The following is a 56,908-nucleotide window of genomic DNA, read 5'->3' as shown; positions in this document are numbered from 1 at the left end:
GACAGCCGTGCCGTCGCTGCGGGGCCATCATGCGCCGGGAATCGTTCATGAACCGCAGTTCGTATTTCTGCCCGAAGTGTCAGAGGCCGCCGAGGCGGGGGATTGGCAAGGGTCGCTGAGGAACGAGTTCGGTGACTGCCTGAAGTGTCCCGCGGAACGCTTGAAGCGACTTGGCCAGCTGTTTTGTCGGTAGGCGACGCTAGGTTGTTCGTATATCCGTTCGAACAGCTGGGGGGCTTGGGGTGTCTGTTTCGGTGCTGCACGGTGAGAATGTGTCGTCGATGTTCGATGGCGCGGACCCGGCGTCTCTGTCAGATTCGGCATTGGAATGCAGAGTGCTGGGTCATGCCGCGCAGATCACCGCGCTCACGGCCGAGTTCTTGTCTCTGGTAGCGGAATTGGATGAGCGGGAGTCGTGGAAGGGGCCGGGTGTTCATTCGCTCGCACACTGGTTGTCGTGGAAGGCGGGCATTGCGCAGCGGACGGCTCATGAGCAGGTGCGGGTGGCCAAGGCGCTACGCGAGTTGCCGGTGATCCGGCAGGCGTTCGGTGAGGGCCGGTTGACGTATTCGAAGGTGCGGGCTCTAACTCGGGTGGCGACTCCGTTGCGGGACCAGGAGTTGGTGAATCTGGCGTTGTCGTGCACGGCGTCGCAGGTGGAGAGGGCGGTGCGGGCGATGCGTCAGATCGGCCGCGGACACAGTGACGACGGCGAACCGGTGCCGCCGGCGGAGTCGTGGGGTCGGTGGAAGTGGAATCTGGACGGTTCGTTGTCGGTGTCATTGACGCTGGCGCCCTTGGACGGTGCGCGTTTCCTCGCCGGGGCGGTGCGTGCGGAGTATGAACGCACGCGCACGGCTGCGGATGCGGACTTGCCAAGTGTTCCGCGGAACACTCCGAGTGAGTTGGAGACCGAGTCCGGCGAGCAGGATTCGGAGGTGAAGCCGGCGAATCGTCGGGATCTGTGGCGGAACGTGCCGTCGAATCTGGCGCCGGCGATGGTGGCCATGGCGGACATGGTGCACGAGGGGATCCCGATGCCCGATCTTGCGCCGGGTGCGGAGATCTTGATCCATGCCGGTGATGGGGTGGAGCACTCACATCTCGATGACGGACCGGCCCTCTCGGATGCCGAGTTGGAGGAGGCCCATTGTGGCGCTGCGGTCCGAGAGGTGTTGTCCACCAGAGTTCCTGGGAAGCCGGGGAAGTTGGCGTTGCTGGGATTGGGGCGTAAGAACCGAACCCCGAACAAGGCGCTGGTCAGGGCGTTGTTCCTGAGAGACCGGTGCTGTCAGATGCCCGGATGTGAACGCACACGACATCTGCACGCCCATCACGTGGTGTTCTGGTCGGCTGGCGGGGAGACCGAGTTGGACAATCTGATTTTGTTGTGCGGAAGCTGTCACCGTGCGTTGCATCGGGGTGAGTTCAGTATCACCGGTCATGACTCGCAACGGTTTTCGTTCTACATGCCAGGTGGTTCAGTGATCGAGGTGAGCCCATCGACACGCGCTCCAGGCCTGTGGCAGCCGGACGGGCGGATCGCGGCGGATGCGACGGTGCCCGTGGGTGGCGGCAAGCTCGACCTCGCGTATGCGACCGAGGTGATCTACGCGGTGTGGGAATGGAAGGAACGCAACGCAAGGAGGGAGTCGGCAGCGGCCTGACGACCCGTGGCGACCGGCTCGGGAATTCATTCCGATCCACGGCTCTTACTATGGTCTGCGGTGTCAGCGCCGCCCCGCAGCCTGAGAGGACTCATCCCAGCATGACGATCGAACAGAACACCGCCGCCCCGGCCGCGACCGGCGAGCCGGCGCACACCGACCTCTGGGTTGAGCGGACCGGCACCCGTCTGTACACCGGGCGCAGCTCGCGCGGTGCCGAGGTGCTGATCGGCTCCCAGGACGTCGACGGGGTCTTCACGCCGGGCGAACTGCTGAAGATCGCACTCGCGGCGTGCACCGGCATGTCTTCGGACCGTCCGCTGTCGCGTCGCCTCGGCGACGACTACGACGCGACCATCCTCGTCAGCGGAGATGCCGACCGCGAGAACGAGGTGTACCCGCGGATCGAAGAGATCCTCGAGGTCGACCTCTCCGAACTCGACCCCGAGGCCGCGCAGCGACTGCTCGTCGTTGTCGAGCGGGCCATCGACGCTGTGTGCACCGTCGGCCGCACCATCAAGGCGGGCGCCGAGGTCGACCTGAAGATCGTGACGGACTGACACCATGACCACCGACACGGTCCGGCTGTCGGCTTTCGTGCACGGTCACGTCCAGGGCGTGGGGTTCCGGTGGTGGACGCGGTCGCGGGCGCTGGAGCTCGGGCTGGTCGGTTACGCGTCCAATCAGGCCGGCGGACGGGTGCACGTCGTGGCCGAGGGGCCCCGCGACAAGGTGCTGGCACTGCTCGACGCGCTGCGGTCGGGGGAGACCCCCGGCCGGGTGGATCTGGTCGTCGACAGCCTCGACCCGGCGCGCGGAGACCTGACCGGCTTCCTCGAACGGTGAGCGCTACCCGAAACACGTCGCGATGGTGAGTAGTCTGTACCGTCGTGCACCTCAAAAGCCTGACCCTGAAGGGCTTCAAGTCGTTCGCCTCGGCGACGACCCTGCGCTTCGAGCCGGGTATCACGTGCGTCGTCGGTCCCAACGGCTCGGGTAAGTCCAACGTCGTCGACGCCCTGACCTGGGTCATGGGCGAACAGGGCGCCAAGGCGCTGCGCGGCGGGAAGATGCAGGACGTGATCTTCGCCGGCACCTCCGGACGTCCGCCGCTGGGACGTGCGGAGGTCACGCTCACCATCGACAACGCCGACGGTGCGCTGCCCATCGAATACTCCGAGGTCTCGATCACCCGCCGCATGTTCCGCGACGGCGCCGGCGAGTACGAGATCAACGGCAGCACCTGCCGTCTCATGGACGTGCAGGAACTGCTCTCCGACTCCGGTATCGGCCGCGAGATGCACGTCATCGTCGGCCAGGGCCGCCTGTCGGCGATCCTGGAGTCGCGTCCCGAGGACCGTCGCGCGTTCATCGAGGAGGCCGCAGGCGTCCTCAAGCACCGCAAGCGCAAGGAAAAAGCGGTCCGCAAGCTCGACGCCATGCAGGCCAACCTGGCGCGTCTCACCGACCTCACCGCCGAACTGCGACGTCAGCTCAAGCCGCTCGGCCGGCAGGCCGAGGTCGCCCGCCGGGCACAGACGGTGCAGGCCGACCTCCGCGACGCCCGGTTGCGCCTCGCCGCCGACGACCTGGTGATCCGCCGAGCCGAGATGGCCGAACACGCCGCCGTCGAGGACGAGGTGCGGCGCCGCCAGGACGAGGTGGCCGAGCAACTCGACGAGGCCAACGCTCAGGTCACCGAACACGAACAGCATCTGGCCGAGGTCACCCCGGCGGCCGCGGCGGCCAGCCGCGCCTGGTTCCGGCTGTCGGCACTGGCCGAACGCGTCGACGCGACCCGCCGGGTCGCCGCCGAGCGCAGCCGCTACCTGAGCGAGGCCGCCGCCGAGGCCACCGGCCCCGATCCCGAGGAACTCGAGGAACAGGCCCTCGAAGCCGCCGAACTCGAGGCCGAGCTCACCGAGGGCGTCGAGATCGCCGCCGAGCAACTCGAGACGGCCCGCGAGGTGCTCCGTGAACGCGAGTCGATCGCGGAAGCCGCGGAGGCGGCACATCTGGCCGCCGTCCAGGCCATCGCCGACCGACGAGAGGGTCTGGCCCGTCTCGAGGGCCAGGTCGACAACCTGCGGACGCGGTCGGAGTCGACCGACGCCGAGGCCGACCGCCTGACCGCCGCCATCGCACACGCCACCGAACGTGCGGAAAACGCTGCCTCGCAACAGGATTCGGCTGCGAGCGAACTCGCGCAGCTGGAATCCTCCGAGCAGGCGCTCGACGAACACCACGAACGGTGCGTCGCCGCACTGAACCTGTCCAACGAACGTGTCGCGACCCTGCAGGCCGAGCACCGCGAGGCCGAGCAGTCCATCGCCTCGCTGTCGGCACGCGTCGAGGCTCTCGCGATGGGTCTGGAACGCAACGACGGCGGCGCCTGGCTCCTCGACAACGCACCCGACGGGCTACTCGGGCCGATGTCGGAACTGCTCACCGTCGAGTCCGGTTTCGAGACCGCCATCGCCGGTGCGCTCGGCCCCGCGGTCGACGGCATCGTGACCGTCGACGGCATGGCAGCGGTCCGCGCCCTCGAAGCCCTCAAGTCCGGCGACGGGGGACGGGCCGCGCTGATCTGCGGCGGACTCACCGAAGCCGTCCGGCCGCGAGACGTCGCCCTTCCCGACGGCGCTCGGTGGGCCGCCTCCGCGGTGACCTGCGGGCCGGAGATCCGCAACGCGATCGACACCGTCCTCGCCGACACCGTCATTGTGGACGACGCCGCCCAAGGACTCGACATCGCCCGTCGACTCGGCGTGCGGGTGGTCACCCACGCCGGCGACCGCATCGGCCCGGCGTCCATCGAGGGTGGGTCGTCGCGTCGCCCGTCGACGCTCGAGGTGCAGTCGGCCATCGACGCCGCCACCGAGGAACTCGCCGCCACTCGCCGCCGCGTCGAAGAGCTGGAAGCGGCTCTCGACGGTGCGCTCACAGAGCAGCGCGAGCGACGGGAAGCGGCGGAGGAGGCGCTCGCCGCACTGCACGAGTCGGATTCGAGTGTCGGCGCCGCCTATGAGCAGATGGCCCGGCTCGGCCACGAGATCCGTACCGCCCGTGCGGAGGCGGATCGCTTCACGCGTCAGCGCAATCTGCTGGAGAAAGGTCGCGCGGAGACCCTGGAATCGCTCCACGAACTCGAGGAGCGGTTACGACTCGCCCGCGACGAATCGGACACGGGACCTGAGATGGCGGCCGACGACTCCGAGCGTTCGACGGCCGCAGCGGCCGTCGGGATCGCCCGCGGCACCGAGATGGAGGCGCGCCTGGCCCTGCGTACCGCCGAGGAACGCCTCGCGTCGGTGCGCGGCAAGGCCGACTCCCTGCGTCGTGCGGCCCAGCGCGAGCGGGAGGCCCGCGAACGGGCGCGTCGTCAGGACGAGATCCGCCGGCAGGCCGCGGGTGTCGCGGTGGCGGTCGAACGGGCCGGTGCCCAGGTCGCCGAACGACTCGCGTCCGCGGTCGCCTCGGCGCAGGCGGGCCGCGACGAACTCGAGGAGATCCGGATCGCGCGGTCGGCGACGCTCGACGAGCTACGCGTGCGGGCCGGTGAACTGACCACCACGCTGAACTCGTTGCGCGACACCGTCCATCGCGACGAGGTGGCCCGTGCCCAGGTGGCCCTGCGCATCGAGCAGCTCGAGGAGCAGATCCTCGACACGTTCGCGATGTCACCCGACGACCTGATCTCCGAATACGGCCCCGACGTCCCGATGCCGCCCTCGGCTCTCGAGATGCAGGAGTACGAGGAGGCCAAGGCGCGCGGCGACCAGGTGGTGGCCCCGGCGCCCATGCCGTACGACCGCGCCACCCAGGAGGCGCGCCTGAAGAAGGCGCAGAAGGACCTCAACACCCTCGGCAAGGTCAACCCGCTCGCGCTCGAGGAGTTCGCGGCCCTGGAAGAGCGCTACAACTTCCTGTCCTCACAGCTCGAGGACGTGAAAGCGGCTCGCAAGGACCTGCTCGACGTGGTCGAGGAGGTGGACGCCCGCATCCTGCAGGTGTTCACCGAGGCCTACGCCGATGTCGAGCGAGAGTTCGGCCAGGTCTTCGAGACGCTGTTCCCCGGCGGCGAGGGAAGGCTCGTGCTGACCGAGCCCAACGACATGCTGACCACCGGCATCGAGGTGGAGGCCCGGCCGCCGGGTAAGAAGGTGAAGAGGCTGTCGCTGCTGTCGGGCGGGGAGAAGTCCCTGACCGCGGTCGCGATGCTCGTGGCGATCTTCCGCGCCCGCCCGTCGCCGTTCTACGTCATGGACGAGGTCGAGGCGGCGCTCGACGACACCAACCTGCGCCGGCTCATCAAGCTCTTCGAGCAGCTGCGGGAGAAGTCGCAGCTGATCGTCATCACACATCAGAAGCCCACGATGCAGATCGCCGACGCCCTCTACGGCGTCAGCATGCGCGGGGACGGCATCACGACCGTCATCTCGCAACGCATGCGCGGCGTCAACATGCCCGTGGCTCAACAGGAGGACACCAGCCAGTGAACACCGGAATCATCATCGGGATCGTCATCGCGGTGGTCGTCATCGCCGCGCTGATCGTGCTCGGACTGGTGCTGGCGCGTCGTCGTCGCATCTCGCTGTCCGACACCACGACGCAGCCGGAGATCGTCGACGGCACCACGCGTCAGGTCGACCGGTCCGGGGGCTACCAGGCGGGGTCGGGCTTCAGTTTCAGTCGCGGCGACACAGCCCTGGCCGAACCGCCGGCGCGCAAGCCGGAACCGCAACCCAAGCCGGAGCCCCAGCCCAAGCCGGAACCGCAGCCCAAGCCCGAGCCGCCCGTCCAACCGGCCGGCGAACGCACCGACGTCGACGGCCAGCCCACGGTCGGGGACGACGCCGCGGTGCCGCGCGACTCCCACCGCCGCGGGATCACCGAGGTGTCCCTCCCGGACGTGATCGAACCGGCCGGGGCAAAGCCGGAGCCTGTCGAGCCGGAGACGACCGAGCCGGCGGCGAAGGTCGCAGAACCGGAAACCACCGAGCCGGAGGCGCCGGAGGCAGCCCAGGCCCCGGCGGTCGAGACCCCGGTGGTCGAGGAGCCGGCGGTCGAACCTCCGGTGACCACAGCCCCCGACGATGCGTCGGGTGCGGTGGCGGCACCGCCGCGCGAGGAGATCGCGCCGACCGCCGGTCGGCTGGGCAAGCTGCGCGGACGGCTGTCGCGGTCGCAGGGTGCGATCGGCAAGAGCGTGCTCGGACTGCTCGGTGCCGGCGACCTCGACGAGGACAGCTGGGAGGAGATCGAGGACACCCTGCTGATGGCCGACCTCGGGACGGCCACCACCATGACCGTCGTCGAGAACCTGCGGACCGAGCTGGCCGCCAACCCGGTGAAGTCCGCCGCCGAGGCACGGGCCCTGCTGAAGCGCGTGCTCATCGAACAGCTCGACCCGACCCTGGACCGGTCGATCCGTGCTCTGCCGCATGCGGGCCGTCCCGCCGTCGTGCTCGTCGTCGGCGTCAACGGCACCGGCAAGACCACGACAACGGGCAAGCTGGCCCGTGTTCTGGTGGCCGACGGCCGTCGCGTGTTGCTGGGCGCGGCCGACACCTTCCGTGCGGCCGCCGCCGATCAGCTGCAGACCTGGGGTGAGCGGGTCGGTGCGGAGATCGTGCGCGGCAAGGAGCAGGCCGATCCGGCCGCGGTCGCGTTCGACGCGGTCGACCGCGGGATCGCCACGGGTGTCGACGTCGTCATGATCGACACCGCGGGCCGCCTGCACACCAAGACCGGCCTGATGGACGAGTTGGGCAAGGTCAAGCGCGTGGTGGAGAAGAAGGCGCCCGTCGACGAGGTGCTGCTCGTGCTCGACGCGACCGTCGGCCAGAACGGTCTGATGCAGGCTCGGGTGTTCGCCGAGGTCGTCGACATCACCGGTGTGGTGCTGACCAAGCTCGACGGGACGGCGAAGGGCGGCATCGTCTTCCACGTCCAGAAGGAGCTCGGCGTGCCGGTCAAACTGGTCGGTCTGGGCGAGGGTGCGGATGATCTGGCGCCGTTCGAACCCGAGGCTTTCGTCGACGCGCTGCTGTGAAGTCGATCCACGATCGGCAATATGGGGCGTAGTACTGCCGGGACAAAACTGAGACGGCCCTCAGAAGCGTCCTCGCGATTTACCTGAGCGAAATATGAATCGCTCATCGGGTTACGTGCCCGAAACGTCAAGGCACCACTGCGGAAACCGAGTGCCGCCAAAGTCTTGGGAGGCGCCGAGCCGTCGGCGCATCCTGAGGAGGTTTTCACAGTGGTTTTGGCTCAGTTGCCAAACGAATCGTTTGGCCCTATCGACACGGGCAACACGGCATTCATGCTCGTGTCGGCCGCCCTCGTGTTGCTGATGACCCCAGGCCTGGCCTTCTTCTACGGGGGGTTGGCGCGTGGCAAGGCCGTCCTGAACATGATGATGATGTCGTTCGGTGCGTTGGCGTCGATCAGTGTCGTCTACGTCCTGTGGGGCTTCTCGATGTCGTTCAGTGACGGCATCACCGGTGAGAGCGACATTCTCGGTGTCTTCGCCAACCCGTTCGCGCTGTTCGGGTCCGACCAGCTCATGAGCACGATCGGCGAGGGCGACAGCGAGCAGTTCGTCACCGGTGGGTTGTCGATCCCGGCGATCGTCTTCATGGGCTTCCAGCTGACCTTCGCGGTCATCACCGTTGCCCTCATCAGTGGTGCGCTGGCCGAGCGGGTGAAGTTCTCGACCTGGATGGTCTTCACCGTCCTGTGGTCGACGATCGTGTACTTCCCTCTGTCCCACATGGTCTGGGGAGGCCTGGTCGGCGGCGGCGGTCTCCTTGGTGCCGGTGAGGACGGTCTCGCGGCCAAGATGTTCGGAACCGACAGCGAGGGCGCAGCCAATGTCGCACCGATCGACTTCGCGGGTGGCACCGTCGTGCACATCAACGCCGGTATCGCAGCGCTGGTGCTGGTCCTCATCATCGGCAAGCGCGTCGGGTTCGGGCGCACCGCTTACCGTCCCCACAACATCCCCTTCGTGATGCTCGGCGCGGCACTCCTGTGGTTCGGCTGGTTCGGTTTCAACGTCGGGTCCGAGCTGGGCGCCGACCTTCTCGCCGGCCAGGTGTGGGTCAACACGACCGCCGCGACCGCCGCCGCGATCATCGGCTGGCTCGCAGTCGAACTCATTCGCGACAAGCACGCCACCAGCGTCGGTGCCGCATCGGGCATCGTGGCCGGTCTGGTCGCGATCACCCCGGCCTGTGGTGCGCTGACCCCGGTCGGCTCGCTGATCCTGGGTGTCATCGCAGGTGCGCTGGCCGCGCTCGCCATCGGTCTCAAGAACAAGTTCGGCTACGACGATTCGCTCGACGTCGTCGGTGTCCACCTCGTCGCCGGCCTGTGGGGCACCCTCGCCATCGGTCTGCTAGGCAAGGACGTCGGCCTCTTCTGGGGTGGCGATTACAAGCAACTCGTTGTTCAGGCGGTCATCGCCTTCTTCGCGCTGGCCTTCACCGCTGTGCTGACCGCGATCATCGCCTTCGCACTCAAGCCGCTCGGCTGGCGTGTCAGCGATGAGGACGAGAAGAGCGGCGTCGACGAGGCAGAACACGCTGAGACTGCCTACGAGCTGGCATGACGCTCGAGCCAAATCGCTACTACGCTGACACCCGTGGAGAGGGATAACAAATGAAGCTGATCACTGCAATCGTCAAGCCGTTCACGCTCGAGGATGTCAAGGCCGGCCTGGAGCAGGCGGGAATCCTGGGCATGACCGTCAGTGAGGTCCAGGGTTACGGACGCCAGAAGGGCCACACCGAGGTCTACCGCGGCGCCGAGTACTCGGTCGACTTCGTGCCGAAGGTCCGTGTCGAGGTGGTCGTGGACGACTCGGCCGTGGACAAGGTCGTCGACGTGATCGTCGAGGCCGCCCGTACCGGCAAGATCGGTGACGGCAAGGTGTGGGTCTCGCCGGTCGAGTCCGTGGTGCGCGTCCGCACCGGCGAGCGCGGCGGCGACGCTCTGTAAGTGAGCTCGTGCCCTTTCTGAACCCCAGCGCGGCCCCGCGTCCGATGATGAGTCGGGCGCGGGGCCGCACCGTTCAAACCCCGAGACCGAGGAGCCTCCCGTAACCGCCACCGATCTGGCCAAGACCCGCCGGCAGCTCACCGAGTCGAGCCGGAACGGCAAACTCGACGCACCGGCTCTCCGCCAGGTGCTCGTCGACCTGCACGAGTTCTGGCTGACCAGCAAGGGCGCCGAACTCGGCATCAAGTCCCACAGCGGCTTCGCGATCGTCGCGGTCGGCGGTCTGGGACGCGGTGAACTGCTGCCGTATTCCGACCTCGATCTGATCCTGCTGCACGACGACATGCCCGTCGAGCGGGTGTCCGAGGTCGCCGACGGACTCTGGTATCCGTTGTGGGACGCCAACATTCCCCTCGATCACAGCGTTCGTACCGTGCCGCAGGCGTTGCAGGTCGCCGGCGAGGATGTGACCGCCGCGCTCGGCCTGCTGGAGGCCCGCCACATCGCCGGCGACGAGGACCTGTCGAGTCTGCTGATCGGTGGCGTACGCCAGCAGTGGCGCAACGACATCCGTAATCGTTTCCCCGACGTGGTTGCCCACGCACAGGATCGTTGGCGTCGCGCCGGCGACATCGCGCACCGCGCCGAACCCGATCTGAAGAACGGCCGGGGCGGCCTCCGCGATGTGCAACTCCTCGGCGCCCTGGCGATCGCCCAGCTCACCGACGGGATGGCCAGCCTTCGTCCGGATTCGCCCGGTGCCGGACCACAGGTCGCCTACCAGCGTCTGCTGGACATCCGGACCGAGTTGCACCGCACCGCGGGCCGTCCGCGTGAGCAGGTGCGCGCGCAGGACGCCGACGAGATCGGCGCCGCACTGCGCATCGGGGACCGGTTCGACCTGGCGCGCGTCATCAGCGACTCCGCCCGAACCATCAGCTATTCCATCGACGTCGGTCTGCGGACCGCGGGCAACGCCCTCCCGCGACGCGGGCTGGCCAAGCTGCGCCGTTCCCCGCTGCGCCGTCCGCTCGACGAGGGCGTGGTCGAGCACAGCGGCGAGATCGTGTTGGCGCGCAACGCGATTCCGAGCAAGGACCCCGGACTCATCCTCCGCGTGGCCGCCGCGTCGGCGCGGACGGGTCTGCCGATCAGCGCATCGACCCTGAGCCGGCTGGCCGACTATGCACCCGAACTTCGGGAGCCGTGGCCCGCCGAGGCGTTGAGCGACCTGCTGGTCCTGCTCAGCTCCGGTCACCACATGGTCGACCCGATCGAGGCGCTCGACCGCACCGGACTCTGGGGCCGGTTGCTCCCGGAATGGGGTGCGGTGCGCGATCTTCCGCCCCGCGACGCGATCCACACCTGGACCGTCGACCGTCACCTCGTGGAGGCCGCGGCCTACGCGAGTTCGATGACGACGCGGGTCTCGCGGCCCGACCTCCTCGTACTCGGAGCGCTCATCCACGACCTCGGCAAGGGGCGCGGCGCAGACCACAGCATCGTCGGCGCCGAACTCGCCGTCCAGATCGGCAACCGGTTCGGCCTGTGGCCGCAGGACGTGACGATCCTGTCCGACATGGTGCGGCATCATCTCCTGCTGCCGCAGGTCGCGACGCGCCGCGACCTCGACGACCCGGCCACCGCCGCATTCGTCGCCACCACACTGGGTCACAACCGGGTGCTGCTGGAACTCCTTGCGGCGCTGGCCGAAGCGGATTCGCTGGCGACCGGTCCCGGCGTGTGGGGGGAGTGGAAGGCCTCGCTCATCGGCGAACTCGTCCGACGGTCCATGCGCCACATCGACGGCGTCCCGCCGGCGGTGCCCGAGCCGCTGACCCCCGAGCAGCTGGCGATCGCCGCCGAAGGGGACTACGCGGTCCGGCTCGTCCGCGCCGACGGTCAGCACACCTACGACGTCACGATGGTGGCGCCGGATCAGCCCGGACTGCTGTCGAAGATGGCCGGGGTGCTCGCGCTCGGCGGTCTGCGCTCGCACAAGGCCTGCGCCCAGAGCCACGACGGCAAGGCGATCAACTCCTTCATCGTCGTGCCGATGTTCGGCAGTCCGCCCGACGCGGGTCTGCTCCGCCAGCAGCTCATCGCCTCGGTGAACGGCAAGATCGATGTCCTCGCACGCCTCGATGCGCGGGAGCGGGATTCGCCGATACCCACGATCGCCTCGGTCAGCACCCTCCCCGGGACGATGGTGAGCCTCGGGGCGAGTGCCGGAAGCACCGACCCCGATGTCGACGGCGCGGGTCACCCGAAGAACGCCGTGCCCGCGCTGTTCGCGGTCGCACCGCCGCGGGTGACCTGGCTCGATGCCCCGGAGCCCGATGCCGCCGAGGGTACGGTGCTGCTCGAGGTACGGTCCGACGACCGGATCGGTCTGCTGAGTCGGGTGACCTCCGTCCTGGAGAAGAACGGTGCCGACATCCGGTGGGCGAAGGTCTCGACCCTGGGTGCGACCGTCGTCGACATCTTCAGCCTGCGACTGGCCGAGGACACCGAGCAGATGCGCGCGACGCTCACCGACGCGATCATCGCGGTGTGCCCGCCGCCGCAGCCGAAGCGTGACGAGGAGGACGGGCCGCAGACACCCGGCGGGACGGGACGGTCCGGAGTGCCGATCTCCTAGATGGAATGACCGGGGAACCGCATGGAAGGATGGGACCCATGTTCGATTCCCTCTCCGACCGGTTGACCGGTGCCCTGAAGGACCTCCGCGGCAAGGGGCGGCTCTCCGACGCCGACATCGACCGCACCTGCCGCGAGATCCGGCTCGCCCTGCTCGAGGCCGACGTCTCGCTGCCGGTGGTGCGCGCCTTCATCGCGCGGATCAAGGAACGGGCGAAGGGCGCGGAGGTCTCCGCGGCGCTGAACCCGGCCCAGACGGTCGTCAAGATCGTCAACGAGGAACTCATCGGAATCCTCGGCGGCGAGACCCGCCGGGTGCGGTTCGCCAAGAACCCGCCCACGGTCATCATGCTGGCCGGTCTCCAGGGCGCCGGTAAGACGACTCTCGCCGGCAAGCTCGGCAACTGGCTCAAGCAGCAGGGACACACGCCGCTGCTCGTGGCCTGTGACCTCCAGCGTCCGGGCGCGGTCTCCCAGCTGCAGATCGTCGGCGAGCGGGCCGGCGTGCCGGTCTTCGCGCCGCACCCGGGCACCAGCGTCGGCGGCGAAGGAACACTCGGTGTCACCTCCGGCGACCCGGTCTCGGTCGCCCGCGCCGGTGTCGAGGAGGCGAAGGCCAAGCACTACGACGTCGTCGTCATCGACACCGCCGGCCGCCTGGGTATCGACTCCGAGCTGATGAAGCAGGCCTCCGACATCCGCGACGCGACCACGCCCGACGAGGTGCTGTTCGTCGTCGACGCGATGATCGGTCAGGACGCGGTCTCGACCGCCGAGGCCTTCGCCGACGGTGTGGGCTTCACCGGCGTCGTACTGACCAAGCTCGACGGTGACGCCCGCGGCGGTGCCGCTCTGTCGGTGCGCGAGGTCACCGGTCAGCCGATCATGTTCGCGTCCTCCGGTGAGAAGCTCGAGGACTTCGACGTCTTCCACCCCGACCGCATGGCCAGCCGCATCCTCGGTATGGGCGACGTGCTCAGCCTCATCGAGCAGGCCGAGCAGCACTGGGATGCCGAGCAGGCCGAGGCCGCCGCGGCCAAGATCACGCAGGGCGAGCTGACGCTCGAGGATTTCCTCGAGCAGATGCTGATGATCCGCAAGATGGGTCCCATCGGCAACATCCTGGGCATGCTCCCCGGCGCCGGCCAGATGAAGGACGCGCTGTCGCAGGTCGACGACAAGCAGCTCGACCGGGTCCAGGCGATCATCCGCGGTATGACGCCCGCCGAGCGGGACAATCCGAAGATCATCAACGCCTCACGCCGCCTGCGTATCGCCAACGGGTCCGGCGTGACCGTCAGCGAGGTCAACCAGCTCGTCGACCGCTTCTTCGAGGCCCGCAAGATGATGGCCCAGATGTCGGGTCGCATGGGCATGGGCGGGATGAACCGGAAGTCCAACCGCAAGGGCAAGAAGGGGAAGAAGGGGAAGGGACGCGGTCCCACGCCGCCGAAGGTGCGCGGCGGCTTCCCGGGGATGCCGGGAGGCATGCCCGCCGGCTTCCCGGATCTGTCCAACATGCCCGCCGGACTCGACCAGCTGCCGCCGGGTCTCGAGGGCATCGACGTCTCCCAGTTCCAGCCCAAGAAGAAGAAGTAGCGATGGGTCGTGCGGCAACGGACGGCACGGCCCGCCACTACCGGGGCACCGATCCGCTCACCGGCGAACCGATCGAGTTCTGGGGTGTCCGGTGAGACCATCAGCCACACACCCATCGCAGACGCGGAGACCGCCGTCGACGCCGGCTGGATCCTGCCGGGGCTCGTCGACGCCCACAACCACGTGGGCATCGCACCCGGCCTCGGCGTCGACATCGAGCAGGCCCGCGGTTACGCCTACGCCGACGCTCGCGCGGGGACGCTCCTGATCCGCGAGGTCGGGTCGCCGCTCGACACCCACCCGCTCGATGACGACCCGGCGTGTCCGCGGTTCATCCGCTCGGGCAAACACATCGCCCGGCCCAAGCGCTATCTGCGCGACTACGGCGTCGACCTCGACGATCCCGACGAGCTGGCCGCCGAGGTGGCGCGCCAGGCGCAGGCCGGCGACGGCTGGGTGAAGATCGTGGGGGACTGGATCGATCGAGAGGTCGGCGACCTCGCGCCGCTGTGGACGCGAGATCAGATCGAGGCCGCGGTCGCCACCGCGCACGAACACGGCGCCCGGATCACCGCCCACGTCTTCGGCACCGACGCCCTCGTCGACCTCATCGGGGCCGGAGTGGACTGCATCGAGCACGGCACCGGGCTCACCGCCGATCTCATCGATCAGCTCGTCGAACGCTCGATCGCGTTGGTGCCCACCATGATCCAGGTGGAGAACTTCCCGGGTATCGCCGATGGTGCCGAGCGGTTCCCGACCTATGCCTCCCACATGCGCCAGTTGCACGCCGACGCGCCGAAGGTGTTCGAGTCCGCCCGCGAGGCCGGCGTGGCGATCTTTGCCGGGACCGATGCCGGTGGATTCGTCGGGCACGGGCGCATCGTGGACGAGATCGAGGCGCTCTCGCGGGTCGGGCTGGGCAATGCCGGAGCGATCGCGGCAGCGTCCGTGCAACCTCGGCAGTGGCTCGGCGCCGAGCTCCTCGCCGACGGTGACCGGGCCGACTTCGTGGTCTACGGCGAGAACCCCTGCGATGACCTGGGAGTCCTGCGTCATCCGGTGGCCGTGGTGTCGTCGGGACAAAACATTCTGTGATCAACGCCACAACCTGGCTGCTGGTTGCAATTACCTACTGCCGCGTAAGGTAGCAACCGCGTTGCACGGGTTCGCCAGGGGACGAACCGAACAGCACAGTGCAGACCCCGCCGAAACCGGGGGTGAAGACGGGGTTTCGGTGTGGGTCGCGCAAGCCTGGGGGCCGATTTCATCGGTGGGCAAGTGGCGTTGGCGACGTACGGCATGTGGTTGTTCTCGCGGGGTGGACAACCACATGCCGGATTCTCATCCGGGGCTTCATGCCGGATTTCTTCACGGAGCCTCCGGTCTGGCAGAATGGCTCGACGGTTCGTCGGATACGGTCACGGCCGCCCGACGGTCACACCGAAACAGACGCAAAACCGGGTCCACCATTCCGGGTGGGTCGCAGAATTGCGCAGTGACCACACGAAAGTAGAAGAAGACATGGCTGTCAAGATCAAGCTCACGCGGCTCGGCAAGATCCGCAACCCGCAGTACCGCATCGTCGTCGCCGACGCTCGGACCCGCCGCAACGGCCGGGTGATCGAGACCATCGGCAAGTACCACCCGAAGGAGGAGCCCTCGCTGATCGAGGTCGACTCCGAGCGCGCCCAGTACTGGCTGGGTGTCGGCGCACAGCCGACCGAGCCCGTGGCCGCGATCCTCAAGGTCACCGGTGACTGGCAGAAGTTCAAGGGCCTGCCGGGCGCCGAGGGCACCCTGAAGACCGCCGAGGTCAAGCCGTCCAAGCTCGACCTGTTCAACGCCGCGCTCGCCGCGGCCGACAACGAGCCGGTCGCCGCGGCCACCACTCCGAAGAAGAAGGCCGCCAAGAAGGACGAGGCCCCGGCAGAAGAAGCTGCCGCGGAGGCTCCCGCCGCCGAGGGTGACGCGTGAGCGCTGTCGTCGCCGACGCGGTCGAGCATCTCGTCCGCGGAATCGTCTCCAACCCGGACGACGTCCGGGTGGACCTCGTCACCGGTCGTCGCGGACGACTCGTCGAGGTCCACGTGAACCCCGACGATCTGGGTAAGGTCATCGGCCGCAACGGTCGTACGGCCACCGCCCTGCGCACCCTCGTCTCCGGTATCGGCGGACGCGGCATGCGCGTCGACATCGTCGACACCGACCGCTGACGGCCGGCTCGCAGGACGAACGCATCGTGGATCTCGTCGTCGGACGCGTCGTGAAGTCGCACGGCATTCGGGGCGAACTCGTCGTCGACGTCCGTACCGATGAGCCCGAGCTGCGTTTTGCTCGCGGCTCGGTCCTGCGCGGCCGACTGCCGCGCGGTGGCGGAGAACGTGGATTCACCGTGACAGCCGCCCGGGAACATTCCGGGCGGCTGTTGGTGTCTCTCGACGGCATCGCCGGTCGCGATGCGGCCGACGCCCTGCGCGGCACCTTGTTCCTCATCGACTCCTCGGAGGTCGAGCCGTCCGACGACCCGGACGAGTTCTACGACCACGAACTCGAAGGCGTCCCGGTCCAGCTCGCCGACGGCGCCGAGGTCGGCGTCGTCGAATCGGTCCTGCACATGCCCGGTGGCGAGCTGCTGTCGGTGCGCACCCCCGACAAGCGTGAGGTCCTCATCCCGTTCGTGCGGGAGATCGTGCCGACGGTGACCCGCGAACTGATCGTCATCGACCCGCCCGAGGGTCTCCTCGATCCGGACTCGGCCGACGGCGCGAAGTGATGCGCCTCGACATCGTCTCGATCTTCCCCGAATACCTCGACCCGCTCCGGGTTGCGTTGCTGGGCAAGGCGATCGACGCCGGCCGCATCAGCGTCGACGTCCACGACCTGCGGAACTGGACGCACGATGTGCACCGCAGCGTCGACGACTCGCCGTACGGCGGCGGACCCGGCATGGTCATGAAGCCCGAGGTGTGGGGGCCGTGTCTCGACGACGTGTGTCCCGACGACGCGCTTCTCGTCGTGCCGACCCCGGCCGGGGTGCCGTTCACGCAGGCGACCGCCCAGCGGTGGAGCACCGAGAATCACCTCGTCTTCGCCTGCGGCCGCTACGAGGGCATCGACCAGCGTGTCTTCGCCGACGCGGCCCGCCGGGTGCGCGTCGAAGAGGTCTCCCTCGGCGACTTCGTCCTCATCGGCGGCGAGGTCGCGGTGATGGCGATGATCGAGGCGACCGTCCGGCTCATCGACGGTGTCCTCGGGAATCCTCGTTCGCATCAAGAGGATTCGTTCTCCGACGGACTCCTCGAAGGGCCGAGTTACACGCGTCCGGTGAGCTGGCGCGGGCTCGATGTCCCGCCGGTACTCCTCAGCGGCGATCATGCGAAGGTCGCGCAGTGGCGGCACGAGCAGGCTCTCGAGCGGACTCGCGTTCGCCGCCCGGATCTCCTCACCGAGCCTGTGAATCCCCACGATGACCCGGAGTCGGATCCCCGCTAGGATTCGGCACAACTCGAACGCACGGGGGAGGGCAAGTGCAGGGCTATGAGGCCATGGTCGAGGATCTCGACCGGCAGCGTGCCGAACTCGCGCAGACCCGTGCCGCGTTGTCGGAGCTGACCTCCCGGGCGATCAGCCGCGACCGGCTCGTCGCCGTCACCGTCAACGCCCGCGGTCTCGCCGTCGACATCTCGATCGATCCCACCGCCCTGCGTCGCTACCGTGCCGACCAGCTCTCCGAACTGCTCACCACGCTGATCGCCGAAGCGGACCATGCGCTGAGTTCGCGGCGCGGCGAACTTCTCGCTGCCGCAACGGGTCCCGGGGTGGACTACGCCGACGCCCGTCTCGGCCCTGCCCGTTTCGACACCGCTCGGGACCCCGGATGACGGCTGGAGGGCGCCGGAACCGGATCGCCGCGGACGTGGGGACCGCGGCCGATCTGTCCGCCCGGCTGGCCAGTGCCGAGTCACGGCTTGGCACAGTGCACGCCGAGCTCGTCGAACTGCTCGCCGACATCAACACCGCGGTCGGGGTCGGGGAGGGCGCGACGGCCTTCCGGCGGGGTTTCGGTCCCGCGAGCGCCGAATCGAGTGAATTGCTGCGCACCGCGGTCGCCCGCCTCGCCGAGCACCGGCGGGCGCTCACCTGCGGCGTCGAGTCCCTCGCCTCCGCCGATGCCGACGCCGCAACCGCCTTCGAATCCGGTGAGCCCCGGTGAGCTCCGCGCCCCGACAGATCGCGGACGACCTCGCACCGGGCGTGTGGCCGGGTGCGGACCCGACGTCGCTCCGTGAGGCCGCACGACGCGCGCGAGCCCTCGCCGAATCCGTGGAGCGGGTCACCGACGTGGTCGTCTCGGCGACCGCCGCGTACTCCTCACCGGCGATCGGTGGCGGGACCGCCGAGGGAGAGTTCGGCGACGCGCTCGTCGACGGGCTCGGTCGCGTCACCGGCACCGGGCCGGAGTCGCTGCCGCACGTGGCCGCACGGCTTCGCGCCATGGCGGCGTCCTTGGACACCTACGCCGACGTGGTCGTGGAGACCGAACAGCAGATGACGACGATCGCCCTCGTCGCGGACCGTGACCGGCAGCGTGCCGAGGTCTTCGCCGAGGTCGGCGACGACTCGTGGCGGGTGAGTGCGGCGAGCGCCGGTCGTCTGGCCCTGACGGCAGCCGGCGACGACCACACCCAACGGTCGGAGGAGGCCGGGCAATCCGCCGGCGGGACCCCGCCCGCGGCGACCAGCGGGATGATGCCCTTCGCACCGATGGGTGCGATGGGCGCTGCCGGCGTGGCCGCCGCCGGACTGGGTACCACCATCGGCATCGCCGCCTCACCCACCGACCGACACACCGCCGGGGGAGACCTGACCTGGCTGCAACGCCGCGCCGACACCCTGCAGTCGACGGTGCCGCCGGCCATCGCGGGCTGGTTCCGCACCGCCGTCGGCGTCGGCGTCGGAGCCCGCGGGCGTCGCGTGGTCGTCGTCGGTACCAACGATCCGCAGCCGTACCAGCGCGTGGGGCTCGAACTCGCCGACGACGAGGCGCTGACCGCGAACGGGCGGGCACCCGAACTCGCGATCGTCGAACACATGGCGAGTTCGGGGGTCACCCCCACGGCGATCGCCGCCGCCACTCCGATGGATTCGGCCACTGTGGCGGCGCTGCGGTCCGCCGAGGTGGTCGCGATGGCGCCCGGTTCGTAGGGCTGACCGGGGATTTCGTCGGACCGGGGTGTCTCTGGCACAATAGTCGGGTTGCCTGTCCCGTGTGACGGGCACCGACGACTCGGAGTATGAACCGGTTCGAAGCCACATGGCCCGCCAGGTTCCTCTGCTCAACGTTCACGCCAGAATAGGACCCAATCAATGAACACGCTCGACTTCCTCGACAAGCAGTCCCTCCGCGACGATGTCCCGGAGTTCGGCCCCGGCGACACCCTCGACGTCCACGTCAAGGTCATCGAGGGCAGCAAGGAACGCGTCCAGGTGTTCAAGGGTGTCGTGATCCGTCGCCAGGGAGGCGGCGTCCGCGAGACCTTCACCGTCCGCAAGGTGTCCTTCGGCGTCGGCGTTGAGCGCACCTTCCCGGTGCACAGCCCGAACATCGCCAAGATCGACGTCCTCACCCGCGGTGACGTCCGTCGCGCCAAGCTCTACTACCTGCGCGATCTGCGTGGCAAGGCCGCAAAGATCAAGGAAAAGCGCTGACGCGTCTACCCTGACTAGGTGGCCGACACACAGCGACCCAGCGACGATCGCGACCTTGACACCGACGGCAACGACGGCGAGAAGCGTCCCTGGCGGTTGAAGTCCGATCCGGACGAGACCGAGGACGCCACGAGCAAGTCGGGTTCCGGCTCGCTCTTGCGCGAGGTCGCGATCATCGTGGGGTGCGTCCTGCTCCTCACCTGGCTGCTGCAGACCTTCATCGGCCGGCAGTACGTCATCCCGTCGGAGTCGATGGAGTCGACTCTCATCGGTTGCGACGGGTGCACCAACGATCGCATCGTCATCGACAAGATGGTCTACCGCTTCGGCGACCCCGAGCCCGGTGACGTCGTCGTCTTCAAGGGACCGTCGGAGTCGTGGAACGGCGCCTGGGTGTCGCCGCGCTCGACCAACCCGGTCATGCACAAGGCGCAGGATGCGCTGTCGTGGTTCGGTTTTGCCCCGCCCGACGAGAACAACCTCGTCAAGCGCGTGATCGCGACCGGCGGGCAGACCATCGAATGCCGCAACGACGAGGGCGTCGGCGTGAAGGTCGACGGCAAGCCGCTGCGCGAGCCGTACATCAACATGGAGTTGCAGCGCGAGACCCTCGCGGCCTACGGGCCCGATTCCGGTGTCAGCGACAAGCTGCCTCCGTGCCTCGGCCCGGACTTCGGTCCGATAAAGGTACCGGAGGGCAATGTGTGGGTGATGGGTGACAACCGCCTGAACTCACAGGATTCGCGCTATCACGTCGATGACCAGTACCAGGGCACCGTCCCGGCCAGCGACATCCGCGGCAAGGTCCGGACCATCATCTATCCTTTCTCGCGGATCGGTGGTGTCGGTTCGATCAATCCCCAGCAATGACCATGTGGGGATTGCTCAAACCATGAGTCGCTGGCCACCGCGTTCGCCTGTTCGTCGTGCAGCCGGACTGCGGACCTTCGAATTCGCGCTCCACCGTCAGGGCCTCGGCCCGGTCGCCGGGGTCGACGAGGCCGGGCGCGGCGCGTGTGCCGGGCCGCTGGTGGTCGCGGCGTGCGTGCTGAAACCGACGCAGCTGGCCTCGCTTGCCGACCTCGACGACTCCAAGCGGCTCACCGAGAAGACCCGGGAGACGCTCTACCGATCGGTGACCCGGTACGCACATGCGTGGAGCGCGGTGATCATCGACGCCGCGGAGATCGACCGGATCGGCATCCATGTCGCGAACATCGAGGGCATGCGTCGAGCGGTCGCGGCACTCGACGTGACTCCCGGATATGTGCTGTCCGACGGTTTCGCCGTCCCGGGGCTCACCGCGCCGTCGCTGCCGGTGATCGGGGGAGACGGGGCCGCTGCCTGCATCGCCGCCGCGAGCATCATCGCGAAGGTGACGCGGGATCGGATCATGGTCGCGATGGACGCCGACCTGCCCGGATACGATTTCGCGATCCACAAGGGATACAGCACAGCTCTTCACATGTCCCGCATCGATGCGGCGGGACCGTCACCACAACACCGCATGTCGTACCGTAACGTCGCGGCACGAGTGGTCTCCAGCGCAAACGACAACAGGGATAGGCTTACAGGATGAGTGCTGAGGATCTCGAGAAGTACGAAACCGAGATGGAACTCTCTCTGTATCGCGAGTACAAGGACATTGTCGGCCAGTTCACCTACGTGGTGGAGACCGAGCGGCGCTTCTACCTTGCCAACGCGGTCGAGATGATTCCCCGCAACACCGACGGCGAGGTGTACTTCGAACTCCGGATGAGCGACGCCTGGGTCTGGGACATGTACCGGCCGGCGCGCTTCGTCAAGCAGGTTCGCGTGATCACCTTCAAGGACGTCAACATCGAGGAGCTCGAGAAGCCGGAACTGCGGCTTCCCGACGAGCCCTGAACTCTCATGGGGTGAACGTGCCCCGAGGCGTCGACGACGCGATGTTGGTGAGTCGATCGTTCTCCACAGATTCGGCCGCGGCGGGTGTTCTCCCGCCGCGGCCGAATCGTGTTCGGGGACCCTTCAGAGTATGAGCAACCGCCGTGCGCACGTGGGCAAGCTGGGGGAGGACCTCGCCGCCGAGTTCGTCGGTTCACTGGGGTGGGCCGTGCTGGAACGCAACTGGCGCAACCGATATGGCGAGCTCGACCTGATCGCCGTCGACCCTTGTGGCCCGGCTGGTCCGACGCTGGTGGTCGTCGAGGTGAAGACGCGTGCCAGTCGCACCTTCGACGATGCCGTGATGGCCGTGACCCCGGACAAGCTCGCCCGGATACGGCGGCTGACCCGTGCCTGGCTCGCGGGGCAGGAACGACGCTGGGGACAGATTCGGTTCGACGTCATCAGCGTGCAGTTGGACGGCTTCACCCCAGATGACCCCGCGGCGGCGCGTGTGAGGCACCACCGCGGGGTCCACGAGTGAGTTCTCGACGTGGTTCCCGAGGGCGGCTACAGCTTGCCGAGGTCGGAGCGGATGAGCATCACGTTGTAGTCGCTCCAGCGTGAGGCGTTGAAGTACAGCTCTTTTCCGGTGCCCGTCAGTGCCGGCGAGGTCGGCAGCATCATCGGTCCGTAGACCACCGGGTTGCCGGGGGCCACGATGTTGCGCGGCGAGCTCCACGGACCCTCAGGATGATCTGCGGTGCGGAGCCGGATGCCGTTGTCGCCGTCGAGCATGATGTATTTGTTCAGGTACGGGCTCCAGGCGACGGACAGTTCGCTGACCGGTTGGCGGGCGACGACGCCTTCGGTGTCGTGGATGTCGCTGATGCTGTCGACCCATCCGATGCGCTCGCCGGACCAGTACTCGTACCTGCCGAGGTCGAGGATGTCCTCCGGCTTGAACCGCGCCAGGAACGCGGCGCCGAAACGGCCGTTGGGCGTACCGAACTGGTAGATGTAGTCCTCTTCGTCGGTGCCGGGCCGTCCGCGCATGTAGGCGTTCTGCTGGAACTTTCCGTTGTTGACGTCGATTGCGCGGAGGTTGCCGGGGAGTTCGAGGTCGATCGGCGCGTTGATGAGGATGGTGTCGGGGTCGCTCGTCCACGTCTGACCGTTGTTGTCCGAGTAGGCGATACCCGAGTAGTTGGTGATCCAGTTGCCCGCCGAACCCCATGAGCGGACCGACATGTAGTTGATGTACTGCCGGAACCCGTTGCCGTGGGGCAGCGAGATCGCCGCCGTGGGGATCGTGGTGACCTCGATGTTCGAGATGCCCAGCGACGGAATGAGTTCCTCGGCGTAGTTCGCGCGACCCCTGATCACGGTGCCCGAGTTCTCGTCGCCGGCGACGCCGTTCGGGATGGTGATCTTGCCGTCGCTGAAGTCGTCGTCGTTCGTGCGCAGCAGGACGTTGTGGCGCCATTCCTGGCCGACGGCGGTGCAGTTGCCGAAGGTGTCGCCGAATGCCATCAACGTCTGCCCGCGGCCGTTGTCCCAGGCGATGCCCAGGTCGGTGCCGCTGATACCGAAGCGGTCGTACGTGTTGTTGTTGCTACGCGGACCGGTGACCCAGCTGAGGACCTTGGAGATGTTCCCGTTGTAGACGGGCAGCGGGCCCTGGGGTCCGGCCGCAGGGGCGTTGGTGCTGCCCGACGAACCGGTTCCGAGAAGACTCGAACCGGCGCCGGAGTTGCCGCACGGTGCGGCCTCTGCGATACCGGTACCGGCGGTCAGGACGATCGCGGAGGTACCGATTGCGAAGGCTCCCGCCAGCGCCAGTCGGACACCCTTGGTGAAACGGCTGGGCACTCAGACCTCCGTGTGACAGGTGTTGCTGAAGTTATTGACGTGACCATTGTTACTAGAGTTGTGTCACGGAAGACTCCGAGATCGGTCACGATCCGGTGTCAGCGAATGAGGTGCCGCTTCTCCGACTCGGTGCGGGACTGCCAGCCGACCCGTTCGAGTTCGGGGACGTCGTTCTTTTGGTCGGGATAGCCGATGCAGAGGTAGGCGACCAGCTTCCACGTAGGCGGGACCGCAAGGGCGGCAGTCACCTCGTTCGGGTCGAGGATGGACACCCAGCCGATTCCGACGCCGCGGGCCCGGGCGGCGAGCCACATGGTGGTGATCGCGGTGACGACCGAGTATTCGAGCGTTTCCGGCACGGTTTGGCGACCCAGGCCGTGGCCCTGGTCGGGATCGGGTTCGCAGAACACGGCGAGGTGGACAGGTGCGTCGTCGAGTCCGGCGAGCTTGAGTGACGAATACAGCTGTGCGCGTTCACCGGTGTGGCCGTCGAGCGCCTCGCTGTTGCAGCGGACGAAGCTGTCGCGTACGGCCTCCCGCGCCGACCGGGTCTGCACCTCGACCCACCGCCAGGGCTGGCTGTTACCGACGGACGGCGAAAGCTCTGCCGCTGCGAGGATCTCGGGGAGGAGATGCGGTTCGAGCGGTTCGCGACTGAACCGGCGGACGTCGCGTCGCCAGCGGAAGAGTCGGTCGAGATCGTCGACGAACCTGTCGTCGAAAGTTCCGTCGGTCATCGGTTGTCGAGCTTAGCGACGGCGATCGATCAGAACGGCGCCGGTCCGTCGATCTGCTCGCGGCGTTCGCGTTCTCGTCGGTTGCGGGCGCGTTCGGCTCGCCGCCGGGCGTGTTTCGCGGCGGTTCGGTTGGTCGGCAACGGGTTGTCGTCACCGGTGATGACCCGTGGTGTGGGTGGGGCTTGGGCGGGTTGTTCGAAGCGAATGCGGTGCAGGTTGGGGAAGAGGTCTTCGAGGGTTTCGGCGTCGCCGCGAATGCGGTAGCCCTCCGGGGTGACGTACTCGGTGACCAGACGGCCCTCGTCGTCGCGGTACTGGACGTCGATCCAGTCACCGAAGGTTTTGTGTAGATGTCCGAAGCGGCATTTGGGATTGAGGTTCTCACTCGAGGTGAGTCCACCGCGGGTGGGGCGTTGATGGTCGAACTCGGCGACGTGGTCGAGGTCGCAGTCGAAGGACGACCGCTCGCAACCCGGTTCGGTGCAGTAGCCGTCGCGGATGCGGACGAAGTCGGCGCACGCGGTGGTCGGGCGGTACGGGTGGGATGGCTGGGAGCCGGGATAGACGACTATCGCATCCGATGACGGTGCTTCGGCAACGTTCGGAGCGGTCGGCTTCTCGATCGGAGTGGCCGTGGGTTGCGGGCGTCTGGCTTCGCGGGTTTGTGCGTCACGCTCATCGTGGTCGATTGGCGGCGAGGGTGTTTCGGCCGCAACTCGTATGGATGCCGTGCGGGCCGGAGTCACGGGTTTGATGGTGGCGTCGGGTCGGTTGGCGAGGTCGCGGACGTGCTCGTCGGAGATGACGCCGTGGGCGTCGATCCAGGCGATCCCGGGTGCGCCGTTCAGTGTCGCGGCATCGGTGACGACGTGGATGATGATCTCGCTGCGTACCGCCGCGACGGCCGCCCCGGGTTCGGGTATCTCGGCTGTGCAGTCGTGACGATCGCAGCAGCATTCGAACAGGATGCCGGTCAGGAGGGCGAACATCGCGTCGGAGTTGCGTTGTCCGACGGTGCGACCGTCGTGCTTGCAGACCGAATCTGCCAGTACGCGAACGGCCTTGGCGGCGATACGCACGTTCTCCGCGGCCATCACGCCGGTGATCTCGGCGGTGCCGTCGTCGAGGGTGTGGGTATACATCCCTCGGTTGTCGAGCGCTTCTTTGCGGCGTTCGCGGACCAGGTCTGGGTCGTGACGGAAGACGAGGCGGTCGACCATGTCGCGCAGGCGGGCTCGTGTCCACGAGCCTTTCTTGTTGCGGAGGGTGGCGGCGATGTCGGCGTCGAGGGTGGGAGTGATCGACGAGTCTGCCGGTACGAGTGCGGTGCGGGACAGGATGACTTGAAGTTGCCACCGGGTGGTGATGCCATCGCGCAGGGTGTCCAGTACCTCGGGCAGGTTCTCGTGCAGGGTGATGGTTTCGTCGATGAGGATCTCGGCTTGGCGCCGTGTCAAAGACAACTGGCGCGACACCCGCTGGACGCAGTCGGCCTCACCGGTGACAACGATCCCGCCGCCGAAGGTGTTGCGGGTGCTCATGCAGCGTTCCGCGATCGCGTGCACCGTCTGATAGCGGGTCCAGTGTTCGTGGGATTCGCGGCGCTGTGACGCTTTGAGTTCGTCCATAAGGGAGTACATGTCGGCGTCGTAGGGGTGGGCAGGATCGATCCCGGCGAGAGACCCGCCTGTTGGATCGTTCTGCTTCCCCGACACCCTGCCCCCAGTGGTGTTGCGGTGCCGGCCCGAACGGCTGGCTAACCTGCTGAAACCAATGTAGACCCCGCCACCGACAAGATCGGATTTCCATCCACAGGTTTTGTCTCGTTACATAGTTGTGCAGCAGCACTATTCGCCGACTTCGTTGAAGAAATTCACTCGACTCAGTACGCACCGATGCAAGATTATTCTCGAATGTCCGAGTACGAGAAAGTCACGCGCTTCGAGGTCATCGATCACACGACCGGTGGTCGCGGTCGCGTCTACACCAGACATGACGTCTCGATCGAACTGAGCTATCAGGACGACGGTCGCACGCTCAAGGTCTTCATCGACGATCCGGTGCCGTAGTCCGAGGCGGTGGATAACTCCGTACCGATCCACATATAGTTCGGCGGGGAGCCGCGGCGCCGTTCGCGCCGGCAGTTTCCGCAGAGACTGAGTCGCATGTTGGGGCAAACACAGTCGGTGGGGCTCAATGCCTTTGCCGCGCGGGTGGTCGACGTGCAGGCGAGCGTCGGGTCGGGGCTGCCCGGCTTCGCGGTGACCGGTAACCCCGATCCGTCGGTGCGCGAGGCGCGCGATCGGGTGCGGGCAGCGGTCAAGAACTCGGGGTTCAAGTTCCCCGACCTGAAGGTGACGGTGGCGTTGTCGCCGGCGGACATGCCGAAGGTCGGTTCGGGTTTCGACGTGGCCATGGCGATCGCGGTTCTGGCTGCGACAGAACAGGTGTCGTCGGAGAAGCTGACGTCGACGATCTTCCTCGGCGAACTCGGACTCGACGGGAACGTCCGGCCGATCCGAGGGGTACTGCCGGCGGTGATCGCCGCGCGGCAGGCGGGATATCGGCGTGCGGTGGTACCGATCGAGACGGTGGCCGAGGCCGCGCTGGTCGAGGGGGTGGACGTCGGGGGAGCGTCGAGTCTCAAGGAGGTGGCGGCCTGGCTCGCGGGTGACCTCGTACTCGACAACTTCCATCGGACAGCGCCCACGAAGCCTCCGCCGATCCCGGACATGGCCGACGTGGTGGGCCAGCACGAGGCGCGGCACGCACTCGAGATCGCCGCGGCCGGAGCACATCATGTTCTCATGACCGGGTCGCCGGGCATCGGCAAGACGATGCTGGCCCGACGACTGCCCGGCATCCTGCCACCGCTCGGTATCGAGGACTCGCTCGAGGTGACGGCCATCCACTCGCTCGTGGGGGAGCTGTCACCGGGACGCCCGCTGATCACCGAGCCGCCGTTCGTCGCGCCGCACCACAGTTCGTCGACGACGGCGCTGCTCGGCGGCGGTACCGGCTTCGCGCGGCCGGGTGCGGTCTCCAAGGCGCACCGGGGCGTCTTGTTCCTCGACGAATGCGCCGAGATGAGCGCGAAAGTCCTCGAATCTCTGCGGGAACCACTGGAAGACGGCGAGGTGCGCGTGCCACGGCGGGACGGCGTCGCGTCGTACCCGGCGCGGTTCCAGCTCATCCTCGCCGCGAATCCGTGCCCGTGCGCACCCGCGCACGATGTCGACTGCGTATGCACCGCCGTCGTGCGACGTCGGTACCTCGGCAAGCTGTCGGGGCCACTGCTGGACCGTGTCGACATCCGCGTCCGCATGGATCCACCGGGCAACGCCGCGCTGATGAGCGGGACGGGAGAGTCGAGCGCCGAGGTCCGTGCCCGGGTCACCGCGGCGCGTGCGGCTGCGGTCGAGCGATGGTCCGAATTCGGCTGGCGAACCAACGCCGAGGTCCCGGGCGCCGCTCTACGCCAGAAGTTCCGGCTGCCGCCCGACGTCCTGCGGCCCATCGAACTGTTCCTCCGCGACGGGCGCGTGACGGCCCGCGGCGCCGACCGTGCGTTGCGACTGGCCTGGACCCTCAGTGATCTACGCGGCACCGACCGACCCGTCGAAGACGATGTCGCACAAGCACTTCTGTATCGAGACCGAGGAGCAACCTGGTGAGTGACAAGTATCCGGCGGAGATGACGGCGTGGGCGTACCTGGCGCGCGTGGCCGAACCGCCGTGCGCGGACGTGATCGCCCTGGTGGATCAGGTCGGTCCGGTGGACGCCGCATCGGCGATCCGCAACCGCGCTGTCCCGGATGGCCACGAGCCGGTCCTGGCCGCGACGGCGGCGCGATACGAATCGCACAGTGCGACCGAGGATCTCGACGCGGCCGCCGCGATCGGTGCACGGCTGGTCACCAGATCCGACCCCGAGTGGCCGGCCTGGTCCCTCCTCGCCCTCGGCCAAGCCGACACCGCCGCACGCGGTGGGGAACCGCTGGCCCTCTGGGTGCGTGGCCCCGCCCGACTCGACGATCTCGCCACCGCCTCGGTCGCGCTCATCGGCTCGCGTGCAGCGTCCCCGTACGGCGCACACGTCACGCAAACGCTGGCATCGGGACTCTCGGGTGAGGGCTTCGCGGTGATCTCCGGCGGCGCCTTCGGGATCGATGGGGTCGCACATCGCGCCGTCGTTGCGGCCGGCGGGGTGACTGCGGCCGTGATGGCCTGCGGCATCGACCGCGACTATCCGGCGGCACATTCCGCGCTGCTCGCGGAGATCGCCCGAACCGGCGCGATCATCAGCGAGTACCCGCCAGGCACGACGGCCGCCAAACATCGCTTCCTCACCCGCAACCGGCTGGTCGCGTCACTGTCGGGGGCGACCGTCGTCGTGGAGGCAGGGAGACGTTCGGGCGCGGCGAACACCGCCGCCTGGGCCCGGAAACTCGGTCGGCCACTCGGTGCGGTGCCCGGGCCGGTGACGTCGGCGACCTCGGTTGGATGTCATCGGATGATCGCCGACGGCCTGGCGGTGCTGGTCTCCGACGTCGCGTCGGCGGTGAACCTCCTCCGGCCCGACGGCGGGGGAGACATCGGCCGGGGACGGGTGAGACCGACCGACGGTCTCAGCGCCGAACAGTTGCGGGTGCACGACGCGATCCCGGGTCGGGGTGGTGTCGGGATCGAGGAGATCGCCTTCGCGGCAGGACTCGAGCTGCCGGCTGTACGGGCGGCACTGGCACGGCTCGACGTCGAGGGGCTGGTGGAGAACGTCGGCGGTCAGTGGCGGCTGGCCGCCGGATGACTCACTTCCGCGTCAGGATGTCGAGGAAGATGCGCAGGTCGTCGGCCGTCGCCTCGCCGAGCCGTCCGTGCGCGTGGACGAAGCCGATACCCGCATAGAGCAGCGTGGTCGCGCGGGCATGCGCTTCGGGTTCGTCGAAGCCGAGTTCGCGCATCGCCTGATGGGACATCTGGAAGATCTGCCCGTCGAGTTCGGAGATCGAGTCGGCGATCGATCCGTCGGTCTCGGCCCACCGGCGCATCGCGGCCTCCATCCGCCACCTGCGCGGATCGGACACGAGCTGTGCCATGCCCTCGATGCGCTCGATCGGCGGGAGTTCCTCGAGGTCCACCATCCGCGCCACGGCGGCGGCCTGACCCTTGCGACAGTGGTCGGCGAGCTCGGACTTCATCGTCGCGATGTCGGTGAAATGCCAGTAGAAACTGCCTTTGGTGACCCCGAGCCGGGCGCTGAGGCGGGAGATCTTCAGACCTTCGATGCCGTCCTCGAGGAGGACCTCCACGGAGGCGTCGAGCCAGTCGTCGGCGCCCAGACGCGAGCTGCGGGCGGGAGCATTCTCCACTACGGATGGGGGTTCCACTGGTTGCTCCGGCATGGAATCGCCTCTGGTCGGGTCTCGCGACGTCTGATCTAAAGAATTGCGAACTCTCGAATCACATCGCTTGATCGTGCGAAAACCTTACAAGGGCTGCCGGCGACTTCCCCTGACGAACCGGCACCGCGTCTTAGGTTCGCCTAAGTAGTGGGCGTAAGGTGAACGCGACAAGGAGGTTCCATGGCCAAGCGCGTGAACACGATGACGGTGCTCCGTCGTGAGCAGATCAGCCAGCACTTCGTCCGTCTGTACCTCGGCGGCGAGGGGTTCGACGACTTCCAGGTGGCGGTCGGTGCATCCGGTGACGCCGACACCGACATGTACGTGAAGTTCATCTTCGCGCCGGAGGGCGTGACCTACTCCGAGCCGTTCGACCTCTCCGAGGTCCGGTCGACGCTGCCGCCCGAGCAGCAGCCGGTCCTGCGCACCTACACCGTTCGCCGCGTCGACCCGCAGGCCCGCGAGATCCTCGTCGATTTCGTCGTCCACGGTGACGAGGGCGTCGCCGGACCGTGGGCCGCATCGGTGGAGCCGGGGGAGACCGTGCGGTTCATCGGCCCGGGCAGCGGATACCGGCCCAAGTCGGATGCCCCGTGGCACCTCCTGGCCGCAGACGAGGCCGGGCTGCCCGCCGTGGCCGCAGCCCTCGAGTCGCTCCCCGCCGACGCGATCGCCAAGGTGTTCATCGAGGTCGCCGGCCCCGAGGACGAGCTCGACCTCATCGCGCCCCCGGGTGCGGAGATCGTCTGGGTCCACCGCGGCGGACCGGCCGGCGAGGTCGACGACTCGGTCGCCGGTGACAACGCGCCTCTCATCGCGGCCGTCCGCAACGCGGAATGGCTCGACGGCGAGCCGCATGTCTTCATCCACGGCGAAGCTCAGGCCGTCATGCACAATCTGCGCAGCTACATCCGCAAGGAACGCAAGGTCGGCCCGGCCAACGCATCGATCTCCGGATACTGGCGCCGCGGCCGCACGGAGGAGGGCTTCCGGACCTGGAAGGCCGAGCTGCGCGCCGCCGAGGAAGCCGCGCGGGCCGGCTGATAGGCACGCGCCAGGCATCGATCCGGCCACGGCGCCGCGTGTGGGGTTGCACCTGCTCCCGTCGCGCGCTGTGCTGACGGGCATGCTCGACGACTTCGCCGATCACCTGCGCCTGGAGAAGGGCCGAAGTGAACACACCATCCGCGCCTACGTCGGTGGTGCGCGGGCGTTGCTGTCGTTCGCGGGTGCCCGAGGGGTGGCCGCGACGGACATCGACCTCGCCCTCCTGCGGGCCTGGCTGGCCGAGTTGACGCAACGCGGCGCCGCCCGCACGACGATCGCGCGACAGGTGTCCGCGGCGAAGACCTTCTGCGCGTGGGCGGTTCGCGAGGGCATCATGGCCGGCGACCCGTCGCAGCGACTCAAGGCGCCGAAAGCCCATCGCACACTGCCGGCCGTCCTCGCACCCGGACAGGCCGACGCCGCGATCGGAGCGACCGCGCAGGAGCGCGACCCCGGCGACCCGATCGCACTCCGGGACCGGTTGATCCTGGAGTTGCTGTACGCCAGCGGGATTCGCGTGGGCGAACTGTGCGGGCTCGACATCGACGACATCGACACGGGGCGTCGAATCCTGCGCGTCATCGGCAAGGGCGACAAGGAACGGTCCGTGCCCTACGGCGAACCCGCGGCCAAGGCGATCGACGACTGGCTGCGACGCGGGCGTCCGGCGCTGGCCACCGAGGCTTCGGGGCCGGCGCTGCTCCTCGGCGCACGCGGCGGAAGGCTCGACCAGCGGATGGCACGATCGGTGGTGTCCGAGGCGGTCCGGGCGGCCGGTGGCCCGGCGATGGGGCCGCACGGACTCCGCCACAGCGCCGCGACACATCTCCTCGAAGGCGGCGCAGACCTACGCGTCGTGCAGGAACTGCTCGGACACTCCTCACTGGCGACGACGCAGATCTACACCCATGTGAGCGTCGAACGCCTCCGCGCGGTGCACCGTCAGGCGCACCCCCGGGCCTGATCAGGGTTCTCCGGTGTTCAGCGGTTTGAGCCGCACCCGCACAGCTCCGAGCAGACCCAGGGGATCGAGGTACTCGGCCTCGCGCCCAGCCCCGCGCCGAGCGCCCCAGTGCAGACATGTCAGCACCGGACATCCCGGATGGCCGGCGACGAGCGTGCCGATCGGCTCGCCCCGGGACACGTGGTCACCCTCGTCGACGGTGGACTCGACGGGCTCGTAGGTGGTGATCAGCCCGTCCGGGTGCTGCACCGAGACCACCGGCCGGCCGGCGACCCGGCCCGCGAAGCGCACCCGACCGGCGCCGGCGGCCGAGACCGCGACGCCGGCCACGGCCGCGAAGTCGACGCCGCGGTGACCCGGTTGCCACCGTTTCTCCGGTGCATCGAAGCCGGTCACGACGGTGGGGCGGGGCGACAGCGGAGTCGAGTAGGGACGCGGCGCGGCGGTACCCTGCGACGGCGTCGAGCACAGGATGACCAACAAGATGGACGCCGCCGATGCGATGCGGGAACCCGAGGTCTGCACTCCTGTTGGACGCACCGGAGCGCGATCCGGATCCATCGCCCGGGCAGGGGCCCGGAGCGTTTTGGTTTTCGCTGGTCGACGCGCGTAAACTCTCGTCCGCACCTCATCGGTTGTTGATGGGGTGACTTCGCGCGCCTGCGACAACACGCCGAATGTGCAGTCCCGGACCCGGTCCTCGACCGGAATCGGGTGACATTTCGCCCGGCAGGCGCCAGGGTCGACACCAACCCGGTGTCGACAGACAACTGCGACAAAAGGACATCTCATGGCTGTCGTGACCATGAAGCAGCTGCTTGACAGCGGCGCACACTTCGGGCACCAGACCCGCCGTTGGAACCCGAAGATGAAGCGATTCATCTTCACCGACCGCAACGGCATCTACATCATCGATCTGCAGCAGACGCTGACCTACATCGACAAGGCCTACGAGTTCGTCAAGGAGACCGTCGCCCACGGCGGCACCATCCTGTTCGTCGGCACCAAGAAGCAGGCTCAGGAGTCCATCGCCGCTGAGGCCACCCGCGTCGGTATGCCCTACGTGAACCAGCGTTGGCTCGGCGGCATGCTCACCAACTTCAACACCGTGCACAAGCGTCTCCAGCGCATGAAGGAGCTGGAGACCATGGAGCAGACCGGTGGCTTCGAGGGTCGCACCAAGAAGGAGATCTTGATGCTGACCCGCGAGAAGAACAAGCTCGAGCGCACGCTCGGCGGTATCCGCGACATGGCCAAGGTTCCCTCGGCCGTGTGGGTCGTCGACACCAACAAGGAGCACATCGCCGTCGGTGAGGCTCGCAAGCTGAACATCCCGGTCATCGCGATCCTGGACACCAACTGCGACCCCGATCTCGTCGACTACCCGATCCCGGGCAACGACGACGCCATCCGTTCGGCTGCTCTGCTGACCCGCGTCGTGGCCTCAGCCGTCGCCGAGGGCCTGCAGGCCCGCGCCGGCGCTGCCGGTGGCGACGCCAAGCCGGAAGCAGCCGCAGGCGAGCCGCTCGCCGAGTGGGAGCAGGAACTGCTGACCCAGGCCGCCGCTCCGGCCGGTGGCGAAGCAGCCACCGACGCACCGGCTGCCCAGTAGCACCTGCCGCAGCAATTCGGTCCCACCACACTCTTTCGAAGGAGGCTCGCCAACGATGGCGAACTACACCGCAGCCGATGTGAAGCGACTTCGCGAACTCACCGGTTCTGGAATGCTGGACTGCAAGAACGCGCTGGCCAACAACGACGGTGATTTCGACAAGGCCGTCGAGGAGCTGCGCATCAAGGGCGCCAAAGACGTGGGCAAGCGCGCTGAGCGCTCCACCGCCGAGGGCCTGGTCGCCGCCAAGGGCGGCGCCCTGATCGAGATCAACTCCGAGACCGACTTCGTCGCCAAGAACGACGAGTTCCAGAAGCTCGCCGATGACATCGTCACCGCGGCCGCCGAGGCCAAGACCAACGACGTCGAGGAGCTGAAGAAGGCTGCTCTCGGCAGTGGCACGGTCGACGAGGCCATCGCCGCGCTCTCGGCCAAGATCGGCGAGAAGCTCGAGCTCCGTCGCGTCGTCTTCTACGACGGCCCGGTCGCCGTGTATCTGCACAAGCGTGCTTCGGACCTCCCGCCCGCCGTCGGCGTGCTGGTGTCCTACACCGGTGAGGGCGAGGGTGCCGAAGAGGCCGCTCGCGGCGCCGCCATGCAGGTCGCAGCTCTCAAGGCCAAGTACGCCACGCGCGAAGAGGTCCCCGCGGACGTCGTCGAGAACGAGCGTCGTATCGCCGAGCAGACCGCCAAGGAGGAGGGCAAGCCGGAGCAGGCTCTGCCCAAGATCGTGGAGGGTCGCGTCAACGGCTTCTACAAGGACGTCGTGCTGCTCGACCAGCCGTCGGTCCAGGATTCGAAGAAGACCGTCAAGGCTCTGCTCGACGAGGCAGGTGTGACCGTCAACGGCTTCACCCGCTTCGAGGTCGGACAGGCCTGATCGCCTCCGGGGTCTCCCCGGACGACGACTCGACCGCCCCGTCTCCCATCGTGGAGGCGGGGCGGTTGTCGTTGCGCCGCAACACGAGTGTCAGACTGCCGATGCCGATCGCAAGTGCGGCCAGAACCCACAGCGTCGTCCGGAACGCACCCCAGAAAGGTGCGGGCGGTGACGGCCCGCGCGGCCTCCTGCGTGTAGGGCTGCGCCTCGGCGGCGATCGCCGCGACCGCACTGTTCGTCTGGGTACCGGCGCATCCCGGGGCCGGTCGTTCCGGATGCGGTGAGGTGAGCTGTTGCGACGCACACCAGGCGAACCGGTCGACGACGATCGGCCGGAACATCGAGTCGACCGGCGAATCCTCCAGTGCGACAGTGAGTTCGGCGCGCACCGCGGGCACGCTGGTGTCGGTCTGGCCGGCCACCTGACCGAAGAAGAACATGGTCACCAGCGCCAATCCGATCGACGCCCCGATCTGCTGCACGGTGGGAATCGTGCCGCTGGCAGACCCGACCGTCTCCGGCGAGGAGTCGGAGAGGATGACCGCCTGCAGGGGCGCGACGAACAGTCCCGTGCCCACCCCGCCGAGGACCAGGGGAGCCAGGATCGCGCTCACCGGAAGGATTTCCGACGCCGGGTCGAGTGTCAGCGCGATCCATGCGAACGCCACCCCGACGGTGACCACACCGCCGAGCAGAACCCGGCGCGCGCCCACACGGGCGACCGCCCACGGCGACGCGACCGACCCCACGGCCGCCCCGCCGGCGAACGGCAGAGCGAGTAGGCCGGTCTCCAGTGCCGAGTACCCGAGACCGAACTGCGCCGAGATCGACACGGTGAAGAAGAATCCCGCGAAGACGCTGAAGAACAACAGCGACATGGCGAGTCCGGCTGCGAACCGGCGCGAGGAGAAGAGAGTCATGCGCAGCAGCGGAGTCCCGCCCTGCGCGGCACGACGTTTCTGTTGCCAGACGAAGACGACCGACAGGATGCCGGCGACAGCGAGCATGATCCACAGCCGCGCCGGCCATTGCTGTTCCCGGCCCACCGCCAGCGGGTACAACAGCAGGAACAGCGCGGAGGCCGAGAGCACCATGCCGACGATGTCCGGCCGGTCCGGCTCGGGATCGAGCGCGGCCGGGAGGCGACGCCACGCCAGTACGCAGGCGAGCACGCCGAGCGGGAGGTTGACGAAGAAGATGGCGCGCCAACCCCATCCGGCGATGTCGGCGTGCACCAGCAAACCGCCGACGACGGGACCGAGGATCGCGGCGAGTCCCGCTACCGCACCGTAGATCCCGAAGACCAGCCCGTGGCGATCTCTGGTGAACAAGGCGGCGATGAGGGCCAGCGTCTGGGCCGACATCAAGGCCGCACTGACACCCTGCGCACCCCGGAACACGATGAGCATCACCGGATCCGTTGCGAGACCGCACAACACGGAGGTGGCGGTGAACGCGACCATCGCGATCACGAACAGTCGTCGACGCCCGTACCGGCCGCCCAAGGTGGCCGCGGTGAGCAGAGTGCACGCGAACGACAGCGTGTACACCGTGAGCACCAGGAGTTGCTGTGAGGTCGATGCACCGAGGTCGACGGTGAGTTCGGGCAGCGCGATGTTGACGATCGTCGTGTCCAGCATCTGCATGAACACGCCGAGCAGGCACCCGGCGAGGGCCAGCCAGGCCGGGCGGGCGTTCACGATGTGAGTGCGGGCAACGACGGTCGATAATCACCCTGGTCGGCCACCGCGCTGATCACCTCGACGAACCGTTCGACATAGCGCTGCACCGATTCCCGTGCGATCTCGGTGTTCGGGTAGAGGAACGTGATCGAGGTGGTGGTGGGGAATCGGTTCACCCACATGTAGACCTCCTCGCTGCTCCCGCGGTTGCCGAAGAGGCAACCGTTCCCTGCCTCGAAGATCTCCACGCCCGGCAACTTGCGCACATCGACGTAGGAGACCATCGGCACCGACCAGCCCGGTTTGACGTCGAGCCCGTCCTCGGGTTCGGCGAGCTGCAGTACCCGGTGAAATGAGATGTCGGTCAGTTCTTTTCCGGCGGCGTAGCTGCGTGCGGCCTGCGGTGCGAGGCTCCGGAACGAGGTCGTGTCGTCGACCGTCAGCGGAACCGGGATGAGACTGGTGAACCAGCCGACCGAGTTCATCTCCTCGGCGCCGGAGCGGGTACTCTTCGGGGTCATGCCGAAATAGTCGCTCCGGCCGGTGAATTCGGCATGCACGAGGGCGGCGGTGGCCATGATCCCGGCGATCACGTTGGAGCCCAGTTCGCGACAGACGTCCTCGAAGCGCTGGGCGGCGTTCTCGCTGAACACCGTCGCGTTCAGCAGGGCACTCCGCGTGTACCCCTCGACGTTGTCGGTGCCGAGGGGTAGCGGGAAGCTCGGCAGCCGGCCTCCGTTGGCCCGGACCAGGTCTATCCACCGTTCGACGTGCGGCGAACGACGGGTGAGTTCCCGCGAGATGGCCCGTTCCCGGGCGCAGTAGTCGATATAGCTTCCCACCGGCGGGAGTTCGGCGCCGGCATCGAATGCGGCGTTCATGTAGAGCGTCATGAGCTCCAGGCAGGTGGATGCCTGCGAGATGCCGTCGGTGTTGAGATGGTCGACGGCCGCGTAGATCGTGAAACCGCCGTTCCATTCGATCGCACCGAAGGTGAAGCAGTCCCAGTTGAACGGTCCGGAGGTCTCTTCTTGTACGAGCGTGCACAGACGTTCGGCGTCGAGATCACCGTGATCGACCGGCACCATCTCGATGTGCTCGGTCGGCACGAGATGCCGGACCACCGAACCGTCGTCCTCCATCGAGAACCACGAACGGAAACTGTCGTGACGCCGGACGAACTGGTTGACCGCAGTGGTCATCGCAGTCACGTCCAGCGGGGCGTTCACGTCGAAGGCCATGAGGCACAGACGAGCGAACCGGAAGCCCGCAGATTCGTTGCGCCACGCAACCTTCAGGTATTCCTCCTGCTGGTGGGAGGCGGGGACGGGGTGGGCGGGTGCATGCCCGGCAGCGGTGACCGACGCGAGTGAGGCCACCCAACTCGTCAGGTGACCGGGGCGTGGGTCCCACTCCTCGATCAGTCCGAATTTAATCATGGTGTGACCACCTCTTTGCTGAAGGGGATTTGCTTCCGGGTGAACATATTCGATTACAGATGTTGTCGTTCGGTCGAGTGACTAGTTCCGACGATCGCACGGACGGTACCTGAATTTCGGTTCAGTGGAACAATTTTGGCGAAATGTGTCTGTTTGTACCGGGAAGTCCGGGTTCTTGGACATTTGACCGCAGTGGACACCGCTGTTTTTGTCCGGCAGACTGCCTCCGCATCGATGTGATGCGGATCGCATCGGTCGTGGTTCTTTGGGAAAGCGGAGTGGATGAACGAACAGGGTCTGGCCGGCGTGAACTGTCGCCGCGTCGTGGGCACAGTGGGGTTGGTCGCGCTGTCGGTGCTGGCGATGGTGGCCGGTGTGTCGGGTCACGCTGGGGCGGAACCGAATCCGGCGTCGATCGTCGCGGAGCGCGCGCAGCCTGCGGGCGAGATCGACCTGGCGGTGCGGTCAACGGCCATGCGGAAGACGATGACCGTGAAAGTTCTTCCGGCGAAGGGGAATCGGCCGGCGCCGACGCTGTACCTGTTGAACGGGGCCGCGGGCGGTGACGGTGGTAGCAGTTGGTTCGACCGCACCGACATCCGGACTTACTTCGCCGATCAGAACGTCAACGTCGTCGTCCCCATGGGTGGCGCCGCGAGCTACTTCACCGACTGGCAGCACCCGGATCCCGTACTGGGGGTGCAAAAATGGGCCACGTTTCTCACCTCGGAACTGCCTGCGGTGATCGACCGTCGTCTCGGCGGCAACGGCCGCAACGCGGTCGCCGGGATCTCGATGGCGGGCACTTCCGTCTTCCAGCTCGCTCTGCACGCGCCGAAACTGTACGAGGCGCTCGGGTCGTTCAGCGGATGCGCCCAGACGAGTGACCCGCTGGGTCAGGCCGTGGTGCGCATGGTCGTCGAGGGTCGTGGCCACGGGAACACCCTCAACATGTGGGGGCCGCCGACGAGTCCGGCCTGGCGCGCCAACGACCCCTACGTGCATGCGGAGTCGTTCCGGGGGAAATCGATCTATGTGTCCAATGGTTCCGGTGCGCCGGGGCGCTACGACACGATCGACGGGCCGGGCATCGACGGGAACGGTTCCAAGCTCTTCGACCAACTCGCCGTGGGCGCGGTGATCGAGACCGCGACGGCCGAGTGCCCCCGCAACCTGCAGCGCCGGATGCGCGAGGTCGGGGTGCCGGCGACCTTCCACCTGTACGAGGGCGGCACCCACTCGTGGCCGTACTGGCAGGACGAGCTGCACCGCGCCTGGCCCCAGTTCCGCGCGGCACTCGCCGGGTGACCCCCGACGAACTCGTCGGACGAAAGGGCGGCCGCACCGTCTCGGTGGTGATCCCCGCGTTCCACGGGGAGGTGGCCGCGGCCGCCGTCGTCGACTCCGTCGCCCCGCTCGTCGGGACACTCGTGGACGAGATCGTCGTCGCCGATTCGGGGCCGTGGGAGGACCGGGGAGACGTGCTGTGGCGCGCGCTCGCGGCCACCGGCGGCGATCTCGTCGTCTTCCTCGACGGTGATGTCGTGGACCCTGACCCGGCCGATGTCTCCCGATTGCTCGGCCCGCTGCTCACCGCACCGGGCGTGCAACTGGTCAAGGGGTACCACCGGGATCCGGCCGGCGGCGGTCGTGTCACCGAGTTGCTGGTGCGTCCTCTGGTCGCGTCGCTGTCTCCGGAACTCGCGTCGATCATCGCGCCGATCGGCAGTGACCTCGCCGGGACCCGGGATCTGCTCAGGTCGATCCCGTTCGCACCCGGTCACGGCGTCGAGATCGGCATTCTCCTCGACACCGTCGCGGAGCTCGGGATCGATGGCGTCGGTCAGGCCGATCTGGGGGTTCGCGAGCTGCGGAGTCGGCCGCTGGCGGAGCTCGGTCCGGTGGCACGCCAGATCGTCGCCACCCTGCTCGAACGTCTCGGGATCGAGGACTCGCAGGCTCCGCTGACCCAGTTCCTGTCCGAAGACGACGGCTACCGGTGTGTGGAGACGTTTCCGGTACCGGCCCGGGCCGAGGAGTACGCGTGTCGCGAGTCGCGTTCGGTGAGGACGTAACATGGTCCACCGAACCGACGAGTGAGGAAGCGAATGAGCGAAGCGCCCGATCCCACCCCATCCGATCTCAAGAAGGCCGAGCGTCCTGGATTCAAACGAGTCCTGTTGAAGCTGGGCGGTGAGATGTTCGGCGGGGGAGAGGTCGGTCTGGACCCGGACGTCGTGGCGACCGTGGCCGATCAGATCGCCGACGTCGTCAACTCCGGTGTGCAGGTGGCCGTCGTCATCGGCGGCGGCAACTTCTTCCGCGGCGCCGAACTCCAGCAGCGCGGCCTCGACCGCAGCCGCTCGGACTACATGGGCATGCTCGGCACCGTGATGAATTGTCTTGCTCTGCAAGACTTCCTGGAAAAGCGCGGCGTCAGTACCCGTGTGCAGACCGCCATCACCATGGGCCAGGTCGCCGAGCCGTACCTGCCGCTCCGCGCCCAGCGTCACCTCGAGAAGGGGCGCGTGGTCATCTTCGGCGCCGGCATGGGTATGCCGTACTTCTCCACCGACACCACCGCGGCCCAGCGCGCGCTGGAGATCAAGGCCGAGGTGGTCCTCATGGCCAAGGCCGTGGACGGTGTCTACGACGCCGATCCGCGCACCGATCCGGACGCCAAAATGTTCACCGAGATCACCCACCGCGAGGTCCTCGACAAGGAGCTCAAGGTCGCCGACGCGACCGCCTTCAGTCTGTGTATGGACAACAAGATGCCGATCCTGGTGTTCAATTTGCTCCAACAGGGCAACATCGCCAGGGCGGTGGCCGGTGACCGGATCGGCACGCTGGTCAGCACCTAGCAGCCCCAGCGGACCGCACGAGAACACGGCCCCGCACGAGAACACGGCCTGCCAAGGCCCTACCGAACGGAACAAGGACGAAGATGATCGACGACGCGTTGCTCGACGCCGAGGAGAAGATGGAGAAGGCGGTCAACGTCGCCAAGGAGGACATGGGCTCCATCCGCACCGGGCGTGCGAACCCGGCCATGTTCAACAAGATCAACATCGAGTACTACGGCGCGATGACCCCGGTGACGCAGGTCGCGTCGATCAACACGCCCGAGCCGCGCCTGGTCGTTATCAAGCCGTACGAGGCGTCGACGCTCCGTGACATCGAGACCGCCATCCGCAACTCCGATCTCGGCGTGAACCCGACCAACGACGGCACGATCATCCGCATCGCCATCCCACAGCTCACCGAGGAGCGTCGTCGCGAGCTGGTGAAGCAGGCCAAGGGCAAGGGCGAGGACGCGAAGGTCGCCATCCGCAACGTGCGCCGCAAGGCCGCCGACGAGCTCAAGCGCATCCAGAAGGACGGCGAGGCGGGCGAGGACGAGGTCACCCGTGCCGAGAAGGAACTCGACAAGACCACGGCCACCTATGTGCATCAGATCGACGACCTGGTGAAGCACAAAGAAGACGAATTGCTCGAGGTGTGAGCGAGAAGGCATCCGACCCTGAGAACAAGACCGGCCCGGAGAAGAAGTCACGGGCAGGTCGTGACCTCCCGGCCGCCATCGCGGTCGGAGGCACGCTCGGCGTCAGCATCATCCTGATCCTGCTGTTCGCGCCGATGCTGTGGTACGTCCTCGTCGCCGTCGCGTTCGCGATCGCGACCTGGGAGGTCACCAAGCGGCTCCAGACCGCGGGATACAACGTCGCGTTCTGGCCGCTGCTCATCGGCGGTCAGGCCATCATCTGGGTCAGCTGGCCGTACGGGCCCACCGGCGTGCTGGTCGCGTTCGTCGCGACCGTCCTGGTGTCGATGGTGTGGAAGCTGCTCGCCCAGGGCATCTCCAACGCGCCGGAGAACTACCTCACCGACCTCGCCCTCACGGTGTTCGTGCTGGCCTGGCTGCCGCTGCTGGCCTCCTTCGGTGTCCACCTCGTCACACAAGATGACGGTGCGGCCCGCGTCGCGACCCTCATGGTGGTCGTGGTCTGCTCCGACGTCGGCGGATACGCCGCCGGCGTGCTGTTCGGCAAGCACCCGATGGCGCCGGCCATCAGCCCCAAGAAGTCGTGGGAAGGCCTCGTCGGCTCGCTCCTCGTCGGCACGATCGGTGCGGTCGGCTGCATCACGTTCCTGATCGGCAGCCACTGGTGGATCGGCCTGATCCTCGGGCCGGTGCTGGTGGTGTGCGCAACGCTCGGCGACCTGGTGGAGTCGCAGGTCAAGCGCGATCTCGGGGTCAAGGACATGGGCACACTGCTGCCGGGCCACGGCGGCATCATGGATCGCCTCGACAGCCTCCTGCCTTCGGCGTTCGTGGTGTGGGCGGTGCTGACGGCGCTGCTCTGAGCGATTCGCCTACGGCGCGGCTTTCTTGAGCGCCCGACGCAACTGCAACATGCGCAGGCCGCCGATGAGGGCAACGATCAGCGCACCCGCGATCGCGGCGATCAGCAGGCTGACCCCGAGCGGGAGGTTGACCTCCCAGAAGATCAGCTCGATCCGCTGACTCTCCAAGTTCTGCACGATGAACACCAGCAGCAGGACCAGGATGATCGCCCCGATGACCACGCCGAACCACGTCGCGCGCGTACGGGTGTGCTCGACGTCGGCGACCGTCCGCCGCAGGCGGTCCCGCTCGGCGAGTACGGCGTCGTGGTCGTCTGCCGCCGGCGGCGGGGTCTCGGGTGTGGGTTCACCGGCGGGCGCGGTGCCGGGCTCGCCCTGCGAACCCCACTGGGGGACCGGATTTCCGCTTCGTCGGCGATCGGGTGTGGTCATGGGTTCATCATGACATGCGACAATGGCCCAATGACCTCATTACCGCTGGTGTTCGACGCGCCCAAACGCGGGCTGCCGCCGACACACTTCGCCGACCTCGACGCCGCCGGACGCGTCGCGGCGCTGGCTGAATTGGGTCTCCCGAAGTTCCGGGCCAACCAGCTGGCCCGTCAGTACTACGCGCGTCTGAACGGCGACGTCGAGGAGATGACCGATCTGCCCGCCGCCTCCCGCGACGCCGTGCGCGAGAAGCTCTTCCCGCAGCTCCTCACGCCGGTGCGGCACATCTCGTGCGACGACGACTCGACCCGTAAGACCCTGTGGCGCCTGCACGACGGCACTCTGCTCGAGAGCGTGCTCATGCGCTACACCGAGCGCAACACACTCTGTATCTCCAGTCAGGCCGGCTGCGGCATGGCCTGCCCGTTCTGTGCCACCGGACAGGGCGGCCTCGACCGCAACCTGTCGACCGCCGAGATCGTCGACCAGGTGCGGGCGGCCGCGCGCGCGCTGCGGGACGGGGAACTCGGCGAGCCGGGACGCCTGTCGAACGTCGTCTTCATGGGCATGGGGGAGCCGCTCGCCAACTACAAGCGCGTCGTCAGTGCTGTCCGTCAGATCACCTCACCGGCACCCGACGGCCTCGGGATCTCGGCCCGGTCGGTGACCGTCTCGACCGTCGGTCTCGCACCGTCGATCCGGCGCCTCGCCGACGAGGGTCTGGCGGTAACGCTCGCGGTGTCGCTGCATACGCCTGACGACGAGCTGCGCGACACCCTCGTGCCCGTCAACAACCGCTGGTCGGTGGCCGAGGTCCTGGAGGCCGCGCGCTACTACGCCGACACCACCGGACGCCGTGTCTCCATCGAGTACGCGCTGATCCGCGACGTCAACGACCAGCCCTGGCGCGCGGACATGCTGGGGAAGAAGTTGCACAAGGCCCTCGGGTCACTCGTGCACGTGAACCTCATCCCGCTCAACCCGACCCCCGGCTCGGAGTGGGATGCCAGCCCCAAGCCGGTGGAACGGGAATTCGTCCGCCGCGTCCGCGAACAGGGCGTGTCCTGCACCGTCCGCGACACCCGCGGCCAGGAGATCGCCGCGGCCTGCGGCCAGCTCGCCGCCGAAGAACGATAGAGCGCGCGGGCTCCGGGAAAACGAAAGACGCAGACACGAAAAACGCTGAACGGCTTGGCCGTTCAGCGTTTTTCGAAAGTCTCAGTGGTGTTTCACGACCACTTGCCGCGGTTCATCCACCAGCCGCGCACCGCGAAGTACAGGACGCCGACGGCGAAGGCGATGAGCCAGAGGTCCTCGACGTGACCGGTGTGGTTGCCGATCATCATGAGCAGCAGGAAGGCCGCGAAGAAGATGGCCGCGCCGTAGAACGTCTTCGTCGCCGATCCGAACCAGCCGAAACGAGCCGACGGTGCATCGGCGGGCTCACGACGCCAGCCGGTGTCGATGACGTCGGCGTGTCCGCCAGTGTGCTCCACATCGGTGCTTGCCACAGCCACTCCTCACAGCGCGGGTCGTCAGAAGTCTGACGAACGGTAGTAGTTCTCGATCAGCATAGCGGCACAGTGATCTCGACGACCCAGCCCGGTGGGTGATTCGGTGACAGAATGCGGCACATGTCTCCGTCCGAGTTCCGCGCCGGCCCCAGTGCGGGCCGTTCCCTGGCCGACCACCGCGCCGAGGCCTATCCCCGCGACATGGTCGGATACGGTGCGACGCCACCGGATCCGCAGTGGCCCGGGAACGCCAAGATCGCCGTCCAGTTCGTCCTCAACTACGAGGAGGGTGGCGAGAACAACGTGCTCGAGAACGACCGCGGCAGCGAGACCTTCCTGTCGGAGATGGTCGGCGCACAGCCGTTCCCGAACCGGCACATGAGCATGGAGAGCATGTACGAGTACGGCTCGCGGGCCGGGGTGTGGCGGGTCCTGCGCGCCTTCGATCGCCGCGGACTGCCGCTGACGATCTTCGCGGTCTCCCAGGCGATGGCCCGCAACCCCGAGGTGGCAGCGGCCTTCGTCGAACGCGGTCACGAGATCGCCTGCCACGGTTACCGGTGGCTCAACTATCAGCTGATCGACCCCGAGGTCGAGCGCGATCACATGCGCGCGGGGATCGAACTGCTCACCGAGATCACCGGTGAACGCCCGCGCGGCTGGTACACCGGCCGGGACTCACCCAACACGCGCCGACTCGTCGTCGAACAGGGCGGATTCATCTACGATTCCGACAGTTACGCAGACGATCTGCCGTACTGGGTGAAGGTCCCACGCGGCGACGAACTGGTCGATCACCTCGTCGTGCCCTACACCCTCGACACCAACGACATGAAATTCTCCTCGCCCGGCGGCTTCCCGTCGGGGGAGCAGTTCTTCGCGCACCTGCGCGACGCCTTCGATGTGCTCTACCGCGAGGGCGTCGAGGGGGCGCCGAAGATGCTGTCCGTCGGACTGCACTGCCGGCTCGTCGGGCGACCGGCCAGGCTCGCGGCCCTCGAGCGGTTCCTCGACCACATCCAGTCCCACGACGACGTGTGGATCACCCGGCGGATCGAGATCGCGGAGCACTGGCGGAAGGTGCATCCGGCCGGCTGACACAATGGATCCGTGCCCACACGTGTGTTGATCCTCGGTTCGACCGGCTCCATCGGCGTTCAGGCGCTCGAGGTGATCGCCGAACATCCCGACCGCTTCGAGGTCGCCGGTCTCGGCGCGGGCGGCGGGAACCTCGACCGGCTGGCCGAACAGGCCGCGGCCTTCGGAGTCCCTGCATCCCGGCTCGCCGTCGCCGACGGGGCGCGCGCCGCCGAGCTCGCCGAACGACTCGGAGCTCCGGTCCTCGGGGGCGCCGACGCCATGTGCGACCTGATCGACGCGGTCGCCGCCGACGGTGGGATCGACGTGGTGCTGAACGCCGTGGTGGGTTCGATCGGCCTGGCGCCCTCGCTCGCCGCCCTCCGGACCGGTGCTCGACTCGCCCTCGCCAACAAGGAATCGCTCGTCGCCGGGGGATCTCTGGTCCTCGACGCGGCGGCGCCCGGTCAGATCGTCCCCGTCGACTCCGAGCACTCGGCGATCGCCCAGTGCCTGCGGGCCGGAACCGCCGCCGAGGTGGACCGGCTGGTCCTCACCGCCTCGGGTGGACCGTTCCGCGGCTGGACCCGGGAACAGCTCGAGGACGTCACCCCGGAGCAGGCCGGTAAGCATCCCACCTGGTCGATGGGTCCGATGATCACCCTCAACTCGGCGACCCTGGTCAACAAGGCCCTGGAGGTCATCGAGGCGCATCTGCTCTTCGACGTCGACTACGACCACATCGACGTCACGGTGCACCCGCAGTCGATCGTGCACTCGATGGTGACCTTCGTCGACGGCGCGACCGTCGCCAAGGCGTCGCCGCCGTCGATGAAACTCCCCATCGCGCTGGCGCTGGGCTGGCCGGATCGCGTCCCCGGTTCGTCCACCGCGTGCGACTTCTCCACCGCCTCGGCGTGGACGTTCGAGCCGGTCGACGACAGGGTCTTCCCCGCGATCGAGCTCGCCCGGATCGCGGGACGGGGTGGCGGGAGTCTCACCGCGGTGTACAACGCCGCGAACGAGGCGGCCGCCGACGGCTTCTTCGCAGGTGCGATCCGTTTTCCGCGGATCGTCGAGATCATCGGCGAGGTGCTCGGCGAGGCGGATCAGTGGCGTGGTGCGCCAGGTACTGTGGAGGAGGTCTTCGCCGCCGATCGGTGGGCCCGGGAGCGCGCCGCTCAGCTGGTCGCCGCCTCGTCGTGATCGGTGCGCATCGTGATCTGGATGGAGTGAGTACGTGAGTTTCGCGATCGGTGTCACGCTTTTCGCGGTGGCACTGTTGCTGTCGGTCGCCTGGCACGAGTGCGGTCACATGTGGGCCGCGCAGGCAACCGGCATGAAGGTGCGTCGGTACTTCGTCGGCTTCGGGCCGACGATCTGGTCGACGCGCCGCGGCGAGACCGAGTACGGACTCAAGGCTATCCCGCTCGGCGGCTTCTGCGACATCGCGGGCATGACTCCGCACGAGGAGCTCACCGCCGACGAGCAGGACCGCGCGATGTACAAGCAGAAGGCCTGGAAACGGCTCGTCGTGCTGTTCGCCGGTCCCGCGCAGAACTTCATCCTCGGTTTCGTCCTGATCATCATCGTCGGCCTCACCTTCGGGCTGCCCGACCTCAGCCCGCCGCCGACCCCGGCGAAGGTCGCCGAGACCCAGTGCGTGTCGTCGACGATCACCATCGCCGACGGCGAGCAGACCAACTCGCCCTGCACCGGCGGCGGACCAGCGGCAGCCGCGGGGCTGCGCCCCGGCGACGAGATCGTGGCCATCAACGGACAGCCCGTGGGCAAGGCCTCCGACCTCACCCCCGTCATCCGCGAATCGACCGGACCGGTCGTGCTGACCGTCGACCGCGCCGGCGAACGCCTCGACCTGACGATGACTCCCGAACCGGTCACCGTCACCGCCGAGCGCTCCGACGGGACCACCGAGACCGTGTCGTACAACATGGTCGGTATCGCCTACGACGCCCCGCCGGCGATCAAGGACTTCAACGGCTTCGACGTGATCCCGGGGGCCTTCGTCTTCACCGGCGACCTGATCAAGGAGACCTGGAACGCACTGCTGTCGCTGCCCACCAAGATCGGTGCACTGTGGACCGCGGTGACCGGTGGCGAGCGGGCGCTCGACACCCCGGTCAGCGTCTACGGCGCCTCCGTGCTCGGCGGGCAGGCGGTCGAACGCGGCCTGTGGGACATGTTCTGGATGCTGCTGATCAGCATCAACTTCTTCCTGGGCCTGTTCAACCTGGTCCCGCTGCTGCCGCTCGACGGCGGACACATGGCGATCGTCGGCTACGAGAAGGGCCGCGACACCGTTCGTCGCTGGTTCGGCCGGGCACCCGGTGCCGCCGTCGACTACTACAAGCTGCTCCCGATCACCTACGCCGCGGTGGTGGTGATGGCCGGCTTCATGGTGCTCACGCTCACCGCCGACATCATCAACCCGATCAATCCGTGGTGACCTCCCACAACGAATCCCCACCAGACGCCCGAGAAGACCCACACCCGAATCACAGAGGTGAATGAGATGAACGCCCCGACTCCTGCCAACGCCGTGCCGATCGGACTCGGCATGCCGGCCGGACCCCCGCCGGTGCTGGCCCCGCGCCGCAAGACCCGGCAGCTGTTCGTCGGCTCGGTCGGCGTCGGCAGTGACCACCCCATCTCGGTGCAGTCGATGACGACCACCAAGACCCACGACATCAACGCGACCCTGCAGCAGATCGCGGAGCTCACCGCCTCGGGCTGCGACATCGTACGCGTGGCGTGCCCCCGGCCCGAGGATGCCGAGGCGCTCCCGATCATCGCCAAGAAGTCCAAGATCCCGGTCATCGCCGACATCCACTTCCAGCCGAAGTACATCTTCGCCGCGATCGACGCCGGGTGTGCCGCGGTGCGCGTGAACCCGGGCAACATCAAGGAATTCGACGGCCGCGTGAAAGAGGTCGCGAAGGCCGCCGGCGACGCGGGCATCCCGATCCGCATCGGTGTGAACGCGGGCTCGCTGGACAAGCGCATCCTGCAGAAATACGGCAAGGCGACGCCCGAGGCGCTCGTCGAGTCAGCGCTGTGGGAGGCAGGCCTGTTCGAGGAGCACGGCTTCGGCGACATCAAGATCTCGGTCAAGCACAACGACCCGGTGATCATGGTCGAGGCCTACCGTCAGCTGGCCGCGCAGTGCGACTACCCGCTGCACCTCGGCGTCACCGAGGCCGGCCCGGCGTTCCAGGGCACGATCAAGTCGGCCGTCGCCTTCGGCGCATTGCTGAGCGAGGGCATCGGTGACACCATCCGCGTGTCGCTGTCGGCGCCGCCGGCCGAGGAGATCAAGGTCGGCGACCAGATCCTGCAGTCGCTCAACCTGCGTCCCCGCAAGCTCGAGATCGTGTCGTGCCCGTCGTGTGGTCGCGCCCAGGTGGACGTCTACAAACTGGCCGACGAGGTGACCGCGGGCCTCGAGGGCATGGAGGTCCCGCTACGCGTCGCCGTCATGGGCTGCGTGGTCAACGGACCGGGTGAGGCCCGCGAGGCCGACCTCGGTGTCGCCTCCGGAAACGGGAAGGGCCAGATCTTCGTCAAAGGCGAGGTCATCAAGACCGTGCCGGAAGCGCAGATCGTGGAGACCTTGATCGAAGAAGCGCTGCGGATCGCCGAGGAATCAGGGGAAACTGGAGACGGCACGCACGCCGGTTCCCCCGTGGTCACCGTCTCCTAGCTTCCACATCTCGAACCGACCGGGCGCTGTCGCGAGTCCCCGTGGGGAAGTGAGGAGCGGTGGTGCTGAAGCTACTGGGCGACAAACCGCTCGGCGCGCGTGATGCGGCTGCGGTCGAACGCGTGCTCACGTCCGACCCGGTGGCCATGTGCATGGTCGCCGCGAGGTTCGAGACCCATGGCATCAACCCGCGCCTGCTCGGCGGAGAACTGTGGACCGCGCAGGATCCCTCGACCTCGTTGTGCTTCTCCGGTGCCAACCTGATCCCGCTGATCGGCGCTCCCGACGACCTCGACTACTTCTCCGACCGCGCGGTCGCCGCGCCTCGTGCCTGTTCGTCGATCGTCGGCCGCGCCGACCTGGTGTTGCCGATGTGGCAGCAGATCGAACCCGTCTGGGGTCCGGCGCGAGAGGTGCGTCCGGTCCAGCCGCTGCTCGTCCTGTCCGGCGCTCCGGCGGTCCCGTCGGATCCGGCCGTCCGCCTGGTCACCCTCGACGATCTCGACGCCTACATGCCGGCTGCGATCGACATGTTCATCGGTGAGGTCGGTGTCGACCCGACGGCAGGCGACGGAGGACGTTCCTACCGCAGGCGGCTGGCGTCGCTGATCTCGGCGCACCGTGTCTTTGCGCGTTTCGACGGCCCCGAGGTCGTGTTCAAGGCCGAGATCGGGTCCCTGTCCCGGCGCGTCGGTCAGATCCAAGGCGTATGGGTCTCGCCGGAACGACGCGGCGAGGGGTTGGGCCTGGGTGGCACCGCGGCTGTCGCCGAGGCGGTCGCCGCCCACGGACGACTCCCGAGCCTGTACGTGAACAGCTTCAACGAGACGGCCCGCGGGGTGTACGACCGCATCGGGTTCACCGAGGTCGGCACGTTCGCGACCGTCCTCGTCGACTGAGCGGATCTCCGGACGACGTCACACCGCGGCCCCCGCGTGGCTTCCCGGGATCGAGGGCTCGCGCCCATAGACTCGACCGCGATGTGGCGCACGCGAACTCGATGGACCCCGGCGGTGATCGTCGCGGTCAGTGCTGTCGTGATCACCGCGACCGCCGCCTGCTCGTCCTCGGAGGACGACGGCCCGCGCCGGGCTGCCGAACGATTCCTCGAGGCGTACTCGCAACAGGAACTCGACGCCGCGGCCGCCCTCACCGACGTACCTCAGACTTCCCGCTCGGCGATGGAGTCGGCGTGGTCGGGACTCGCCGCCGAGGAACTCGAGGCGAAGGCCGGCCGGGTTCGGGTCACCGGTGACACCGCCGAGGTGGAGGTCGACTACACCTGGGCCCTGCCGCGCGGCCGCGACTGGTCGTACGACGCGACACTCCGCCTGGGCCGATCCGACGCCGGTTGGGCGGTGCGCTGGGCGTCGACCGCGGTCCATCCGAAACTCGGCGCGGACCAACGACTCTCGCTGCAGATCATCGAGGCGCCCCGCGCGACGGTGAACGAGGCCGACGGTTCGGAGGTCATGGTCAACGGCACCGTCGTCGGCGTGAACTTCGACCCGGAGAAGGCCACCGAGCAGGGAGCCTCGGTCGCGGCCTCGGTCACGAGCGCGGTCGCCGTGCTGCGTCGCTTCAACCGTGACCTCGACGAGCAGCTGATCACCGAACAGGTCACCTCGAACGGCCAGCAGTATCCGCTGGCCCGCCTCACCCATGCCCAGTTCGACAGGTTGCGGGACCAGCTCGCGATCCCCGGCGTCGTCACCAACGAACAGGCCGAGCTGGTCCCCAAGGACCCGAAGTTCGCGCCGGCTCTGCTGACCGAGGTCAAGAAGGTCGTCGACGGCGAGGTCGCCGGACGGGCCGGATGGCGGGTGGTCTCGGTGAACCCCAACGGACTCGACGCCGACGTGCTCGCCGACCACGACGCCGACCCGTCGCCCGCGGTGTCGCTCAGCCTGTCGCGGACCGTACAGAACGCGGCACAACGAGCTGTCAACGCCGCCAACAGGTTCCAGGTCGCGATGGTCGTCGTGCAGCCGTCCACCGGCCGAATCCTCGCCGTCGCACAGAATCCCAATGCCGATCGGCAGGGCCCGATTGCGACGACCGGCCTGTATCCGCCTGGCTCGACCTTCAAGATGGTCACCGCGGCGGCCGCCATCAATCGCAAGATGGCCGGACCCGATACCACCGTCGGATGCCCCGGCGAGATCCAGATCGGTCCGCGACTGATCCCGAACTACAACGGCTTCTCACTCGGCACCGTGTCGATGCTGCAGGCGTTCGCCGCGTCCTGCAACACCACGTTCGCCAAGCTCGCCAGCCAGATGGGTCCCTCGGACCTCGCGCACACCGCCGCGGCGATGGGGATCGGTCAGCGGTACTCGATCGCCGGCCTCGACGCGGTGTCCGGGTCGGTACCCATCGAGAACGAACTGGTCGCACGCAGCGAGGACGGCTTCGGGCAGGGCAAGGTGCTCGTCTCGCCCCTCGGCCTGGCGCTCGTCGCCGCGACCGTCGCCAACGGTTCCAAAGCTCCGGTGCCGCAACTGATCCTGGACAAGCCCACCGAGATCGAGGGGCCGACCCCGACGATGCCGCCGGAGGTCTACCAGCAGCTGCGGCCGATGATGCGCGCGGTGATCACCAGCGGTACCGCGTCGGTGATCGACGGGCGCGGAGCGGTGTTCGGTAAGACCGGTGAGGCCGAGTTCGCCGGCGGTTCACACGCCTGGTTCGCCGGTTACCGCGGCGACATCGCCTTCGCGACGCTCGTCGTCCGCGGCGGCGATTCGAACAACGCGGTCGCTGTCACCCGCGACTTCTTCGACGGGCTGGGTCCGGGGTACGCGGTCCGCTGAGCTCGATCAACGGGTTGAGCGTTCGGGGAGGATCACCCGGCGCCCGCCGTGGTCGATGACCTCGACCGGGTGGTCGTAGGTGTGCGTCAGCAGTTCGGCCGTCATCACCTCGTCGGTAGGACCGACGGCCAGCAGCTCACCGTGTTTCATCACCGCGATGCGGTCGGCGTAGGCGGCCGCGAGGGTCAGGTCGTGCACGACGAGCAGCACGGCGTTTCCGGCGTCGCGGTGGATGCGCAGGATCTCGAGGACCTGCTCCTGGTGGTGGATGTCGAGGGCGGCGGTCGGCTCGTCGAGCATCATGACCGGGGTGTCCTGGGCCAGTGCGCGCGCCAGCGACACCCGGGCCTGCTGTCCGCCGGACAACTGAGCGAAGGGGCGGTCGATGATGTCGGCGAGTTCGCACAGTTCGACGGCGTCGGCGATGACCGCGGGGGACTCGGCGGCCCGGGGGGTACGCAACCAGGGGTAGCGCCCCATGGCGACGACCTCGGCGACGGTGAACGGGGTGTCCACGCGGTTCTGCTGGGTGACCACGCTGCGGTGCCGTGCGAGTTCACGCAGCGAGGTGCTGGCGACGTCCCGGCCGTCGATCGTCACGCGCCCACCCTGCGGCTTCCGCGTGCCCGACAGCGCCGACAGCAGCGTCGACTTACCGCAGCCGTTCGGGCCGACCAGCGCCACGAGTTCGCTGGGGTGGACCTCGAGGGAGACCCCGCGGACGACCTCGCGGCCGCCGAGTTCGACCCGGACGTCCTCGGCGACGATGCCCGGTGTCGTCGCAATCGTCTCGGCGGTCACCAGCCCGCCCCCGCGCGACGGCTGCGGCGCAGCAGGATGAAGAACACCGGCCCGCCGATCAGTGCGGTGAACATGCCGAGGGGCAGGTCGGCGTCGCCGACCATCGTGCGGGCCGCGAGGTCGGCGCCGGTGATGACGAGCGCGCCACCGATCACGCTGGTGGGCAGCAGGATCGAGTGTTTGGGGCCGACGATGAGTCGCATCACGTGCGGGACCACGAGGCCGACGAAGGCAATGATCCCGGCGAAGGCGACGGCCGCGGCGGTCAGGATCGCGGTCAGCACGATCGCCTGCCGTCGAACCGATTCCACGTTGACGCCGAGCGACGCCGCCTGGATCTCACCGAGGGCGAGCAGGTCGAGTTTGTGGACCAGCAGTACGCAGGCGGCGACGCCCACGACCACGAGTGGCGCCACCACCCAGATCTCGCTCCAGGTGCGGCCGGCCAGCGAACCGAGCTGCCAGAAGATGATCTGCTCGCGGGCGGCGGTGGTGGCGACGAAGGTCAGGAAGGCGATGACGCCCGCGGCGAAGGCGTTGACCGCGATCCCGGTCAGCACCAGCATGATCGCCGACGACGACCCGTCACGCAGGGAGAGCAGGTAGACCGCGGCGGCGGTGACGAGTCCGAAGAGGAAGGCCGCGCCGGCCAGCGCCCAGTTCCCGGCGGCCCCACCGGCTCCCGCCGAACCACCGGCGAGGACGATGACCAGGCAGGCGCCGATGGCCGCCCCGGAGGACACCCCGATGATGCTCGGCTCGGCGAGCGGATTGGCGAGGACGCCCTGCAGCAGGCACCCCGCGGCGCCGAGTGCGGCGCCGACGAACAGTCCGAGCACGATGCGCGGGAACCGGACGTTCCAGAGCGCCCCTTCGCCGTTGGGATGTGCGGGCAGCGGTCCGATCTCCAGGTGGAAGTGGTGCGCGATGCTGCCGAGCACCTCCAGCGGTGGGATCTCCACCTGGCCGATCCCGGCGGAGACGATCGCGAGCGCCGCGGTCGCGAGAAGCATCACGACGACGACGACGGTGTTGCGCGTCCGGTGCGACCGGGCGGTCACGGGTGCTGCGGTCTCGGCCTTGGTCTCGGCGGTCGGGATGCTCACGTGTAGATCGCCTTCGCCAGCGCAGAGAGGACGAGTCCGACGTCGGGACCGAAGGCCAGGATCTTGCTCTCGTCCATCTGGACGACGCGGCGGTTGCGGCCCGCCTCGGTGTCGGCGATCCCGGGAAGAGTCAGCACCCCGTCGGGTCCGCCGACGGTGTCGGCGCCCTGGGTCATGACGATGAGGACGTCGGGGTCGGCGGTGATCATCGACTCGGCGGTGACGGCGGTGAACGCGCCGGTGAGCTGGGCCGCCTCGCCGGCGTCCCGGCCGCCGAGTTCGGCGATCAGATCGTCGGCGCCCGAACCGGGACCGGCGAGGAGCAGCAGATTGCGGCCGCGGATGTAGAGGAAGGCCATCGTCGGGTCGCCGGAGGGGTCGGGGACGAGATCGCGGGCCGCCTCGATCTGCGCATCGGTACGGTCGACGAGCTTCTCACCCGCCTCGGGAACGCCGAGTGCCTTGGCGACCGACCGCATCAACGTGTCGTTGGACGCGAGGTCGCGAGTGGCGGGGAACACCACGACGGTGACCCCGGAGTCGCGGATCTGGTCCACCGCGGTCACCGGTACCGTCGACTCGCTGACCAGCAGGACCGTCGGGGCGAGGGCCAGAACGGATTCGGGGTTGAGGCTGTGCCCGCGGTTCGTCACCACCGGGAGTCCGACCGCGGACGGGAAGGCCGTCGAGGTGTCGCGGCCGACGACCCGCGAGCCCATGCCGAGAGCGAAGACGATGCTGCCGAGGGTGCCGCTGACGTCGACGGCGATGATCCGGCTGGTGTCGGTCACGGTCACCGGTCCGTAGCGAACGGAATCGACGGTGACCGGCAGTGCCGATCTCGGATCGTCGGCGACGGGTGTCACGTCGTTTCCGTCGAGGGCGGCCGTCTGCGGCCCGTTGCGCAGGTGCGCACCGGGGGAGTGCCGGTCCTGTTCGATCGGGGTGACGAAGCACGCCGAGACGGTCACCATGGTGAGGACCACCACCAGCAAGGCCCGCACCGATCTGATCGACGCGCCCACCGTCACCACCTTCGAATCGGTTTCCGACGCCCAGTGGCGTGGAAGTCTTAGGGCGAGCTTAGTTGTCGCGGGCTTGCCGTCCGCGCGCCGGTCCTCCGCGGACGGGCGGATAAAGTGGTTCGCATGCCAGTTCGCAGTGCCCTGACCCCCGGTACCCCGACGCCGATCCGGACCGTGCCCGACTCCATCGAGCGGCCGGAATATGTGTGGAAACCCACCGTCAACGAGGGCCACGAACCCTGGGTGCAGACGCCGGAGACCATCGAGAAGATGCGCCTCGCAGGCAAGATCGCCGCGAATGCGCTCGCCGAGGCCGGCAAGGCCGTCGCACCCGGCGTGACGACCGATGAACTGGACCGGATCGCGCACGAGTACATGGTCGACCACGGCGCCTACCCGTCGACGCTGGGCTACAAGGACTTCCCCAAGTCCTGCTGCACCTCGCTCAACGAGGTGATCTGTCACGGCATCCCGGACTCGACCGTCATCGCCGACGGCGACATCGTCAACATCGATGTCACGGCCTACATCGACGGCGTCCACGGCGACACCAACGCGACCTTCCTCGCCGGGGACGTCGAGCAGGAGGTCGTCGACCTCGTCGAGCGCACCCGTACCGCCACCGAGCGGGCGATCAAGGCGGTCAAGCCGGGACGCGAACTCAACGTCGTCGGACGCGTCATCGAGGCGTACGCGAATCGCTTCGGCTACAGCGTCGTCCGCGACTTCACCGGGCACGGCATCGGTGAGACCTTCCACAACGGGCTGGTCGTGCTGCACTATGACGAGCCGAACGTCGACACCGTTCTCGAACCCGGCATGGTGTTCACCATCGAGCCGATGATCAATCTCGGCGGCCTCGCCTGGGAGATGTGGGACGACGGTTGGACCGTCGTGACCGCCGACCGAAAGTGGACCGCGCAGTTCGAACACACCCTCGTGGTCACCGAGGACGGCGCGGAGATCCTCACCCTGCCGGACGCCTGATCGGCTTTCTGTACGACTAGGCGGGGAAGCGCACAGGTTGCGGCTCGTTGCTCGTCGTCGTGGTGCCGTTGCCGAGCTGACCCTTGCCGTTGAGCCCCCAGCAGTACATGTCGGAGCCGGCAACCGCACACACGTTGGCCGAGCCGGTGGTCACCTCGGTGACGTCCGACAGCCCGTTGATCCGGTCCGGGGCATGGTCGGGGAGCGCGCTCCGTGAACCCCAGCAGTATGCGGAACCGCGCGCCGCGGCGCAGGCGGCATAACCAGTGGTGGAGACCTGTGTCGCGCCCCGGACGTCGATCGGCGTCGGTCGCTGCCGGCTGACCTCGGTGCCGTCGCCGAGCTGGCCGGAACCGTTCTCGCCCCAGCAGAACACGGTCCCCGAGGAGCCGCCGGAACCGTTCGCCACCGCGCACGTCGAGTAGAGACTCGTGGAGATCGAGGTGGGGGAGTCCAGGTCGACCTTGGTCGGGGTCGGCCGATTGGTGGTGGTGCCGTCGCCGACCTGCCCGTCGGCGTTGTTCCCCCAGCAGTACGCGGAGCCCGACGCGATGGCGCAAGTCGTCGTGTGCGAGGTCGAGATCGCCGTGACGTTCGACAGACCGGAGACGCGTGTCGGTGTCGGGACCGTGGGGTCGGTGCCCGCACCGGTCTGCCCGTTGAGGTTGTTTCCCCAGCAGTAGAGGTCGCCGGAGCTGATGGCGCAGGTGGTGAGGCCCACGGCCACGGCACTGACGTTTGTCAGACCGGACACCTTGGTCGGCAGCGTGACGTTCTGGCCGGTCTGTCCGGCGCCCTGGCCCCAGCAGTAGAGGTCGCCCGCGGCGATCGCACAGGTTCTGCCGAGGCCGCCCATGCCGACCGCCGACACGTCGTCGAGGCCGGAAACCTTTGCCGGGCGCGCCCGGTCCGTCGTCGAACCGTCGCCGAGGGTGCCGTACTGGTTGCCGCCCCAGCAGAACAGCTCGCCGCCCCGCACCGCGCAGGTGCTGTCGCCGCTCGAGGCGATGGACTCGACGTCGCCGCCCGAACCCGGTGTGGCACCGCTCGATCCGGCCGACGAGCTCGTCGATGTCGAGGCCCCGGAAGCCGGGGTCGCCGGGGCGTCGTCGGAGCCGACCAGGACGATCGCGGTGATCACGAGCGCGAGGACGAGGACGAGGACACCTGCGCCGACACCCACGAAGAGCCCGGTTCGCTTCGTCGGCGGTGGCGGGGCGAAGCCGCCGGCGAAGACCGGGGCCGGGGTGGGCGGTTGATGCGGGATGTGCGGCTGGAACGGGGGGTGTTGCGGAATCCGTGGCGGGAACGCCGGGGCCGGGGTGGTGGGTGCCGCGCGCCGCGGGCCCGCGGCCGCCGCCTGCTCGAGTGCTCGCGCGAACTCGGTACACGATGCGAACCGGTCGCCGGGTTGCTTGGCGAGCGCCCGGGCGAAAACCGGATCGAGATGCGCCAGAGCCGGATCGTGGTCCGACGGGCGGGGCACGGGCGAGTTCACGTGGCCCGAGATGAGTGCCATCGGCGTGCTGCCCGGGAACGGCTGACGGCCGGTGAGCAGCTGGAAGACGGTGCAGGCCAGTGCGTACTGGTCCGAGGCGGGGATCGCGGCCTCTCCGGTGAGCAATTCGGGGGCGGCGTAGGCCAGCGTGCCGACGAACAGGTTGGTCGCGGTCATCTTGTCGCCGTCGACGAGACGAGCGATACCGAAGTCGAGGACCGTGACCCGGGTGATGCGGCCGTCCGGCCCACGGGCGACGACGATGTTCGCGGGTTTGACATCGCGGTGGATGACCCGCTGACCGTGCGCGTAGTCGAGGGCGTCGGCGACGCGACCGGTGATCGTGACGACCTCGTCGACGGGCATCGGGCCGGCGCCGGTGAGGTCCCTGCCGTCGAGATAGGTCATCGAGAACCACGGGCTGCCGTTCTCGACACCGT

54 protein-coding genes and 2 pseudogenes (2 of these 56 cut by a window edge) are annotated in these 56,908 nt (G+C 68.0%); 43 read left to right on the top strand and 13 right to left on the bottom strand.

Features of this window, described 5'->3' with window-relative positions:
• The 23 genes and pseudogenes from mutM to RVF83_RS20530 form a co-directional block, all read left to right on the top strand.
• Positions 1-119 carry the final stretch of a bifunctional DNA-formamidopyrimidine glycosylase/DNA-(apurinic or apyrimidinic site) lyase gene (gene mutM, locus RVF83_RS20640; RefSeq protein ID WP_005198958.1) on the top strand. Its footprint begins 766 nt before the window's first position, so only the last 119 of its 885 coding nucleotides appear in the window; its start codon lies beyond the left edge, outside the window; it ends in the stop codon at positions 117-119.
• 162 nt (positions 120-281) lie between these two features.
• Positions 282-1,667, top strand: coding sequence for an HNH endonuclease signature motif containing protein (locus RVF83_RS20635; protein WP_005198959.1), 1,386 nt, complete (start codon positions 282-284; stop codon positions 1,665-1,667).
• 101 nt (positions 1,668-1,768) lie between these two features.
• Positions 1,769-2,227, top strand: a complete 459-nt coding sequence (locus tag RVF83_RS20630) for an OsmC family protein (protein WP_005198960.1) — start codon at positions 1,769-1,771, stop codon at positions 2,225-2,227.
• Positions 2,228-2,231: 4 nt separating this feature from the next.
• A complete protein-coding gene (locus RVF83_RS20625) occupies positions 2,232-2,513 on the top strand; it encodes an acylphosphatase (RefSeq protein ID WP_005198961.1) in 282 nt (93 codons plus the stop codon).
• Positions 2,514-2,557: 44 nt separating this feature from the next.
• Positions 2,558-6,166 (top strand): chromosome segregation protein SMC, encoded by a 3,609-nt coding sequence (gene smc, locus RVF83_RS20620; protein ID WP_005198962.1) that lies wholly within the window; start codon positions 2,558-2,560, stop codon positions 6,164-6,166.
• Positions 6,163-7,722: a signal recognition particle-docking protein FtsY gene (ftsY, locus tag RVF83_RS20615; protein WP_005198963.1), complete on the top strand. Its 1,560-nt coding sequence runs from the start codon at positions 6,163-6,165 to the stop codon at positions 7,720-7,722. Before smc ends, ftsY begins: the two co-directional genes overlap by 4 nt.
• A gap of 210 nt (positions 7,723-7,932) precedes the next feature.
• Positions 7,933-9,285 carry an ammonium transporter gene (locus RVF83_RS20610; protein ID WP_005198964.1) on the top strand — a complete coding sequence of 451 codons (1,353 nt, stop codon included), beginning with the start codon at positions 7,933-7,935 and terminating at the stop codon, positions 9,283-9,285.
• A 50-nt stretch (positions 9,286-9,335) separates the two neighbouring features.
• The gene (locus RVF83_RS20605; protein WP_005198965.1) at positions 9,336-9,674 is read left to right on the top strand and encodes a P-II family nitrogen regulator; all 339 of its coding nucleotides are present in this window, start codon (positions 9,336-9,338) and stop codon (positions 9,672-9,674) included.
• A gap of 115 nt (positions 9,675-9,789) precedes the next feature.
• On the top strand, positions 9,790-12,315 hold the full coding sequence (locus tag RVF83_RS20600) for a [protein-PII] uridylyltransferase (RefSeq protein WP_083877536.1): 2,526 nt from the start codon (positions 9,790-9,792) through the stop codon (positions 12,313-12,315).
• A gap of 38 nt (positions 12,316-12,353) precedes the next feature.
• On the top strand, positions 12,354-13,913 hold the full coding sequence (ffh, locus tag RVF83_RS20595; protein ID WP_005198967.1) for a signal recognition particle protein: 1,560 nt from the start codon (positions 12,354-12,356) through the stop codon (positions 13,911-13,913).
• Between the two features lie 2 nt (positions 13,914-13,915).
• Positions 13,916-15,011 (top strand): annotated as a pseudogene (locus RVF83_RS20590) (amidohydrolase family protein).
• A 426-nt stretch (positions 15,012-15,437) separates the two neighbouring features.
• Complete coding sequence (gene rpsP / locus RVF83_RS20585; protein ID WP_005198969.1) at positions 15,438-15,890, top strand: 30S ribosomal protein S16; 453 nt, start codon at positions 15,438-15,440, stop codon at positions 15,888-15,890.
• Positions 15,887-16,129 carry an RNA-binding protein gene (locus tag RVF83_RS20580; protein ID WP_004572301.1) on the top strand — a complete coding sequence of 81 codons (243 nt, stop codon included), beginning with the start codon at positions 15,887-15,889 and terminating at the stop codon, positions 16,127-16,129. Before rpsP ends, RVF83_RS20580 begins: the two co-directional genes overlap by 4 nt.
• 26 nt (positions 16,130-16,155) lie before the next feature.
• Positions 16,156-16,689, top strand: a complete 534-nt coding sequence (rimM, locus tag RVF83_RS20575) for a ribosome maturation factor RimM (protein ID WP_005198970.1) — start codon at positions 16,156-16,158, stop codon at positions 16,687-16,689.
• Positions 16,689-17,408, top strand: a complete 720-nt coding sequence (gene trmD, locus RVF83_RS20570; RefSeq protein WP_005198971.1) for a tRNA (guanosine(37)-N1)-methyltransferase TrmD — start codon at positions 16,689-16,691, stop codon at positions 17,406-17,408. The genes rimM and trmD overlap by 1 nt, the downstream gene beginning before the upstream one ends.
• 35 nt (positions 17,409-17,443) lie before the next feature.
• The gene (locus tag RVF83_RS20565; RefSeq protein ID WP_005198972.1) at positions 17,444-17,797 is read left to right on the top strand and encodes a YbaB/EbfC family nucleoid-associated protein; all 354 of its coding nucleotides are present in this window, start codon (positions 17,444-17,446) and stop codon (positions 17,795-17,797) included.
• The gene (locus RVF83_RS20560) at positions 17,794-18,129 is read left to right on the top strand and encodes a hypothetical protein (RefSeq protein ID WP_005198973.1); all 336 of its coding nucleotides are present in this window, start codon (positions 17,794-17,796) and stop codon (positions 18,127-18,129) included. Before RVF83_RS20565 ends, RVF83_RS20560 begins: the two co-directional genes overlap by 4 nt.
• Positions 18,126-19,121, top strand: coding sequence for a hypothetical protein (locus RVF83_RS20555; protein ID WP_005198974.1), 996 nt, complete (start codon positions 18,126-18,128; stop codon positions 19,119-19,121). The genes RVF83_RS20560 and RVF83_RS20555 overlap by 4 nt, the downstream gene beginning before the upstream one ends.
• A gap of 162 nt (positions 19,122-19,283) precedes the next feature.
• Positions 19,284-19,625 (top strand): 50S ribosomal protein L19, encoded by a 342-nt coding sequence (gene rplS, locus RVF83_RS20550; RefSeq protein ID WP_005198975.1) that lies wholly within the window; start codon positions 19,284-19,286, stop codon positions 19,623-19,625.
• A gap of 18 nt (positions 19,626-19,643) precedes the next feature.
• Positions 19,644-20,495, top strand: coding sequence for a signal peptidase I (gene lepB / locus RVF83_RS20545; protein WP_005198976.1), 852 nt, complete (start codon positions 19,644-19,646; stop codon positions 20,493-20,495).
• A 22-nt stretch (positions 20,496-20,517) separates the two neighbouring features.
• Positions 20,518-21,204, top strand: a complete 687-nt coding sequence (locus RVF83_RS20540; RefSeq protein WP_005198977.1) for a ribonuclease HII — start codon at positions 20,518-20,520, stop codon at positions 21,202-21,204.
• Positions 21,201-21,512 carry a DUF2469 domain-containing protein gene (locus RVF83_RS20535; protein WP_005198978.1) on the top strand — a complete coding sequence of 104 codons (312 nt, stop codon included), beginning with the start codon at positions 21,201-21,203 and terminating at the stop codon, positions 21,510-21,512. The genes RVF83_RS20540 and RVF83_RS20535 overlap by 4 nt, the downstream gene beginning before the upstream one ends.
• Positions 21,513-21,642: 130 nt before the next feature.
• The gene (locus RVF83_RS20530) at positions 21,643-22,035 is read left to right on the top strand and encodes a YraN family protein (protein ID WP_005198979.1); all 393 of its coding nucleotides are present in this window, start codon (positions 21,643-21,645) and stop codon (positions 22,033-22,035) included.
• A 26-nt stretch (positions 22,036-22,061) separates the two neighbouring features.
• Here RVF83_RS20530 and RVF83_RS20525 read toward each other — a convergent pair whose 3' ends face one another.
• The 3 genes from RVF83_RS20525 to RVF83_RS20515 all read right to left on the bottom strand — a co-directional run bounded on the left by RVF83_RS20525 (position 22,062) and on the right by RVF83_RS20515 (position 25,740).
• On the bottom strand, positions 22,062-23,363 hold the full coding sequence (locus tag RVF83_RS20525) for a DUF4185 domain-containing protein (RefSeq protein ID WP_005198980.1): 1,302 nt from the start codon (positions 23,361-23,363) through the stop codon (positions 22,062-22,064).
• Positions 23,364-23,461: 98 nt separating this feature from the next.
• Positions 23,462-24,100, bottom strand: coding sequence for a 5,6-dimethylbenzimidazole synthase (bluB, locus tag RVF83_RS20520; RefSeq protein ID WP_005198981.1), 639 nt, complete (start codon positions 24,098-24,100; stop codon positions 23,462-23,464).
• Between the two features lie 29 nt (positions 24,101-24,129).
• The gene (locus RVF83_RS20515) at positions 24,130-25,740 is read right to left on the bottom strand and encodes an HNH endonuclease signature motif containing protein (RefSeq protein ID WP_247602427.1); all 1,611 of its coding nucleotides are present in this window, start codon (positions 25,738-25,740) and stop codon (positions 24,130-24,132) included.
• A gap of 273 nt (positions 25,741-26,013) precedes the next feature.
• On the opposite strand from RVF83_RS20515, the gene RVF83_RS20510 reads away from it, so the two are divergent.
• The 3 genes from RVF83_RS20510 to dprA all read left to right on the top strand — a co-directional run bounded on the left by RVF83_RS20510 (position 26,014) and on the right by dprA (position 28,907).
• The gene (locus RVF83_RS20510) at positions 26,014-26,169 is read left to right on the top strand and encodes a hypothetical protein (RefSeq protein WP_005198983.1); all 156 of its coding nucleotides are present in this window, start codon (positions 26,014-26,016) and stop codon (positions 26,167-26,169) included.
• A gap of 96 nt (positions 26,170-26,265) precedes the next feature.
• A complete protein-coding gene (locus tag RVF83_RS20505; RefSeq protein ID WP_005198984.1) occupies positions 26,266-27,774 on the top strand; it encodes a YifB family Mg chelatase-like AAA ATPase in 1,509 nt (502 codons plus the stop codon).
• Positions 27,771-28,907, top strand: coding sequence for a DNA-processing protein DprA (dprA, locus tag RVF83_RS20500; RefSeq protein WP_005198985.1), 1,137 nt, complete (start codon positions 27,771-27,773; stop codon positions 28,905-28,907). Before RVF83_RS20505 ends, dprA begins: the two co-directional genes overlap by 4 nt.
• A gap of 1 nt (position 28,908) precedes the next feature.
• Here the strand turns inward: dprA and RVF83_RS20495 are convergent, their stop codons facing one another.
• On the bottom strand, positions 28,909-29,502 hold the full coding sequence (locus RVF83_RS20495; protein WP_039880526.1) for a TetR/AcrR family transcriptional regulator: 594 nt from the start codon (positions 29,500-29,502) through the stop codon (positions 28,909-28,911).
• Positions 29,503-29,682: 180 nt separating this feature from the next.
• Between RVF83_RS20495 and RVF83_RS20490 the strand changes: the two genes are divergently transcribed.
• Both RVF83_RS20490 and RVF83_RS20485 read left to right on the top strand, forming a co-directional pair.
• Positions 29,683-30,546 carry a siderophore-interacting protein gene (locus RVF83_RS20490; protein ID WP_005198987.1) on the top strand — a complete coding sequence of 288 codons (864 nt, stop codon included), beginning with the start codon at positions 29,683-29,685 and terminating at the stop codon, positions 30,544-30,546.
• 82 nt (positions 30,547-30,628) lie between these two features.
• Positions 30,629-31,513, top strand: a complete 885-nt coding sequence (locus RVF83_RS20485) for a tyrosine recombinase XerC (RefSeq protein ID WP_039880569.1) — start codon at positions 30,629-30,631, stop codon at positions 31,511-31,513.
• Here the strand turns inward: RVF83_RS20485 and RVF83_RS20480 are convergent, their stop codons facing one another.
• Positions 31,514-31,999, bottom strand: a complete 486-nt coding sequence (locus tag RVF83_RS20480) for a M23 family metallopeptidase (protein WP_255220665.1) — start codon at positions 31,997-31,999, stop codon at positions 31,514-31,516. It abuts the gene before it with no gap.
• Between the two features lie 304 nt (positions 32,000-32,303).
• On the opposite strand from RVF83_RS20480, the gene rpsB reads away from it, so the two are divergent.
• A complete protein-coding gene (rpsB, locus tag RVF83_RS20475) occupies positions 32,304-33,125 on the top strand; it encodes a 30S ribosomal protein S2 (protein ID WP_005198990.1) in 822 nt (273 codons plus the stop codon).
• 55 nt (positions 33,126-33,180) lie between these two features.
• Positions 33,181-34,005 carry a translation elongation factor Ts gene (gene tsf, locus RVF83_RS20470; RefSeq protein ID WP_005198991.1) on the top strand — a complete coding sequence of 275 codons (825 nt, stop codon included), beginning with the start codon at positions 33,181-33,183 and terminating at the stop codon, positions 34,003-34,005.
• On the opposite strand, the pseudogene RVF83_RS20465 reads toward tsf, so the two are convergent.
• A pseudogene (locus tag RVF83_RS20465) lies at positions 33,977-35,651 on the bottom strand (MFS transporter). The gene tsf and the pseudogene RVF83_RS20465 overlap by 29 nt on opposite strands.
• 50 nt (positions 35,652-35,701) lie before the next feature.
• Positions 35,702-37,126 carry a condensation domain-containing protein gene (locus RVF83_RS20460; protein WP_005198993.1) on the bottom strand — a complete coding sequence of 475 codons (1,425 nt, stop codon included), beginning with the start codon at positions 37,124-37,126 and terminating at the stop codon, positions 35,702-35,704.
• Between the two features lie 282 nt (positions 37,127-37,408).
• On the opposite strand from RVF83_RS20460, the gene RVF83_RS20455 reads away from it, so the two are divergent.
• The 5 genes from RVF83_RS20455 to RVF83_RS20435 all read left to right on the top strand — a co-directional run bounded on the left by RVF83_RS20455 (position 37,409) and on the right by RVF83_RS20435 (position 41,494).
• Positions 37,409-38,434, top strand: coding sequence for an alpha/beta hydrolase (locus tag RVF83_RS20455; RefSeq protein ID WP_005198994.1), 1,026 nt, complete (start codon positions 37,409-37,411; stop codon positions 38,432-38,434).
• Complete coding sequence (locus RVF83_RS20450) at positions 38,431-39,201, top strand: hypothetical protein (RefSeq protein ID WP_005198995.1); 771 nt, start codon at positions 38,431-38,433, stop codon at positions 39,199-39,201. Before RVF83_RS20455 ends, RVF83_RS20450 begins: the two co-directional genes overlap by 4 nt.
• A gap of 33 nt (positions 39,202-39,234) precedes the next feature.
• Positions 39,235-39,990, top strand: a complete 756-nt coding sequence (pyrH, locus tag RVF83_RS20445) for a UMP kinase (protein ID WP_005198996.1) — start codon at positions 39,235-39,237, stop codon at positions 39,988-39,990.
• 83 nt (positions 39,991-40,073) lie between these two features.
• Entirely contained in the window at positions 40,074-40,631 is a 558-nt protein-coding gene (frr, locus tag RVF83_RS20440) for a ribosome recycling factor (RefSeq protein ID WP_005198997.1), read from the top strand.
• Positions 40,628-41,494, top strand: a complete 867-nt coding sequence (locus RVF83_RS20435; protein ID WP_005198998.1) for a phosphatidate cytidylyltransferase — start codon at positions 40,628-40,630, stop codon at positions 41,492-41,494. Before frr ends, RVF83_RS20435 begins: the two co-directional genes overlap by 4 nt.
• A 9-nt stretch (positions 41,495-41,503) precedes the next feature.
• On the opposite strand, the gene RVF83_RS20430 is transcribed toward RVF83_RS20435, so the two are convergent.
• A complete protein-coding gene (locus RVF83_RS20430; protein ID WP_005198999.1) occupies positions 41,504-41,926 on the bottom strand; it encodes a LapA family protein in 423 nt (140 codons plus the stop codon).
• Positions 41,927-41,956: 30 nt separating this feature from the next.
• Here RVF83_RS20430 and rlmN point away from each other — a divergent pair, with 30 nt between their 5' ends.
• The gene (gene rlmN / locus RVF83_RS20425; RefSeq protein WP_039880529.1) at positions 41,957-43,063 is read left to right on the top strand and encodes a 23S rRNA (adenine(2503)-C(2))-methyltransferase RlmN; all 1,107 of its coding nucleotides are present in this window, start codon (positions 41,957-41,959) and stop codon (positions 43,061-43,063) included.
• A 92-nt stretch (positions 43,064-43,155) separates the two neighbouring features.
• Here rlmN and RVF83_RS20420 read toward each other — a convergent pair whose 3' ends face one another.
• Positions 43,156-43,437 (bottom strand): DUF2631 domain-containing protein, encoded by a 282-nt coding sequence (locus RVF83_RS20420; protein ID WP_005199001.1) that lies wholly within the window; start codon positions 43,435-43,437, stop codon positions 43,156-43,158.
• A gap of 114 nt (positions 43,438-43,551) precedes the next feature.
• Between RVF83_RS20420 and puuE the strand changes: the two genes are divergently transcribed.
• The 6 genes from puuE to RVF83_RS20390 all read left to right on the top strand — a co-directional run bounded on the left by puuE (position 43,552) and on the right by RVF83_RS20390 (position 51,051).
• Positions 43,552-44,538 (top strand): allantoinase PuuE, encoded by a 987-nt coding sequence (gene puuE, locus RVF83_RS20415; protein ID WP_051989296.1) that lies wholly within the window; start codon positions 43,552-43,554, stop codon positions 44,536-44,538.
• A 12-nt stretch (positions 44,539-44,550) separates the two neighbouring features.
• On the top strand, positions 44,551-45,723 hold the full coding sequence (dxr, locus tag RVF83_RS20410) for a 1-deoxy-D-xylulose-5-phosphate reductoisomerase (protein WP_005199003.1): 1,173 nt from the start codon (positions 44,551-44,553) through the stop codon (positions 45,721-45,723).
• A gap of 34 nt (positions 45,724-45,757) precedes the next feature.
• Positions 45,758-46,984, top strand: a complete 1,227-nt coding sequence (locus RVF83_RS20405; protein WP_005199004.1) for a M50 family metallopeptidase — start codon at positions 45,758-45,760, stop codon at positions 46,982-46,984.
• A 66-nt stretch (positions 46,985-47,050) separates the two neighbouring features.
• Entirely contained in the window at positions 47,051-48,238 is a 1,188-nt protein-coding gene (gene ispG / locus RVF83_RS20400) for a flavodoxin-dependent (E)-4-hydroxy-3-methylbut-2-enyl-diphosphate synthase (protein WP_005199005.1), read from the top strand.
• A 62-nt stretch (positions 48,239-48,300) separates the two neighbouring features.
• A complete protein-coding gene (locus RVF83_RS20395; RefSeq protein WP_039880572.1) occupies positions 48,301-49,137 on the top strand; it encodes a GNAT family N-acetyltransferase in 837 nt (278 codons plus the stop codon).
• Positions 49,138-49,218: 81 nt separating this feature from the next.
• Entirely contained in the window at positions 49,219-51,051 is a 1,833-nt protein-coding gene (locus tag RVF83_RS20390; protein ID WP_039880531.1) for a penicillin-binding transpeptidase domain-containing protein, read from the top strand.
• Between the two features lie 6 nt (positions 51,052-51,057).
• Here the strand turns inward: RVF83_RS20390 and RVF83_RS20385 are convergent, their stop codons facing one another.
• From RVF83_RS20385 to RVF83_RS20375, 3 genes are read right to left on the bottom strand one after another with little or no spacing between them, the layout of a single operon-like run.
• Complete coding sequence (locus RVF83_RS20385) at positions 51,058-51,852, bottom strand: heme ABC transporter ATP-binding protein (RefSeq protein ID WP_005199008.1); 795 nt, start codon at positions 51,850-51,852, stop codon at positions 51,058-51,060.
• Positions 51,849-52,958 (bottom strand): FecCD family ABC transporter permease, encoded by a 1,110-nt coding sequence (locus tag RVF83_RS20380; protein WP_005199009.1) that lies wholly within the window; start codon positions 52,956-52,958, stop codon positions 51,849-51,851. The genes RVF83_RS20385 and RVF83_RS20380 overlap by 4 nt, the downstream gene beginning before the upstream one ends.
• Positions 52,955-53,932, bottom strand: a complete 978-nt coding sequence (locus RVF83_RS20375) for a heme/hemin ABC transporter substrate-binding protein (RefSeq protein ID WP_051989303.1) — start codon at positions 53,930-53,932, stop codon at positions 52,955-52,957. The genes RVF83_RS20380 and RVF83_RS20375 overlap by 4 nt, the downstream gene beginning before the upstream one ends.
• A 174-nt stretch (positions 53,933-54,106) precedes the next feature.
• Between RVF83_RS20375 and map the strand changes: the two genes are divergently transcribed.
• On the top strand, positions 54,107-54,970 hold the full coding sequence (gene map, locus RVF83_RS20370) for a type I methionyl aminopeptidase (protein WP_005199012.1): 864 nt from the start codon (positions 54,107-54,109) through the stop codon (positions 54,968-54,970).
• Between the two features lie 16 nt (positions 54,971-54,986).
• On the opposite strand, the gene RVF83_RS20365 is transcribed toward map, so the two are convergent.
• Positions 54,987-56,908, bottom strand: partial view of a protein kinase domain-containing protein gene (locus tag RVF83_RS20365; protein ID WP_005199013.1) — the 3' portion only. The gene runs 232 nt beyond the window's last position; 1,922 of the gene's 2,154 nt are visible here — the last part of the coding sequence; the start codon falls outside the window, past its right edge; its stop codon occupies positions 54,987-54,989.

Source organism: Gordonia rubripertincta (assembly GCF_038024875.1).
GTDB classification, from domain to species: Bacteria; Actinomycetota; Actinomycetes; order Mycobacteriales; family Mycobacteriaceae; genus Gordonia; species Gordonia rubripertincta.
Note: the sequence above shows the minus strand (reverse complement) of the source record. Positions and strands in the feature narration are given on the sequence as shown.

Excerpts from the sequence above, each read along its gene's own strand:
- RVF83_RS20635 (WP_005198959.1), top strand. The coding sequence starts at position 282 with ATGTTCGATGGCGCGGACCCGGCGTCTCTGTCAGATTCGGCATTGGAA.
- RVF83_RS20630 (WP_005198960.1), top strand. The coding sequence starts at position 1,769 with ATGACGATCGAACAGAACACCGCCGCCCCGGCCGCGACCGGCGAGCCG.
- RVF83_RS20625 (WP_005198961.1), top strand. The coding sequence starts at position 2,232 with ATGACCACCGACACGGTCCGGCTGTCGGCTTTCGTGCACGGTCACGTC.
- RVF83_RS20605 (WP_005198965.1), top strand. The coding sequence starts at position 9,336 with ATGAAGCTGATCACTGCAATCGTCAAGCCGTTCACGCTCGAGGATGTC.
- ffh (WP_005198967.1), top strand. The coding sequence starts at position 12,354 with ATGTTCGATTCCCTCTCCGACCGGTTGACCGGTGCCCTGAAGGACCTC.
- rpsP (WP_005198969.1), top strand. The coding sequence starts at position 15,438 with ATGGCTGTCAAGATCAAGCTCACGCGGCTCGGCAAGATCCGCAACCCG.
- trmD (WP_005198971.1), top strand. The coding sequence starts at position 16,689 with ATGCGCCTCGACATCGTCTCGATCTTCCCCGAATACCTCGACCCGCTC.
- RVF83_RS20560 (WP_005198973.1), top strand. The coding sequence starts at position 17,794 with ATGACGGCTGGAGGGCGCCGGAACCGGATCGCCGCGGACGTGGGGACC.
- rplS (WP_005198975.1), top strand. The coding sequence starts at position 19,284 with ATGAACACGCTCGACTTCCTCGACAAGCAGTCCCTCCGCGACGATGTC.
- RVF83_RS20540 (WP_005198977.1), top strand. The coding sequence starts at position 20,518 with ATGAGTCGCTGGCCACCGCGTTCGCCTGTTCGTCGTGCAGCCGGACTG.
- RVF83_RS20535 (WP_005198978.1), top strand. The coding sequence starts at position 21,201 with ATGAGTGCTGAGGATCTCGAGAAGTACGAAACCGAGATGGAACTCTCT.
- RVF83_RS20530 (WP_005198979.1), top strand. The coding sequence starts at position 21,643 with ATGAGCAACCGCCGTGCGCACGTGGGCAAGCTGGGGGAGGACCTCGCC.
- bluB (WP_005198981.1), bottom strand. The coding sequence starts at position 24,100 with ATGACCGACGGAACTTTCGACGACAGGTTCGTCGACGATCTCGACCGA.
- RVF83_RS20515 (WP_247602427.1), bottom strand. The coding sequence starts at position 25,740 with ATGTACTCCCTTATGGACGAACTCAAAGCGTCACAGCGCCGCGAATCC.
- RVF83_RS20510 (WP_005198983.1), top strand. The coding sequence starts at position 26,014 with ATGTCCGAGTACGAGAAAGTCACGCGCTTCGAGGTCATCGATCACACG.
- RVF83_RS20505 (WP_005198984.1), top strand. The coding sequence starts at position 26,266 with ATGTTGGGGCAAACACAGTCGGTGGGGCTCAATGCCTTTGCCGCGCGG.
- RVF83_RS20495 (WP_039880526.1), bottom strand. The coding sequence starts at position 29,502 with ATGCCGGAGCAACCAGTGGAACCCCCATCCGTAGTGGAGAATGCTCCC.
- RVF83_RS20490 (WP_005198987.1), top strand. The coding sequence starts at position 29,683 with ATGGCCAAGCGCGTGAACACGATGACGGTGCTCCGTCGTGAGCAGATC.
- RVF83_RS20485 (WP_039880569.1), top strand. The coding sequence starts at position 30,629 with ATGCTCGACGACTTCGCCGATCACCTGCGCCTGGAGAAGGGCCGAAGT.
- rpsB (WP_005198990.1), top strand. The coding sequence starts at position 32,304 with ATGGCTGTCGTGACCATGAAGCAGCTGCTTGACAGCGGCGCACACTTC.
- tsf (WP_005198991.1), top strand. The coding sequence starts at position 33,181 with ATGGCGAACTACACCGCAGCCGATGTGAAGCGACTTCGCGAACTCACC.
- RVF83_RS20460 (WP_005198993.1), bottom strand. The coding sequence starts at position 37,126 with ATGATTAAATTCGGACTGATCGAGGAGTGGGACCCACGCCCCGGTCAC.
- RVF83_RS20455 (WP_005198994.1), top strand. The coding sequence starts at position 37,409 with ATGAACGAACAGGGTCTGGCCGGCGTGAACTGTCGCCGCGTCGTGGGC.
- pyrH (WP_005198996.1), top strand. The coding sequence starts at position 39,235 with ATGAGCGAAGCGCCCGATCCCACCCCATCCGATCTCAAGAAGGCCGAG.
- frr (WP_005198997.1), top strand. The coding sequence starts at position 40,074 with ATGATCGACGACGCGTTGCTCGACGCCGAGGAGAAGATGGAGAAGGCG.
- RVF83_RS20430 (WP_005198999.1), bottom strand. The coding sequence starts at position 41,926 with ATGACCACACCCGATCGCCGACGAAGCGGAAATCCGGTCCCCCAGTGG.
- rlmN (WP_039880529.1), top strand. The coding sequence starts at position 41,957 with ATGACCTCATTACCGCTGGTGTTCGACGCGCCCAAACGCGGGCTGCCG.
- puuE (WP_051989296.1), top strand. The coding sequence starts at position 43,552 with ATGCGGCACATGTCTCCGTCCGAGTTCCGCGCCGGCCCCAGTGCGGGC.
- ispG (WP_005199005.1), top strand. The coding sequence starts at position 47,051 with ATGAACGCCCCGACTCCTGCCAACGCCGTGCCGATCGGACTCGGCATG.
- RVF83_RS20390 (WP_039880531.1), top strand. The coding sequence starts at position 49,219 with ATGTGGCGCACGCGAACTCGATGGACCCCGGCGGTGATCGTCGCGGTC.
- RVF83_RS20375 (WP_051989303.1), bottom strand. The coding sequence starts at position 53,932 with ATGGTGACCGTCTCGGCGTGCTTCGTCACCCCGATCGAACAGGACCGG.
- map (WP_005199012.1), top strand. The coding sequence starts at position 54,107 with ATGCCAGTTCGCAGTGCCCTGACCCCCGGTACCCCGACGCCGATCCGG.